This is a genomic window from Oenococcus kitaharae (assembly GCF_025758695.1).
Lineage (GTDB): Bacteria > Bacillota > Bacilli > Lactobacillales > Lactobacillaceae > Oenococcus > Oenococcus kitaharae_A.
In genome coordinates this window covers 573659-631329 of record NZ_JANJQP010000001.1, presented here as the reverse complement: position 1 = coordinate 631329, position 57671 = coordinate 573659, and the positions used below count along the sequence as shown (strand labels likewise).

Below are 57671 nucleotides of genomic sequence, written 5' to 3'. Positions count from 1 at the left end.
ACCTTGCAGCAGTCTTGGCAGGAACTCCCAGGCTTAACTATTCGAGAAAATTTAGTTCCTTTGAAACAGTGGCTGCAGGATCTATCTAATCAAAATTTTCAAGTCAGTTTGTCGGATTGGACAGGAGATTATGATGAGCCATTGACATTTTTAAACATGTTTATGTCAACAAGTCCTAGTAATGACGGCCGGTATGCCAGCAAGGTCTTTAACCGGTTGATCGCTAATGCGAGCGACAAACATGCCTTGGACGATCAAGCGCGTACCAATGACGAAATTGATGCCGAACAGACACTCTATAAAGATGCAGCAATTAATCCGATTGACTGGACGAGTTCTGCTGTTTTGGCCAATCCTAAAATCAAAGGTGTCCAGTATTTCACCTCTGGCGTTGTTTATTATTACGCTAAGGCCTATTTTATAAAATAAGGGATGTGTGCTAGCAAAAAAGACCGTGAGAGGCGGCAAAAAGATTGTTTACAAAGTCAGCATTTTTTGAACAAATTAAGAGTTATGGCCTGAGCCGGCATGAAAAAGAAATGTACTGGCGATTGCTCGATGGGTCCTTTTTGAATTCTTTTAAAGCTGTATCGAGCCTTGACGATCTGCCGCCGATGCCGCCTCAGAAGCGTTATGCAAGAAGCTATGAAGTGCGGCCTTTTGAAAAAAGCGACCCATTTAATGCTTGGACTGTGAAGACTCATATTGATCATGCTGTGTCCGGTAGTTTAGTCAATAAAAAAATTGCCGTCAAAGATAATATTGCGATCGCTAATGTGCCAATGTCGATCGGTACTGATTTAATGGCCAGTTTTAAACCAAAAGAAGATGCCACGGTGATTATGCGGCTTTTGGATCATGGTGCACAGATTATAGGGAAAGCCGTCAGCGAAAGTCTTTTTAGTGCGGGAAACAGCTATACCGCTGATAGTGGGCCAGTACAGAATCCTAAAGCTATTGGTTATTCTGCTGGTGGTTCTTCAAGCGGTTCGGCCGCTTTGGTAGCCAGCCATGAAGTTGATGCAGCCTTAGGCTGTGATCAGACGGGGTCAATTCGGATTCCCAGCGCCCTTTGTGGTATTTACGGTTTCAAGCCTAGCCGTGGGCTTGTTCCTTATACGGGCATTGTTTCTGTTGATCAATTGCTCGATTCAGTCGGTCCAATGGCTAATACAGTCGGCGATCTTGCCTTGGTTCTCGATGCTATTGCCGGACGCGATGGACTGGACGCTACACAGGCTCAGTCCTTGGAAGCTGGCAACTTCCATTTTTTTCAGTCTTTATCGGCTAATATCGCCGGCAAACGGCTTGGACTGCTTCAGCAAGGATTTGCGATTGATCATGTCTCGGACCCTGAAGTGGACAAAACCGTTCGTATAAATATTGATTGTTTTAAAAAAGCTGGCGTATCGATCAGCCAGTCTTCTTTGCCTGAATTTGATTTAGGAAATACGATTGCCGATGTTATAAACACCATTGGGACTTCTCGGCAGCTGATACAGTTTGGCGGAGATAGTACTAGTTCAGCGACTTATTATCCTGCCGATATCAGTGAAGCGATCAAAAATCGAATTAACACGTCAAATTTTCATAAACTTGCGCCAATCGTTCAGGGGATCTTATATAGCGGGCAACTGGCAGATTCTAGCGAGATTAATTATTATGGGCGGGCACGTAATTTGATGCCTGCGGTGACTGCAGCCTTTGAAAAAGCCTTTGAAGCAGTTGACATACTTGCTTTACCGACAGTGCCATTTATGGCGGATAAGCTGCCGGAAAATCCCGCTAGTTTGAATAATTTATTTATGAACAGATCGGGTGTCGGCATTAATTGCGGTGTTTTTAATTTAATTGGTTATCCAGCAATTAACATTCCTTGCCAAGTCACCTCTCTGCCTAGGCCCGTCGGCATGATGCTGGTGGCACCTTTTAGGCAGGACCAGCTGCTTTTGGACTTTGCCAATACCTATGAAAAATTGACAGCATAACGTTTCATGCTTTTTCAGTACCACCTTCGTTATCAGCTTCGCCACTGCCCCAGACTTTAATCGCGTAAACACTGTTAAACAGCAGTGCAGCCTGTAAGGCGACCTGTGAAAGGTTTGCACCGAGATTGCCGATACTGCTGGCGCCTGTGGCAACTTGGATCGAGAGAATTGACCAATAGATAATGTTGGCAAAATTAACGACGATCCAAAGAGACCAGTTTTCTTTGTATTTTAAGATATACAGGGTCTGGGCAATAATGCTGACGACAAAATTAATACTGTCCAGATAGGGGAGTTGGCCGTGTAGCAGTGACAAAATCCACCAGCCGATGGCCCAAGCGACAAAAGCACCAAGGAAAACGCCGTTTCTCACATTCTTGGAAAATGCATGCGTCGCTTCATCGTGGCCCCACATAAACCAGCCGATCGGCTGTGAGACAACGTATACAATATCCATGGCAAATGACCCGTATGCGTGGCTGATCCAAGCCACATAAGTCATCGCCAGACACTGGATCAGACCGAAAATAAAATTGATTTTGCGGCCTTTCATGCCGTAGATCAAGCAGAGTACGCCGGCAACACCTGAAATCATGCCGATGATTGAATCAGGTGCAATGGCGTAGACGACAAATTGCAATAAAATAAGACAGCTGATATAAATAACTTCAAATTTTTTCCAGTTTGCAAAGAGCTGAATGTAGAGCCAATTGAAGATTCCTTTGGATTCTGTGGACATAGTCGCGACCTCTTTTCGCAGTTAAAATAAAGCACTTGCACTTTGGATGAGTATTAAAAATAAAAAATACTTTATTTCAGCAATAGATTATCATGTATCTGCGAGAATAACAACATTTTGTTGCCGAGAGGTAAGGTCTCAAATGAAAACGCTTCCTTTTATCGAGAAAAGGTGTTATGATCTAATCAGGGTACAGCGAGATCATAAAACGGTAATTAGATTTACCAGCAAGTTTGATGCACGTGCGAATTGGATCTCCAGTGACCCGATCAGCGATATTATCAGCTTACCAACAGTATGAGCCGCCAGGTTTGATTCCTGGGACCAACAGCTATTGGCAGGTATACAGCGAGAAGCGTTCGGGTGATGCTGAATTAATCACGTCTGTTGATAATATCGTTTTTTGTTGTCCAGAAGTTTAACAAACCGTTTTTCTATTTTAGAGAAACGGTTTTAATATTTGCTTTTTTATTGATAATCCGTCCCGGATTGCCGACAACTGTCGCACCATCCGGCACATCATTTAAGACAACTGTGCCAGCGCCTACTTTAGCTCTTTGGCCAATTACGACTGGACCGAGAATTTGTGCACCGGCACCGATGAAAACGCCGTCCTCGATTTTTGGATGGCGTCGTCCGTCTGTGGCCTTGCGTGATCCTAGTGTGACGTTATGCAAAATGGTTACTTGGTTGCCGATGATCGTCGTTTCACCTATCACGACCCCATTTCCATGATCGATAAACAAAAATTTGCCAATCGAGGCGCCTGGATGAATGTCCACGCCTGTGGCACGTTTGCCCCAATGCGCGATGATCACTGCCAGCAAATAATGCCGGCGGCGATAGAGGAAATTGGCCAGCTGGTGATAGGCCAGCGCATGAAAACCAGGATAAGTTAAAAGTACTTCCCAGATACTGTGTGCGGCCGGATCACGCTTTTGGATCATGCCAGCCGCTTCAATTATATTTTTCAGGTGGCTCAAATTTGGTCAAAAGCTCCTTTTAAATCATTCAGCAGATCATCAATATCTTCTAAGCCGACTGATAAACGAACCAGTTCGTCTTGAATGCCATTTTGAATGCGGATTTCACGGGGGATGGCCGCGTGAGTCATGACAGCTGGTACCTCGATCAGGCTTTCGATACCACCAAGGCTTTCAGCCAGATCGATAATTTTTAAGCTCTCGACAAATTTTTGAGTGTCGAGGCTTTTGTTAAGTTCAAAAGAAATCATGGCGCCAAAACCAGTCATTTGTTTTTTAGCAATGTCATAGCCGGCTGAATCTGGATCGCCGGGATAATAGACTTTAGCTACTTTTGCATTGCTTTTTAGGTAAGTGAATATCGTCCGAGCATTTTCTTCATGTGCCCGCATGCGGACGCCTAAAGTCTTGATACCGCGCTGCAATAGCCAGCTATCGTCCGGGCTCAGCACAGCACCGATTGAGTTCTGCAAAAAGGCCAGCTGCTTGGCAATTTGTTCGTCATTTGTAATTGCTAATCCAGCAATCAAATCGCTGTGGCCGCCCAGATATTTCGTGGCACTATGGACGACAATATCTGCACCTAATGCCAAAGGCTGTTGATTATAAGGCGTGGCAAAGGTGTTGTCGACAATCGTTTTCAGGCCATGAGCTTTGGCGATTTGGGCAAGAGCCTTGATATCACTGATATTTAACAGGGGATTAGTCGGTGTTTCTAAATAAATCGCTTTGGTATTGGGCTGGATTGCATCAGTAACAGCAGTCAAGTCACGCGTGTCAACAACTGTGAAAAGCAGTCCGAAGCGTTTTAAAACCTGATTAATCAAGCGAAAAGTGCCGCCATAAACATCATTTCCGACAATGATATGGTCACCGGACGAAAAGAGCGAGAAAACCGTATGGATAGCGACTGACCCGGAGGCAAAGGCAAAAGCAGCTGTGCCGCCTTCGATTTGTGCGGCCAATGATTCAAGTGCAGCGCGTGTTGGATTGCCGCTGCGGCCGTATTCCCATTTAGGGCCAGCACTTAGCGCGTGTTGGTGAAAAGTCGAAGCACGATAGATTGGGATTGAAACGGCACCCGTCTGGGGATCTTCGCTGCTGCCGCCATGGATAAGTTTTGTATTAAAGTTCATAAGTCATTCTCCTAAAAATAAGCATTTAATCGTAAATGTGTTTGCTGAGGTAACGCTCGCTTGAATCCGGAAAAACAGTCACGATCGTTGATTTTTCCGGTAAGTCCTCGGCTAACTGCAGACTGGCTGCCAAGGCTGCTCCGCTAGAACTGCCGGCAAACAGGCCCATGTTTTTTGCCAGCCAATCGACATATTGAAAGGCTGTATCGTCAGAAATTGTCTTGACTTGGTCAACATGGATCTGTTTGAAAAAAGGCGGAACAAATTCAACGCCAATGCCTTCGATCCGGTGGGGATGCTCGGGTCCGCCGTTTAAAATCGAGCCTTCGGGTTCGACTGTGACAGCTTTCATGGCCGGATATTTTTCGTGCAGTGCCCGTGTTGTACCGACAAAAGTGCCGCCACTGCCAGATCCGGCGACAAAGGCATCAATTTGCTGATTACCCAGGTCTTGAATAATTTCCGGCCCCAAAGTCCGGTAATAAACGTCTGGATTGGCTGGATTTTGAAATTGCAGCGGCACATAAGAATTCGCAATTTGCTCATGCAAAGCCTGAGCTTTTTTTATGGCGCCCGTAATCCCTTGTTCTGCGGGTGTATTAATGACTTGGGCGCCTAAGGCCCGCATCAGTACCTGTTTTTCAAAACTGAATTTTTCCGGCACGACTAATTTAACCGGCAGCCGGTACTGCTGAGCGGCTAAAGCGATGCCGATGCCTGTATTTCCGGCCGTGGGTTCAATAATCATTGTGTTTTCTTTGATAGCACCAATTGCTCTGCCGTGCTGGATGAGGGCCATGCCTAAACGGTCTTTGACGCTGCCGCCGGGATTGAACATTTCTAATTTGGCGTAAATTCGGCTGTGTTTCGGCACCTGGATATTGATCTTTAAAAGTGGTGTCCGGCCGATTAATTGGTACACATTATCTACTAGCATTTTTAGCTCCTACTAAATTTCTTCAAAATAAAAGGCGCAGATTCTTTTTCGGAATTTGCGTCTTGATAACTGATTCTTTGATTATTTTATTGGCTAAAAGTTATAAACAACAATTTTCAGGACAACAAGAAACAACGAATCGCTCAAGACGCGATCCGCAGCAGCAGCTGACCATGGATAAAGTTGTTTTGTTAGATAATAACATGCTGGTTAATTTCACTTGACATCTTATCGGAATGATGAGGGCTTGTCAATAGGGTTCACTGCCGTCAAAAAGTTTTGTTAAGATACTCAATGTGTTTGTTAATCCGAAAACAACTAGGTCTCAGCGTTCAATGATGCATGTTTCCTTATCTGAATTAACGTCTGTATTTTTTAGCCTGCTGCTTTCTTTTGCATCTTGCTATGTCATGACCGGAAAGGCTGCCAGAACCGTTTTTGCCAGCCAGCCGCGAAATTCGTTTAGCCAAACGACCGTCAAGGGGAGCAGCGGGCTTTACGAAGAACAGCTGGCTGCGATTCAACAATTGGTTCAATCACAGCATATGCAAGGAGAATTATTGGTGAGCAATCATGGGCGGTCCGGCCTGCAGTCAATGGCTTTTGGCCAGGCTGATAATCTTGCTAAGACACCGAATAGTTTAGACGGCCTGTTCCCAATTGCTTCTTTGCAAAAAGCTGTAACAGCTTTGATTGTTGGCCGTCTAATAGACCAAGGCAGGCTCAATCTCAAAGACAGGCTAAGCGATTTTTATCCCTCGATTCCTTTTTCTAGTCAGATCACGATTGAGATGCTTTTGGAACACAAATCTGGTATTTGGATGGGGGAAACGCGTCCAAACGCCCTTTTGACTGACGAAAGCCAGCAGATTGCGTTTTGCCTGAGCCGCCTTGTCTCGACAGGACGATTCTACTGGCATTATACGGATGCCAATTATATTCTGCTGGCTGGCATTATTGCACAGCGGACACAGCAAACATATTCTCAGAATGTGATTGAAGATTTGATTCGTCCTTTGCATCTGCAACATACTTTTTTCTGGAATCGGTTGCCTGCCAATACAGCTTTGGTAAAACCGGCCGGTATCAGCAGTCAAGGACAGGCCGGCTGGCAGCGGTCGCGCGACTTGTTGTTGTCCAGTGATCTTGGGGCGGGCGATATGTATGCCAATGTTTTTGATTACTACAAAATATTGGACGCGATTCTGCAATCCAAACTGTTATCGCCTGAAACAACAGCCTTGCTGCTGCCGAATCGTTTTGTGAAGTATCGTGCCGGACTGTATTATGGTGCTTCTGGCCATTTTTATGCGCATGGTGCTGACAATGGCTTTTATTTGCTGGTTGATATTTCGCCAGACGCACAAAAACTCGCTATTTTCTTTATTAATCAAGGCAATTGGCAGCGCGCAAAGGTAATTAACCAACAAGTTTTCAACAACTTATCGACTGAATCTATTTATCGTTTGAAACGCTGAATTTTAGCCTTTTCAAAAATTTTTCTGTTACAAAGTGCACATTATTGACAGCGCTTACATATGAGCTATACTTTTCCATGTCATTGGAGATGTGTTTGAAAATAGCACAAGCTGTTTTCCTAGTTACCAATTTTTAAATACCTCGCATTGACCGCTTTGCCGTTCTAACTGACGGCTATCTGCTTTGAAATTGGCAGAATATGATAATTTTTTTTAATAAGGAGATAAGTATGACAAAAATGATTGCTGGCCAAGCACTGATCAAGACTTTGGAAGATTGGGGCGTAGACCACGTTTACGGTATTCCGGGCGGTTCGATTAACCATACGGTCGAGGGGCTCTTTCTCGAAAAAGCCAGTGTCAAGTATATTCAGGTACGCCATGAAGAAGTAGGTGCCATCGCGGCTTCGGCTGATGCTAAATATACAGGTAAAATTGGTGTTACGTTTGGTTCTGCCGGCCCTGGTGCAACGCATCTATTCAACGGCCTTTACGATGCCAAAATGGATCACGTGCCTTTGTTGGCTTTGGTTGGCCAAGTACCCCAAGCAACAATGAATACGAACTATTTCCAAGAATTCGATGAAGTACCCATGTTTAGCGATGTGGCCGTTTACAATCGGACAATCACGACCGCCGAACAGATTCCCTATGTGATTAATCAGGCGATTCGCGAGGCTTATCGGCAAAAGGGTGTTGCAGTCGTTGTGATTCCTGAAAATCTAGCTGAAGCCGAGATTGATTACGAGCCGGCCAAGACGCCGAAAGTGGTTGCCAATAATTTTTCTCAGACAGTCGATCCTAAAGCGATCACGGATACGCTTGCCATGATTAAAGCAGCCAAACACCCTCTGATTTATGCTGGCCGTGGTTTGCTGGGCGCACGAGATGTTTTGGAAAAGTTTTCTGAGCAATTCTCGATCCCGGTTATCAACACAGTTCCGGCTACAGGCGTCATTAGCACAGATCACCCTAATTCCATCGGTACTTTTGGCCGCTTGGGAAGCAAGTCTGGGTTTGAAGCCTTGCAGCACGCGGATTTAATCCTCTTTTTGGCATCCGAATTTCCATTCGCGCGTTTCTGGCCGAAAAATATTAAGATTATTCAAGTTAACAACAATCCCTTTGATATTGGTAAAACGGTTGATGTCGATTATGCCGTTATTTCCGATGCCAAAAGCTATCTGCAGGATTTGATTGCGACAGGTGAGACACTGCCTGAAGGCGTTTGGCTGAAAGTTAATCGCGAAAACCGGAAAAATTGGTTGACTTGGCTTGATGATCTCGCTGAAGATGACAGTCATGGCTTAAACCCGGAGACGGTAATGAAAAAAGTTGCTGAAATTTCCGGGCCGAAAGACACATTTGGCGTTGATACAGGAAATGTGTCTGAATGGGGTGTTCGCGGCGTTCCGATGAACCACGAGCAGCGTTTTGCCATTTCCGGCTTGTTTGCCACAATGGGATTTGGCCTGCCTGCTGGTCTTGCAGGGGCTTTGAGTGTGCCGGACAGCCAGGCCTGGTCATTTTCAGGGGATGGCGGTTTTGCAATGGTTGCCCCTGACTTGATCACAGAGGTTCGTTATCAGCTGCCTGTCATCAATGTGGTCTTTTCAAATCAGCGTTTTGGTTTTATTTACCATGAGCAGGTCCAGACCAAGCAGCATTTTTATGGTGTTGATTTGACTGATGCCGACTGGGCCAAGGTTGCTGAAGGTTTTGGCGCGATCGGTTTCACTGTTAAAACAATTGCTGATGTTGCAAAAACATTTGCTGAGATTCAAAAACTGCAGGCTTCCGGCAATGAAAAGCCGATCGTTGTTAACGCGGTCATTCAATCAGATGATCCAATTCCGACCGACTTTATGCCTCTAGATCCTGAACTTTATGATCAAAAAACGATTGATCAATATGCAACCGCCTTCCATATTGATCCGAAAAAGCAGCCTTCACTGGGCGCACTTCTTCGTGCACAAGGTGATACTTTATAAAATAGCGGCATCTTCATTGGGCCAAACAAAAACTGGTTAACGTTCTCACGAATCAAACGCTGACCGGTTTTTACTTGCTTATTTTGTGTTCATTGTTTCGTTATACTTCGACTTGATAAAGTTAGCAGAAACTTGCAGCTTGTCCAGCTCGTCTTGAGTCAGATCCAATTGAAGTTGAGCCACGATGCCATCGCGTCCAACGATTGCCGGGTAGGACAAATAAGATCCGTATTCAGCACGGTAGTTAGTGACCGGCAATTCTGTCAAAGCGTTACTCATGATGACAGAATAAAGCCTTGTGGCTGCACTGGCAATGCCATAATTCGTGTATTTCTTTCCACGAAAAACTGTAAAACCGCCATGTTTGGCTTCATCGTTAATAGCATCCAAATCCAAATGGCTTTTTTCAGCGATACCGAGGATCGGCTTGCCCAATACGCGGACAGTTGACCAAGCTGTGAATTGCGAGTTACCGTGTTCGCCTAAGTTATAGCCAACAACGGAACGTGGATCGATTTTCAGGCTTTTAGCAACAGACCGTTTCATGCGAGATGAATCCAACAGGGTACCAGTGCCGAGAACATGATTTTTCGGCAGTCCAGTGACTTGCTGATAAATAGACGTAATTACGTCAACAGGGTTGGTAATTGTGATAATTAAGCCCTTGAAACCGGAATTTTTGATTTCGTTAGCAACACCGATCACTTCTTGGCTGGTGAAAGGCAGCTCTGCAAAACGGTCGTCATTTTTGTTGTCTTGCAAACTGATTTTGCCCAATGACGAAATAATAATATCTGTATCCTCTAACTGGCTGTAATCGTTCACAAAAATATTTGTATGATATGGCAGATTTGCCATAGCATCTTCAAAATCCAGTGCATCTGCTTGGACTTTGGCTTCATTCGTATCAATCAAGACCAAATCATCAGCCAATCCGCCGGCAACGATCTGATGAGCGACCGTTGAACCGACATGACCAACGCCGATGATTGCAAGTTTACGTGACATATGACCTCCTAGTTAATTTTTTCACTTATTTTTATGTAAGTAGTATTAAACTAACACTTTTAATCGCTTGGTTAAAGGCTTTTTGGGAGTTTTTTCAAACTTGTGCTTTTAGCAGGCCGGAGTTAGAATGTTTGCGATTTCATTATGACTATGAGAAAATTGACCTGTGTTGGGAAAACGCACACAAACGAAGATATAACAAATCGTTAAGCGATTTTGTTGAGGAGCATCGCTATGAAAGTAATCGTAATTGGCAGTACGCATGCCGGAACGACAGTTGTTGAACAGATACTTGCAGATCACCCCGAAACAAAAGTAACTGTTTATGAGCGCCATGATAATGTGTCGTTTTTGTCTTGCGGCATTGCCTTATATTTGGGCGGTGAGATTAAAGATCCGCAAGGACTTTTTTATTCAAGCCCGGAAGCTTTGACTGAACTTGGTGCAGATATGAAACTGCGGCACGATGTCTTGGCTGTTGATAACAGTCAGCATACCGTCACAGTTAAAAACCTGCAGACCGGTGAAGTCTTTGAGGACCATTATGATAAATTGGTCGTTGCTACAGGCTCTTGGCCAATTGTGCCGCCAATTGACGGTATTGATCATCCAGATATTTATTTGTGCAAAAACTGGGAACATGCCCAAGTGCTCTGGGAAAAAGCTAAGGACGCTAAGAGAATCGTCGTGATCGGCGGCGGCTATATTGGGACTGAATTGGTCGAAGCCTTCAATAAGACCGGCCATGAAGTCACACTGATTGATGGCCTGCCAAGGATTTTAAATAAATATTTTGATTCCGAAATCACGGATCGTGTTGAAGAAGATTTCAAAGCACATGGCATTCGACTAGCGCTTGGCCAAATGGTGAAATCTTTTTCTGACAATGGCGAAGAAGTTGTTGTCGAAACAAATCAAGGTCGTTATGCAGCCGACATGGTGATTCTGTGTGTTGGCTTTCGACCAAATACCGCTTTGGTCAAAGGGCTGGTCGACATGAATCAAGACGGCTCGATTGTCACAAATGCCTACATGCAGACATCGGATCCCGACATTTATGCAGCCGGGGATGCTGCGGCTGTCCGCTATAATCCAAGCGGCCGCCAAGCCTATATTCCACTAGCAACTAATGCTGTTCGCCAAGGCATTCTGGCAGGCATTAATTTATTTGGCAACAGTAAAAAAGACATGGGTACTCAATCTACGTCGGGCCTGATGCTGTTTGATAAAACAATCGTATCTTCCGGCATGACTTGGGAATTGGCGTCAGCGCTGAACATTCCGGCCGCCTTTGTTGTCTTAGAGGATAATTATCGGCCAGAATTTATGCCGTCAACGACACCTGTCTTGATGGAATTAGTCTACAATCCGGAGAACCGGCGCATCCTAGGCGCACAGCTGATGAGTGATTATGACGTCTCACAGTCGGCTAACACGATCTCTGCGATGATTCAAAATCAGAATACGATCGATGATCTGGCTTTCCTCGATATGCTGTTCCAGCCACAATTCGACCGTCCTTTCCATTATTTGAATCTTTTAGGACAGGCAGCTGTTGCTGACGCCGACAAAAAGACACCTGTTGACATGACTTAATTTAAGATAAATCTTCCGAAACTGGGAGATTTTTTTGTCTACGGCGTTTTTTTGCGTACTAAAGATTGTGACAGATATTTCAGATTATTATGGCCGTTTATGTTTGAAATCGCGTTTTGATTCAGCAGAGGACGCTAAAATCCAAGTTCTACCGCCTTTTGATAAACAGGGACATTGTTATCGCTGCGGCCAAAAAAATCATGCTGATTTACCCAATGGCGAATTTTTCTGTACAGTTTGTCTGCAGATGGGTCGCAATAGCAGTTTGGCCTGTTTTCACTGGGCCCAAGAACCTGCAGCTGATGCCCGAAATGGTCAAAGCTGGCTGACTTGGCAGGGAACTTTAACGAATAAGCAGCAGCAGGTCGCTTCTGAAATTATTGAGTCAATTGATTCAGGGCAGGACAGGCTGGTCTGGGCGGTGACAGGCGCAGGCAAGACGGAAATGATCTTTCCGGCTATTAACCACGCTTTAAAACAAGGCAAACGAGTTGCCATGGTTTCCCCACGGATTGACGTGATTTTAGAACTGGCTCCGCGCCTGCGGTCTGCCTTTTCGGATTTGGATCTCCTGCTTTTATATGGTGATACACCCGAAAAATATCATTATACAAAGCTTGTTCTGGCGACAACTCATCAACTGCTAAAGTTCAAAGAAGCCTTTGATCTGCTGATTATAGACGAGGTTGATTCTTTTCCTTTTCGCGGCGACCCGATGCTGGCTTTTGCCGCTGAAAAAGCTAAAAAACATCAGTCCTCGACGGTTTATCTAACAGCGACACCGACTGCACAACTGATCAAAGATTATCGTCAACAGCGGCTGCCCGCTTCTTTTCTGCCTCTGCGTTTTCATGGCCACTTATTGCCAGTTTTAACTTTTACTCGGATCGGAGATTGGCACAAACAATTAACCAAGGGCCGGCTTCCCAAGAAATTAGTTGATCAAATTCTGCTTTACGCAGGCAGCGGCCAGCGTTTTCTATTGTTTTTGCCGCGGGTGAAAGATTTAGCACCGGTTTTAAAAGCGATTAGCAAGATTACTGATATTAAAGGCTTGGCCGTACATGCAGCCGACCCGCAACGCAAGGAAAAAGTGCAGCAGATGCGGGATAAAAGCGTGCAGTTTCTTGTCACAACGACGATTTTAGAACGCGGTGTGACTTTTCCTGGTATTGATGTGTTAATTCTTGGTGCTGATGATGAGATTTTTTCGACCAATGCAATTGTACAGATTGCCGGCCGTGTTGGGCGCAACAATGATCGCCCAACAGGCCTCGTGCTAGCTTTTATAGAAGAACAGACGCGTGCTTTGAAGGCAGCGGCTGCTCAGATTGTTTTCATGAATCGAAAAGGCCAGGCACAGCGCGATGGCCAGTAATCGTTGCCTGCTTTGCGGCGACACGTATCAGGCCAATAGCAGTTTTTCAGACTGGCTATTTGGAAACAGCGTGATTGACCCGCTATGTTCGCCATGTAAAAACCGCTGCCAATATGTTAAGGGATCAATTTGTCAAGACTGCGGCCGTCCCAATCAGGCTGAATTGTGCACTGATTGCCGGATTTGGCGGACAAAATACAATTTTGTTTTAACCAATCGCGCGCTTTTAAGTTACGACAGTTTTCTCAAAGATTTTATGCATCAATATAAGTTTGTTGGCGATTATCGCCTTCGAAGCGCGTTCTCTTCAGAACTCAAAGAGAAATTCGGCAAACAAATCTCACAATCAGAATTAGTCATACCGGTCCCGGTCAGCCGTCAAACGATGCGCGATCGCGGCTTCAATCAGGTGACGGGGCTGTTTTCATTTGCGGAAAAAAAGATGCGAAGCGATATCTTGTGCGTGGCCGATAAAGCACAGACTTCAAAACTAGGCCGTCGTGATCGTTTGAACAAAGACAATCTATTTTTCTTGAAAAGCAAAGACTGTGTTGGCCGTGAGATTGCCCTACTGGATGACGTTTACACAACAGGGACGACGCTGCATCAGGCTGCAGCTTGTTTATATGAAGCTGGCGCTAAGAAAATATCAACGATCAGCCTAGCGCGTTAGGATAATCAGCCAAGTCTTGTTATAATATTTATCAGTGAAATTGTGCCAATTTTTGGCAGGGGGGCAAGTTTGGTAAATCCAGTTAGAAAAATAATTGAAAATCCAAAACGCCAGTTACGCAAATACGAGCATTTGGCTGATTTGACAGAGGCCTATGCTGATCAGATGGCAGCTTTGTCCGATCAGCAGCTGCAGGCTAAGACAACGGAATTCAAGCAGCGGCTGGCTTCCGGGGAGACGTTGGATCAGCTCTTGCCAGAGGCTTTTGCAGTTGTGCGCGAAGCTGACAAACGTGTTTTGGGTCTTTATCCCTTTAGAGTTCAGATCATCGGCGGTGCCGTCCTTCACGGCGGCAACATTGCTGAAATGAAGACTGGTGAAGGAAAGACGCTGACAGCCACGATGCCGGTTTATTTGAATGCTTTGCCGGCTCAAGGCGTGCACGTTGTCACGGTCAATGAATACTTAACACAGTATCAAGCTGAAGAAATGGGGCAAGTCTATAAGTGGCTTGGTTTGACGATCGGTGTCAATTTAAACGATATGTCGCCAGAAGAAAAACGTGCCGCTTTTGCCTGCGACATCACTTATACGACCAATTCTGCGATTGGTTTTGATTATCTGCGTGATAATATGGCACAGTCTTTGGACGAGCGTGTCATTCGTTCTTTGAATTATGTTCTGATCGATGAGGCTGATTCGATTTTGATTGATTCGGCTAGAACACCTCTGATTATCGGTGGCTCATCTGATAATGTAAATCTGCTTTACCAGCGTGCCGATCGTTTTGTCAAGACTCTGGATGAAGGTGAAAATCAGGATTACACAGTCGACGAAGAACAAAAGACTGCCATGCTGACGAATCAAGGTATTCACAAGGCCGAAGTATTTTTCAACACGGACAATCTGTATGGGGACGATAACGTTGCCTTAGCTCACTTTATTGAGACGGCCTTGCGGGCCAACTATTCCTTCTTCCGTGATAAGGATTATGTTGTTCGTGATGGCGAAGTTAAGTTAATTGATCAGTTTACTGGCCGTATCTCTGAAGGGACACGTATGTCAGACGGCCTGCACCAAGCTTTTGAAGCTAAAGAAGGCGTTCAGATTCAAGGCGAAGGTACGACGCTGGCTTCAATCACACTGCAGAATTTCTTTAGAATGTATAAGAAAATTTCCGGCATGACCGGTACAGCTAAGACTGAAGAAGAAGAGCTGAAAGAGATCTATAACATGGATGTCGTTCAGATTCCGACCAACGAACCAGTCCGTCGTGTTGATGAACCAGATGTTCTGTATTTTAGTTTGAAAGGCAAGTTTAAGGCTGTTGTTGATGAGATTGAGCGTTTGCATGCTAAAGGACAGCCTGTTCTTGTTGGGACTGTGTCAGTCGATACTTCAGAGCTGCTTTCTCAGATGCTTGTTAAAAAAGGTATTCAGCATAATGTGCTGAATGCGAAAAATAACGCTCGGGAAGCCGAAATTGTTGCTCAAGCCGGCCAGCGCGGTGCTGTGACGATTGCGACCAACATGGCCGGTCGTGGTACTGATATCAAATTAGGTCCCGGCATTGCGCAATTAGGTGGTTTGGCTGTCATCGGTACTGAACGTCACGAATCCCGTCGAATTGATAATCAGCTACGTGGCCGTTCCGGCCGTCAGGGGGATCCAGGATTTTCCCGTTTCTATTTGAGTTTGGAAGATGATTTGATGGTTCGTTTCGGTGCCGACCGTATCAAGAAATTGATGCAGCGCATGAACATGGATGATGATGACTCAGTTGTTAAAAATCCGATGATTTCACGTTCTGTCGAATCCGCCCAGCGGCGTGTTGAAGGCAATAACTACGATACACGTAAACAAGTGCTCCAATATGATGATGTCATGCGCCAGCAGCGTGAAATCATCTATGATGAAAGAACTCAGATTATGAAGTCCACTGAATCTTTGAAGGGGATTTTCCTGCCAATGGTCTATCGGACGATTGACCGCGTGGTGAATGCTCATACGACTGGTGCCGAAAAAGATTGGGATTTGTTGGCGATTGTTGATTTTGTTGATAATGCTTTGGATAACGAAGGCCAAGTTACGGTACCTGATTTGAATGGTAAAACAGCTGACCAGATTAAGCATTTGCTATATGAACTGGCTAATCGTGAATTCTTTGCTAAGCAAGATACACTGACCGATAAGACGCAGATGGTCAATTTTGAAAAGACGATCATGCTGCGTGCCATTGATCAGCATTGGATGCAGCATATTGATGATATGGATCGTCTGCGCCAATCTGTCATGGTGCGTTCTTATGGCCAGTACAACCCATTAATCGAGTATCAGACAGCTGCTTTCAGTACTTATAACAAGATGATCGATGATATCGAATATGATGCCACCCGTCTCTTCATGAAAGCCCAGATTCGCCAGAATTTGCGGTCATAAAAAAAGAAGCCTTAGGGCTTCTTTTTATTTTGGCGTATTGATTAATTTATTTAGTTGATAGAGAAAAACCCAGGCAAATATCATACTGGCAATTGCCGTCAATAGCAGCAGGATACGATTGTTAGTTAAAACGCCAACGATAGCCACGAGTGCTAAGAGAAGCAAAGGGATACCATTATGCAAGGTGATTCTTTTAATTTGCGGAAACTGTTCAACATCCCAAATGAATAATTTTTTCTGCTGGCTAACCAGATAACCGCCCAAAGCCAAATCGATGCATACGAGAATAATACCGACAATAATCATAACTCTGATTCTACATTTTCAGATAAAAAAAAGCACCCGTCCATAGACGAATGCCGCACCGATGCTGCCGTTAGCCGGCTTGCAGATTTTGACCCCTAATTGAAAAGTGGGAACTAAGTTCATGCTGCAGGTTTCCAAGTGAAAAGGCCTGCCTTGGACAATCACCGCTGTTCCCGGGTCAGTAGTTGTAAGGCAAAAACTGATAGTTAAGCCAGACGCGTACAGCCAAGCACGTGTTCTATTATATCAGCTTGTTTGGACAAATGTTTTCTCAGAACTAGTGCTTGATCAGCGTGGGGGACAAAATTTCAGCTATTTTTTTAATACCTATTCTAGCCGAAAACAAATTGGTCAGTTCCTCTTGAAAACGACTGCTGTCTGCCGTCGGGATCAATAAAGTGACGTTAACCTGTTGACCATAATCGCTTTTAGTTATTTCAGCGTGATGCTGCTGGATAAAATATTGCAAACGATCCAAAGATGCATAATCAGCTGTAACAGCTAGCTTGTCTTGCAGCACTAACTGAAAAATCTTTGTCTGTTCAACGACCTTGGCAGCAGCTCCTGAATAAGCGCGAATTAATCCGCCGGCGCCTAATTTAATCCCGCCAAAATAACGCGTCACGGTTATTAACACATTCACTAAATTATTTTTCGCAATAACATCCAAAACGGGTTTGCCGGCTGTGCCGCTGGGTTCACCGTTGTCGCTTTCCCTTTGGGTTTCTGATTTTAAGCCTAATGTATAGGCGAAGACGACATGGTTGGCTTCGCGATTGTTCTGCTGTACATTTGTAATTGCATTTTTAGCTGTTTCTTCACTTTCAATCGGAAAGATTTCGGCTATAAAACGTGATTTCTTTTCGATGAGTTCAAAACTATTGTGGCTTGTGACCGTCAGCAGTTCCGTCACTGTTTCAGACCCTTGCTTTGGCTTTCCTTTAAGCGCTTATAGGTATCAAACAGTCCTTGTTCGAATTTGGAATTGCCTTTAGCTTGGAAAAACTGCTGGTTTTTGATCTTATCAGGCAGGTATTGTTGGGCCACCCAGTCATTGGGAAAATCATGCGGATAGAGGTAATCGATTTGTTCGTCTTTGGATTTGCCCCAATTACGTGTGTTTTTCAGATGAATCGGCACATCGCCAGTGCTGCTGCTTTCAATTTTTTCCATCGCCTGGTTAATCGCCATGTAAGCGGAATTTGATTTAGGCGACAAGGCCAGCTCGATGACCGCGTTTGCCAAAGGGATGCGCGCTTCGGGAAGACCCAATTGCAAAGCAGCGGTAACGGCCTGAACGGCGTGGGCAGCTGCATTGGGGTTAGCCAAGCCGATATCTTCATAGGCGATAACTAGTAGGCGTCTGGCTGCGATGGCCAAGTCGCCGGCTTCTAAAATTCGACCTAAATAATAAATGCCGGCATCCACGTCCGAACCTCGTATTGATTTTTGAAAGGCCGAAATAACATCGTAATGGGCATCACCGTTTTTATCACCTGACATTGATTTGCGTTGGATCGTTTCTTCGATGATTGGCAGAGTGATGTGAATTTCTTTCTTATCGCCAACGGGCTTAGTTGAAAGCACAGCTAGTTCCAAACCATTGAGCGAGCTTCGCAGATCGCCGTCTGTGGCGGTAGCCAATTGGTTTTCAGCGTCAGAATCCAATTTAACATTATAATTGCCCAGGCCTCTTTGTTTATCGGTCAAAGCACGATCGACGGCCTTTTTAATGTCGTCTTCAGACAAAGGCTGGACTTGGAAAATCTGACAGCGGGAGCGGATGGCCGGCGTGACAGATAAATAAGGATTTTCTGTAGTCGCACCGATTAAGATAATTCGTCCGGATTCCAGATGGGGCAGCAGAAAATCTTGTTTCGTCTTGTCCAAACGATGAATTTCGTCCAATAAAAGCACGACCGATCCAGACATTTTGCCTTCTTCGGCCACTTCCTGCAATTCTTTTTTGCCATCTGTGGCAGCATTTAAAATTCGAAAGGAGAGATCTGTAGAACCGGCAATCGCCGAAGCGATAGAAGTCTTTCCAGTCCCAGGAGCGCCATATAGTATCATAGAAGATAGACGATGTGCCTGTACCATGCGCCAGATAATTTTACCTGGCCCGATCAAATGCTGCTGGCCGACAACTTCTTCGATTTTTTCCGGCCGCATGCGATAGGCCAATGGTTGTGTATTCATAGCTCTATTTTAGTGGAAATGGGTCATTATGAAAAATTTGCGGTCTGCTAATGTTTAATGGAAACAAACGGTTGACGGCTGAAGGCCGGGTGTTATATACTAATTCCGTGCTTTCTTGCGCTTTTGTGCGGTTTAAAGCATTTTTTAAAGTCCAAGTTAGGACACGCCTGGTACTGTGGACAGGCACTTAAAAAAGCAAGAAATACCCAGTATTATTCAATTATTTTAGGAGAAATATATGCCAACTATTAACCAATTAGTTCGCAAGCCTCGTAAGCCCAAGACATTCAAGTCTAAGGTCCCAGCTTTGAACTTTGGATATAACTCAATGTCCAAAAAGCAAACTAGAAATACTGCGCCGCAAAAGCGCGGTGTTGCGACACGTGTCGGAACCATGTCGCCAAAAAAGCCGAACTCTGCTTTGCGTAAGTACGCTCGTGTTCGTCTTTCCAACCAGTATGAAGTGACAGCTTACATTCCAGGAATCGGCCACAACCTTCAGGAACACTCTGTTGTTCTGATCCGTGGCGGACGTGTTAAGGATCTTCCTGGTGTCCGTTATCATATTATTCGTGGTGCCCTTGATACTGCCGGCGTTGACGGCCGTATGAATGGACGCTCTAAATACGGCGCAAAGCGTCCAAAGAAGTAAAGGAGTAGACCAATGCCTAGAAAAGCTTATACAAAGCAACAAGAAGTGTTGCCAGATCCAATTTATAATTCAAAACTTGTTAGTCGTTTGATCAACAAGTTAATGCTTGATGGAAAGCGCGGTACGGCCTCATCGATTCTTTACAAATCTTTTGAGCGTATCCAAGCTGAGACTGGTAACGACCCAGTCGAAGTTTTCCAGCAAGCCATGGAAAATGTGATGCCTGTCTTGGAAGTTAAAGCACGCCGTGTCGGCGGTTCTAACTATCAAGTACCTATCGAAGTTCGTCCAGAAAGGCGTACGACCTTAGGACTCCGCTGGATTGTGCAGTATGCGCGTTTGCGTTCTGAGCGGACAATGGAAGAGCGTTTATCCAAAGAAATTCTAGATGCCGCCAACGGCACCGGTGCTTCAGTCAAGAAGCGCGATGACACGCATAAAATGGCCGAGGCGAACCGTGCCTTTGCCCATTATCGTTGGTAATTAAAAGGAGATAATATGGCTGCTACTCGCGAATTCCCTCTAGAGAGGACCCGCAATATTGGGATCATGGCTCATATCGATGCCGGTAAGACGACAACGACCGAGCGTATCCTTTATTACACGGGTAAAATTCATAAAATTGGTGAAACCCATGATGGTGCTTCACAGATGGACTTCATGGATCAGGAAAAGGAACGTGGTATCACGATTCAATCCGCTGCCACGACTGCCATTTGGCATGGTTTCCACGAACAATGGAAGGATACGCCTTACCGTGTCAACATTATCGATACACCAGGACACGTTGATTTCACGATTGAAGTTGAACGTTCTCTGCGTGTTTTGGATGGTGCGATCGCTGTTTTGGATGGTGCGGCCGGTGTTGAACCACAGACTGAAACAGTTTGGCGGCAGGCAACGACTTATTCGGTACCGCGTCTTGTGTTTGTTAACAAAATGGACAAATTGGGTGCCGACTTTCAGATGTCTGTCGATTCCTTAAAGGAACGCCTGGATGTTAATGCCAAAGCTATTCAGTGGCCAATCGGTGCCGAAGATGATTTTGCTGGTGTGATTGATCTAATCGAGCGTCAAGCCTGGTATCCGGATGATAAATTGGGAACGGAGTGGGAGACCCGCCCAATTCCTGATGATTTGAAGGATCTAGTTGAAGAAAAGCGTGAAGAGTTAATTGAAGCGGTTGCTGATGTTGATGATGAATTGATGGAGAAGTACCTTGGCGAGGAAACAATTTCTGTTGCCGATCTGAAAGCTGCTATCCGTCGCGCCACTTTGGCTTTGAAGTTCTATCCAGTACTTGCTGGTTCTGCTTATAAAGATAAGGGTGTTCAGCTGATGCTGGATGCGGTGGTTGACTATTTGCCATCACCGTTGGAAGTCCGTCCTTATACGGCGACTGATCCTGAAACGGGCAAAGAAGTCGACTTAATCGCCGATGATAAGAAGCCTTTCGCTGCTTTAGCCTTTAAGATTATGACTGACCCTTATGTCGGCCGTTTGACTTTCTTGCGTGTCTACACGGGAACTTTGAAGTCTGGTTCTTATGTGCAAAATACGACCAAAGATACACGTGAACGTGTCGGCCGTCTGTTGCAGATGCATGCCATTACCCGTACTGAGATTGATGAGGTTTTTTCCGGTGATATTGCTGCTGCAATTGGCTTGAAGTCAACATCTACCGGAGATTCACTTACGGCTGTTGACCATCCGCTGGTTCTTGAATCAATGGACTTCCCTGACCCCGTTATCCAAATGGCTGTTGAGCCAAAGACAAAGGCTGATCAGGAAAAGATGGCTGAGGCCCTGCAGAAGCTTTCTGAAGAAGATCCTTCCTTCCATGCCGAGACTAATCCAGAGACTGGTCAAACATTGATTTCTGGTATGGGTGAACTGCACTTGGACATTATGGTTGACCGTATGCGTCGTGAGTTCAATGTTGATGTCAATGTTGGTACGCCGCAGGTTGCTTACCGTGAGGCCTTTACAAAGACTGTTCAGGCGCAAGGCAAGTACATCCGCCAGTCTGGTGGTAAAGGTCAGTATGGTGATGTTTGGATCGAATTTGGTCCTAATGACGAAGGCAAGGGCTTTGAATTTGATAATGCCATTGTCGGTGGTGTTGTGCCGCGTGAATACATTCCAGCTGTCGAACAAGGTTTGAAAGAAGCCATGCAGTCTGGTCCTTTGGCCGGTTATCCATTGGTTGATTTGAAAGCCAAGCTCTATGACGGAAGTTACCATGAAGTCGATTCTTCTGAAGCTGCCTTTAAGATTGCTGCCTCCATGTCTTTGCGTGAAGCAGCCAAGACTGCCGGTGCTGTAATTCTTGAACCGATTATGAAGGTTTCGATTGTGACACCAACTGACAATCTGGGTGATGTGATGGGCCATGTTTCAGCTCGTCGCGGCATGATTGAAGACCAGGAAACACACGGTAATTCAGTGACTGTGACTGCTAAAGTGCCTTTGGCCGAAATGTTCGGTTATACAACGACTTTGCGTTCAGCAACTCAAGGACGTGGTGTTTTCCAGATGTTCTTCGACCATTACGAAGCCGTACCTCGTAATGTGCAAGAAGATATCATTAAGAATGCTGGAAAAGAATAACTTTTTCCAAATTAAAAGCGGGATTGATTCCCGCTTTTTTCTTTGGCTGAATTCGCTTTTGAAGTAATATTGTATCGTAGATCATTTTTAGATCATCAAGGAGAAAGACCGCGTGTACAACGGAATTGTTTTAATCGATAAACCTGCCGGCATGACGAGCTTTGATGTCGTTTCAAAAATGCGGCAGGTTTTTCATCAGAAACAAGTTGGGCATACTGGGACTTTAGATCCCTCGGTCACTGGGCTGTTAGTCATTGTTTTGGGAAAAGGGACTAAATTGATCGATTTTCTTCAGCAATCCGAAAAAAAATATTGTGCTGATATGATTTTGGGTATCAAAACCGATACGCAGGATCTTGATGGTCAAATTATTGAAACGCTGCCGTTAAAAGAGCCGATCAGCGAGCTGAAGCTCCAGCAGACTCTGACTACTTTTCTTGGGCAAAGTCTCCAGGTACCGCCCATGTATTCAGCGATTAAAGTCAATGGCAAAAGACTTTACGATCTTGCTAGAAAAGGGCAGACTGTTGAACGGAAGGCTCGAAGTATTACGATCAGCCAGCTCGACCAGATTGGCGCGTCGCATTTTGATCAAGGCGCTGGCCGGCAGTACCTGAGCTTTACGGCAACTGTTTCAAAGGGGACTTACATTCGTACACTGGTCGAAGATATTGGTGCCAGCATGGCTGTACCGGCCGTGATGAAAAAATTGCGTCGGCTAGCTGCTGATGGTTATCGTGTTGACCATGCTGTGCCGCTAGAAGAATTATTGAAAAATCCGTCTCCGGATCAATTCGTTATCCCCCTGGAAAAGTTGTTAAAACAGCTGCCAATGGTGGCAATTAAGCAGGCTGATTGGCAATTAGTCCAGCATGGTGCTTGGCTAAGGGACTTGGAAACGGATGCACCGCTTGTGAGAATTTTTTATAATCAATCTCTGCAGGCAATTTATAAAAAGGATCAAGGCCTGTACCGGCCTGAAAAAATGCTGCTTCATGAAAGTCATTAATTTACAATTTCCCAATATTTATCAATCGGACCAAGATCATCAATTTGTTTTAGCGGTGGGTTATTTTGATGGGCTTCATTTGGGCCACCAGGCCGTTATTCGGCGTGCTCAGCAAATTGCCGAGCAGAGATCTTTGAAACTGGCTGTGCTGACCTATCGACAATCGCCTGCTAGTTTTTATCAGGACGATGCTAGTTTAAAAGCACCAATTCTGCCATTACCGGAAAAATTGAAAAAGTTTGCCGAGATGAAAGTTGATACAGTTTTTCTGATTGATTATAGTTTGGCTTTCGGTCAACAACCCGCGCAGACTTATGTCGATCATTACCTTGCAAAAATGGGCCTGGCGGTGCTTGTTGCCGGTTTTGACCATACATACGGGTCAGCCAAAGAAAAGGCTGATATGGCTCATTTACCCATTTATGCGAAGAAGCGCTTTGAGATAGTCTCGGTCTCCGAACAAGATGACGCTGATGGTAAGATTTCATCCACGCGTATTCGCCATTTGATCCAATCCGGTAAAGTCAGTGATGCAAACCGGCTCTTGGGATATGATTATCGGACGATCGGGCGAGTTGTTTTAGGCAATCAAATCGGCCGGACCTTGGGTTTTCCGACCGCGAACCAGCAGTTAATTGAGCCGCAGCTGCTTCCAAAAGCCGCTGTTTATGCCGTCAGAGTGAAGATTTTGACTGGGCAGTTTGCAGGGAAAATGCTGAACGGCATGGCTTCGATCGGGCACAACGTCACTTTCGGAGACAATAATCCGATGACAGTCGAAATCAATTTATTTGATTTTTATGGCAATATCTACGATGAAACGATTGCAGTTGATTGGATTGATTATGTCCGCGACCAGCAAAAGTTCGATTCGGTCAGAGGGCTAGTCGACAAACTGCACGAGGATCAATCTGTGATCAAAAAAATTCTGGCCGCTAATTCGCCAGTCTGATCAGGGGCGCAAGATCAGCTGATAGGCAAAACGCGCGTTATCCTGATAATCTTGAACGCGAATAATGCCGCGTTTTTCAAAGGCAAATTTGGCAGCTAAATGCTGCATGGCATAATTCAAACGATGAGTATCGAAACGGACCTGATCAAATCCAAGCCGTTCAGACTCTTTAATTAATAAGTCAAAAAAGGAATTTGCCAGATGCTGGCCGGAGAATTGATCGGAAATGGCAATCCGATGTATTGTTGTATAATGCAAATTGTTTGCCTTCCGCCAACTGCCATCTTCGATTTCGGCATAACTGGGTTCAGCTTCCTGCATCAGGGCAGCGATGCCAGCTATCTGGCTATCGACAAGCAGGACATAGGACCAATTTTTGGCAATATCATGTTTGAAAGAATCTTCATTGGGGTATCCGCCTTGCCATTGGGGAGATCCAGCAGCTTTCAAACGTGCTTTGGCTTGATTAATAATTTGCATAACTTCTGGCAGATCGGCCAGTTTTGTTAATCTGATAGATAACTTAGGCATGATTCTCGATTATAGCAAAAAAAATGTTTGACCAATCTTGACTATTTGACCAATATTGTTTATTATTTTCAGGTACGAATTGAGGTGAACTTTTGGTAGAAAAGAAGAAATCACAAGCTAAGAATCAAGAGAAATCCGCGAGCGAAGAAGAAATCGAGCGGGCCGTCAAAGGGTCTAAGGAAGAGCCTAAGACAGAGGCAGCCGCTAAAGAGGCAGGTCAGCCGGCTAAAAAAGAGGCACCAGCTGTTGACTATGAGGACAAATTTTATCGTGCAGAAGCAGAGCTGCAGAATGTTCAGCAGCGATTTAGCAAGGAACGTGCGACGATGCTGAAGTATGAGGGCCAGGATCTGGCAAAAAGTATTTTGCCAGCGCTGGATAATTTGGAGCGGGCTTTAAGCAATGACGATGATGACGAGGGATCTAAAAAGATCCGCCGCGGCGTTGAGCTTACCTATAAATCTTTGAGCAATGCACTGCGCGATAACGGCATCACAGAGATTGGCAAGAGTGGTGACCAGTTCGATCCAAAACTTCACAACGCGATTCAAAAGACACCGATTGATGATCCGGAAAAACAGAAAGCCGATACGATTGCAGTTGTTTTGCAAAGGGGATATCAATTGCATGACCGGGTTTTGCGTCCGGCAATGGTTAGTGTTTATACAAAATAAGGAGGACTTAAAATGTCAAAAATTATTGGTATCGATTTAGGAACAACAAACTCAGCTGTTGCCGTCATGGAAGGCAATGAGCCAAAAATTATTACAAATCCAGATGGCGGGCGGACGACACCATCAGTTGTCGCATTTAAAAACGGTGAAATTCAGGTCGGCGATGTTGCAAAACGTCAAGCAATCGTCAATCCTGATACGATTTCATCAATCAAGCGTCACATGGGCGAAAGCAACTATCGTGTGAAGGCCAATGGCAAAGAATACCGCCCTGAAGAAATTTCAGCCATGATTCTGCAATACATTAAAAAATATGCGGAAGATTATTTAGGAACACCCGTTAGCGATGCTGTTATCACGGTGCCTGCCTACTTTAACGATGCTCAGCGTCAGGCAACAAAAGATGCTGGAAAAATTGCTGGTTTGAATGTTCAGCGTATCATTAACGAACCAACGGCGGCCGCTTTAGCCTTCGGCCTGGATAAGCTTGATAAGGATCAAAAGATTCTTGTTTATGATTTGGGTGGTGGTACTTTTGATGTTTCCATCCTTGAATTAGGTGATGGTGTCTTTGAAGTTTTGTCAACTAATGGCGATACACACCTTGGTGGTGATGATTTCGATCAGAAAGTGATTGACTGGCTAGTTAGTGACTTCAAAAAAGAAAATGGCGTTGACCTATCAACTGATTCGTTAGCTTTGCAGCGTTTGAAAGATGAAGCTGAAAAAGCTAAGAAGACCTTGTCTTCAGCCAATGAAGCTCAGATTCTGTTGCCATTTATTCACCAAAACCTGAACATTGATAAGACCTTGACGCGCGCACAATTCAACCAGCTGACTGCTGACTTGGTGGACCGTGCTAAGGCACCAGTCCAAAATGCCATGAAGGATGCCGGATTGAGCTTCTCTGATATTGATGAAGTGATCTTAAATGGTGGTTCGACACGTATTCCAGCTGTTCAAGAATCAGTCAAGGAATTAACTGGTAAAGAACCTAACCACTCAATCAACCCTGATGAGGCCGTTGCTTTAGGCGCTGCTGTTCAAGGTGCTGTGATTACTGGTGATGTGAAAGATGTTGTTCTGCTTGATGTGACGCCTCTGTCATTAGGTATTGAAACAATGGGCGGCGTCATGACCAAGCTGATTGACCGCAACACAACGATTCCGACTTCTAAGTCGCAAGTCTTCTCAACGGCTGCTGATAATCAGCCGGCAGTTGATATTCACGTTCTGCAAGGCGAACGTCCTATGGCTGCCGATAACAAGACTTTGGGCAATTTCCAATTGTCTGATATTCCTGCCGCACCGCGTGGCATTCCACAGATTGAAGTGACATTTGATATTGACCGAAATGGTATTGTATCTGTTTCCGCTAAGGATAAAGGTACTGGCAAGAGCCAAAAGATCACGATCCAAAATCCAGGAAGCATTTCTAAAGAAGAGATCGACAAGATGGTGAAGGACGCTCAGTCCAACGAAGAAGCCGATAAGAAAAAGAAAGAAGAAGTTGATTTGCATAACGAAGTTGATCAGTTGATCTTCTCTAGTGAAAAAACTTTGACTGATGTTGGCGACAAGCTGGGCGATGCTGATAAAAAGCCGGTTCAAGACGCTTTGGACGAATTGAAGAAGGCCAAGGATTCTAACAATCTTGAGACCTTGAAAGAAAAGAAGGATGCTTTGGAAAAGGCAGCACAGGCTTTGGCAATTAAGCTCTATCAGCAGTCTGCACCACAGTCTGGTGCAGCTGGCCAAGCTGGTCAGGCCGGACCTGATAATGGCGGCAAGTCAGGCGACGATGGTAAGACTGTCGATGGTGACTTTAAAGAAGTTAATCCTGACGACAAAAAGTAATCAAACTGCCGGGGGAATCCCGGCCTACATATTATGGATAATGAAGAATATTACAACACACTAGGAATTGATAAAAACGCGAGCCAAGATGAGATCAAGCATGCCTATCGGAAGCTTTCAAAGAAATATCATCCTGATTTAAATCACGAGCCCGGTGCCGAAGATAAATATAAGCAAGTACAAGAAGCTTATGAAACCTTAGGCAATCCGCAAAAGAAGGCTGCTTATGATCAGTACGGCAAGGCTGGCGCAAACGCTGGTGCCGGACAGAATGGTTTTGGCGGCGGCTTTCAGCAGGGTGGATTCAGCTTTAATGGCCAGGATTTTGGTGATTTTGGTGATATCTTTAGTCAAATGTTTGGCGGCGGCTTCAACCCTAACGGACCGCGCAAGGGACGTGATTTACAATATCGTGTTAATTTAACATTTGAAGAAGCTGTTTTCGGTAAAGAAACAGAAATCAAATATGTCCGTCAAGAAAAAGGCGGTAGTTCTAAAGAACATGCCGTCAAAGTCACGATTCCGGCGGGTGTTGAGACTGGCCAGCAGATGCGTTTGTCTGGTCAAGGGGAGGCTGGTGTTAACGGCGGCCCCTATGGTGATTTGTATGTGTCTTTTGTTGTTGGCAAATCAGCAGACGGCTTTCAAAGAGAAGGTGCGGATATTTATTCTGAAAAAGGCATCAGCTTTGTGCAAGCGGCTTTGGGCGATAAGATTACAGTCAAGACAGTCCGCGGTGAAGTTGAGCTGACCGTGCCGGCTGGTACGCAGACGGGAACCGAGTTCCGTTTGCGTGGTAAAGGGTCAGCTTATGTTAATAATCCCAACCGAATCGGTGACCATTATGTCAAAGTTGTTGTGCAGGTACCGAAGAGATTGAGTGAAAAGGAAAGAAAGGCCTTGCAGAACTACGCGGAAACACGTGGGGAATCTGTGACGCCGCAAAAGAAAAGAGGGCTGTTCGGCTAATCGTTAGCCTTTTTTTATGAAAAAAAATCAGTACAAAGTGCAGCTTTTTTATGGGTTGCCAGTCAGCCAAAATGATCAGGGACAATTTGTCTTTGCTGCAAATCGCAAAGAGATGAGTGTCTGGCGCACTGGGAAACATACTTCTGGCCGCTTTACGGAAATCGGTCAGTTTTTTTTGACTGAAAATAAATTGACGGTAGTGATTTTAAAGGCGGTTGATCTGCCTTTTAAAGATCGTCATCAATTTACACCGCTGGCACGTTTTTTGGATAAAAAAATAGACGATTCTGAATTGAATCGTCTAAAAAAATTATTTGTGTGAATCCAGCCAGCTTTCAATGTCTGACAATCTCTGCATCCGAAGACTCGGCAGCCCGTCGCGGGAAAAACCATGAAAACTTTGCGGGTAGCGAATAAACTTGGTTTCGCCGCCATGCTGTTTGACAGCTGTGTAGAATTGCTCAGATTGTTCGATTGGGCAGCGCATATCCCATTCGCCAGCCTGAATCAAGAGCGGTGTCGTGACATTTTGTGCATAGGCAAGTGGAGACCGTTTCCAATATTCAGCTAAGCCGCCTTCATCATATAGTCCTAGGCCAAGTTCGGACTCATTAAAGAACCAGCCGATATCTGAAGTACCCCACATAGAAATCCAGTTAATCACGGACCGCTGTGTCACAGCTGCTTTGAAACGCTGAGTGTGCCCGACGGCCCAGCTGGTCATAAAGCCGCCATAAGACCCGCCGGCGATGTATTGGTGATCGCGGTCTAATTCGGGGAAATGATCTAAAGCATAGTCCAGGCCAGCCAAAACATCGGTATAATCGCCTTCGCCATAGTGGCCGATCACAGCAGACTCGAATTTTTGGCCATAAGTTGTTGAACCACGCGGATTAACGAAAACAATTGCATATCCGTGGCTAGCGTGCACCTGAAATTCATGGAAGAAAGTCTCGCCATAAGCACCGTGCGGGCCGCCATGAACATAAAGCAGAACAGGGACGTTTTCTTTATCTTTTGGATCAAGTGCATGCATATACCAGCCATCATGATCCCAACCGTCTGCAGTTTGAAAAGTGAAACGGTCTACTTTGGCATAATCGTGCTCGCTTTCAAACTTCAGATTGGGGTTGTAGAGCTGAAATTGGGCATTTGCTTTTAAGTCCAATTTGACGATTTCGTTGGCTTTGCTTTGTGCCGAAACTGAAAAAGCCACTTGTGCATTCGGCAAAAGGGTGAAATCGTAAATCTGGTTTAATTCATTGTAGACAATGCGAAACTGACTGCCTGACCCTGTAAATGCCTGAGAATGGCCATGATAGGCGGCTGTGAAAAAGTAATTGGCATTATCAATCCAAGCTAGTACCCGGCCTGAGGATTGCTGCTCAAAATCAGCTGCTAAATGGCTGCTCAAATCAAAATCAGCTTCACGCGTCAAATTTGTGAGTTTTTGTTCGCTCACATCGTAGAGATAAAGTTCCTGTTTCGTATTATTTCTAAGATGTTCGTCATCGCCAGCCAAAAGAATTTTGTTGGCATCCGGTGAGAAACGTGCGTCAAAAAACTGGCCTTTAGCTTCATCCTTTGTAATAAAACTGCTTTTTTTACTAGCAAAGTCATAGGCATAAATACCTTCGCCGAAATCCTGTTCATCGTCCGGCAGATTTTTGGCACTGTACAAGAATTGCCGGTCATCTGATGAAATATCCAATAAACTGATCGGATACTTCCCTTGAAATAGCTCAACACTGCTTTTAGTGCTGGGATCGAAACTAAAGGTTGCATAAACGGCTTGGTCATCAATCCATCCCAAACCGTCAAAACGGCTGATTAATCGCTTCACTTGACGTGTTTTTGGAAAATCTTCTGTCTTAAATTTACTGGGGATATCGGATTTCTTAGTCTGAAAAAGCAGACGGTGTCCATCAGATAAGGCTAAAACATCGATGACATCCCTTTTTTCAAAAGTCACTTGTGTTGCAACACCGCCTTTTAAGTTAATTGTAAACAACTGATTTTTCTTGCTGCGATCATCCTTGGCGGTAAAATACAATGATTCCCCCAAAATAACCGGATTGCTATTGATTCCCTTGCCGTTTGCCCAGGTCTGTACCAAGCCTGATTCATCGACCGACTTGATTGTGCTGTTATAACTGTTCGACTTGGCATCAAGGAAATTCTCGACAAAGAAAATTTTGCCATCGCCATAAGTGAGCTGAGACGCTGATTTTAATTTAAATAAATCTTGTGATGTGATTCCTGACATACTTACTCCTCTATATTTCTTTTAATTTTAGCGGTTTATCCATGCAATCACACGAGTCATTCATTAAAATGAAGCGTAAGGAGTTGTCAACTTAAGATCGTTGCAAGAAGCCTGTTTTTAACTAACTTGTTTGCAATGTCGCTGATCCAATTAGGCTATCACCTTGATAGCCATCGAAACCGGCAACTCATGATTCAATGATTGGAGCTGGATTAAATATGGACGAGGATAATATCATAAAAAAAGAAAAAAATCTTGGTATGCCTGTTACTGGGATTTTGAAGCGCAAAAGCCGGAAAGCCGCGATGGCGGCAAATAAAGCTGCCCGAGAAGCCAAGGCTAAAGCCGCTTTAAAGCTGGTCGATGAAACACCCGAAACATCTGAAACAGTGGACCAGCCGGCTCCTTCTGTTTCAAAAAGCGTTAAACCAGCCGAAAACGATGATTTTTATCGAAACGGCCAAGCCAAATTCCAAGATGCTGATGGCCAGCGGACGTATTATTTTTCGGATGGCACAGTCAAAGCTCGCGGATCTTTTGATGGCAAAATGCAGGGTGAGTGGCAGTTTTTTAAAAATACAGGCCGTCTTTGGCAAATCGGTCATTTAAAAGATGACCTCAAAGATGGGAAATGGCTGCGCTTCTCTGATGCTGGCATTATTGAAAAGTCTCAAAATTTTAAAAACGGCGAATTACTGAAAAATTAACGGCATCATCACTCTTAACGATCGCGTGAATGATTGTTAAACTTAACATATGACTGAAATCGAGTATATGAAACTTGCCGTTGAGCAGGCCAACGAAAACATTGTTTTAAAAGAAGGTGGTCCCTTTGGTGCTGTGATTGTCCGTAATCAGGAAGTCGTTGCTGCCGCGCATAATCGCGTTCTCGTCGAAAACGATCCGACAGCGCATGCTGAGATTACAGCGATCCGCAAGGCTTGCCAATATCTGAACAGCTACGATTTATCGGAATGTGTGTTATATACCAGCTGTTATCCCTGTCCAATGTGTTTATCAGCTGCTATTTGGGCTAATATCAAGACGATTTATTATGCCAATACAGCTGAAGATGCTGGCCAGATCGGTTTTCGCGATGATTTTATTTACCATTTTATTGAGAATGGCGCTCACGATGATCAGATTGTGAAGATGAGTCAAATTGGGCGTGAACACGCGATTGAGACTTTTAATGATTATGTCAAAGACCCCAGTCGCGAAAGTTATTGATTATCGTTGTTTTTAAAGGAATCGCAAATACATCATCATCTGCAATTCATAGGCACACCCGGAGTTGACCGATAAGGCCACGATAAGGAGCGGCAATGATTTTTTTTATTAATGCAAATATGCAAAAAAACAAATCTGGCATCGAACACGCCGAGCTGAAACGTGCTGATTTGTTTCGACATCATCAGACTGCTTTTAAAGTTCTGCTGCGTGATTGGTCGCCAACGCTCCACCAAGATCTTGCTGATAGTTCTCTAAGTGATGATGAAGTAATCAACTTATTCGATTATTTTCAAGGTACGGAGAAAGTGAACGGCCAGGTCGTTTCGCCGAGATCAGTCGACTTGGGTTGTTCTGTCGATTTTTATGAAGATGATCCGGCGAATAATCGGCTGTTGGCCTTTCAAAGGGTGCCTGACATACAAGGCGGCGCTGCCAAACAGAAATTGTTGGCGCGCATCAACTATTTTGCTGATAGCAAGCCTCGGCGTGTTCGCAGTACGGAGTTATTTGATGCCTTTGGCAACTTGTATGCGGTAGATTTTTATGATACTCGTGGCTTCGTTTCCATGACGCAATGGTATTCGCCGGACAACAAGATTGCCAACGAGACTTGGCAGACACTGGACGGGCGGCCTGTAATCGAAGCTTTTCATAAATTTAATGCCATTGGCGAACAGTCGCTGTCATCATGGCGCCTTTGCGATCCTGACGGCAGCATTCGTATCTTTGATAATCTTGATCAGCTGTACAAACATTTTTTGGATTTGATTAATGCGGCTTATTTCAGCCCAAAAGAAGCGAATATTTTTATCTTAGACCGCAGCGATTTAGGAGACTGGGCTTTAACGGAATTAAAACAGCCGGCTTATACGGCTCTGCATCTGCATAATTTGCAGACTGTCAATCCTAATGACGAGCAGCATGCATTATTGAATAACCATTATGAATATTCGCTTTGGCAGGCTAACAGCTATGATGCCATTATTAGTGCGACTGCCAAACAAAGCCATGATATTCAAGCACGTTTTAAGCCGCAAGTTCCGTGTTTCACTATTCCGGTCGGCGTGATTCCAGACGCTCATTTTCAATCTCAGACAATCAAGATGGCTCAAAGGCAGCCGCATTCCGTCATTGCTTTGGCACGTATTGCGCCTGAAAAGCAGCTTGATCAGCTGGTAAAGGCCATTGCCATTGCTCAAAAACAAGTCCCTGATATCACGCTGGATCTGTACGGCTATCGTGATGCCAGCAATAATTACGAAGCTTACCGTGAAATTGTGGCTGTCATTAAAGAGAACCAGCTTGAAAAACAGGTGCATGTACATGAATATACGACTCGAGGTAATCAAATTGAGCAGCAAGCGCAGGTGTTTGCCGTTACTTCGGCGATGGAGGGCTTTAATCTGTCGCTCATGGAAGGCTTGGCTCAAGGTGATGTTGGCCTGACTTATGATGTGAATTACGGCCCTAATGAGCTGGTTGTTGATGGCAAAAACGGCTGTATTCTGCCTTATGGCGATTACCAGGCTCTAGCAGAGAAATTAGTCTGGCTGTTTCAGAATCCCGATCAGCTGCAGCAGATGTCTGATCAGGCTTATGATTTGTCCCAGCGATATTCAGAAAAACAGGTCTGGCAAGCTTGGTCGGCATTATTTGACGATGCCAAACGCAGCTGGCCGGCAAAACTCGCTGTCTATCGGCCAGCGGTCACGGACGGACTAGGTGAACAAGGAGAGAAAATCTAATGTTTTACTTTGTTTCTGAAAATATTTTTTCTTTCAATTCGGGTACTGAATTTTCTCAGGCCAAGCGCGTGCAGTTATTCAATGCAAAGGGCCAACAAGCTTTTTATGTTGCTCGTGATTACAATCCTTCTTTTCATCAGTCGGCCAAACAACTTGATTTGCCTGACGATCAGCTGCTGAATATGTATGATTATTTTCAAAACGCCTTGTCAGTCACACGCCGACAGATACCTGTCCGTTTTGCTAGAACAATTCCCAAACGGGATTATCATATTGACGGCATTGATGCGAATTATTCATTGATTAAATCTCATGGCAGGATCATCGCGCGTGCAACAATCGCGCCGCTGACAGTGGGATTGATGGGAAATATGATTTATTATGATCGTTTTGGCAACACGGTCGCGACTGATTATTGGGACTGGCGCGGCTTCAAGTCTTCGACACAATATTTCCATCCTGACGGCCAGCCTGGTCCGCAGATTTTCTTTGATCCGGCGGGCCGCAAAGTCATGGAAGTTATTCGGATGAACATCAGCGGCCAATTGTTTCCCACGATGTATCGACTTTTTAATTACCATGGTCGCGATTGGCGTTTTGATTCGGAAAACGATTTATTTATCTTTTTCATGAATGAAATTTTGTCGCAGCAGTCAGAATCGTCTGTTATTATCAATGACCGGCCCAGCATGATTGGTGCGGTAGCACATATCCATGGTGCGATGGCCAAATTTCAGTATTTGCATGATGGCCATACTGTGGATTCCGATAATCCGCTGCGAGGTCGTTTAAGCGATGTCTTAACGCCACTGTTTACGGCTGATGCCCCGGCTTTTACGGGTGTGATTACAGCCACTGAGGCGCAAAGAAAGATTTTAGCGCGCCGTTTTCCCAAGATGGCTTTTTATTGTGCGCCGGATACTTTTGTCCCACAGCAGCTTTTGCAGACACGACCACGGTCTCTAACAGGACGCCGATTGCATCATCTGATTTATTTTGGCCGATTATCCGAAGAAAAACATCCGGAGCAGGCCATCTATGCCTTATCAGCTATTAGAAAAAAAATTCCTGATGCGAGCCTAGAATTTCGCGGTTATGCCAGTTCGGCTGATTTTTTGGCCAGCCTGAAGAAAATTGTGGCTGACAAGGACCTATCAGATGCGGTTGTCTTTGCTGATTATGCCCTTGGGCCGGTGCTCTGGCAATCCTTGGACCAAGCGCAAATGGTCATTCAAACTTCGACTGGCGAGGGCTTTAGCATGTCTTTAATCGAAGCAATGGCACATGGCCTGCCAGCAGCTGCTTATCATGCGAATTTTGGACCGGATGTGATTATTCAAAACGGCGAAAATGGTTTTTTGGTCAAAAACGGCAGTTACGCTGACTTGGCTGCGGCTGTTGTTAAAGTGTTTCAGGATCATGCTTTATGGCAGCATTTGTCTGCTGGCGCCTATCAAACAGCTCATCGCTATGATGCTGATTCTGTTTGGCGAGCTTGGCAGCAAAGTGGTGTTTTGTCAGATGAACGTTAATATTAAAGTTTAATTATTCACAATCATTGCCCTTTCTAAGATTGAATCGCTTAAATGATTGCACTAACATAGAAGGCGACCACAGCAGTTGCGATCAAAAATCAAGAGTGATACGAGGAGAAATTAAATGGCATACCAAACGATTAATCCCTACACGAACGAAACGATCAAAACATACGACTTTTCAACGCCAGCCGACATTGAAAAAGCCTTAACGTTAGGGTACGGATTGTATAAAAAATGGCGTGATGGACCAGTTGATGAACGGGCTAAGATCTTACATAAAATCGCTGATTTATTCCGTCAGCATGAAGATGAGCTTGCCAAGACGGCTGTTAACGACATGGGCAAATTAATCGGTGAAGCCAAAGGGGAAGTTGAACTTTGTGCGATGATTGCTGATTATTATGCTGATCACGGTGCTGATTTGTTAAAACCGACGCCCATCACGACCCGGGCGACCGGTGAAGCACAAATAGAAAAACATTCAACCGGCGTGATTCTGGCCGTTGAACCTTGGAATTTTCCATATTATCAAGTGATGCGTGTCTTTGCGCCAAACTTTATCGTCGGGAATCCAATGGTATTAAAGGGCCCGTCAAATACACCGGGATCCTCAGATGCTTTTGGCAAAATTGTGACTGAAGCCGGTGCACCAGAAGGCAGTTTCACGAATCTCTTTGTTAACTATGATCAGGTCGGCACCATTATTGCAGATCCGCGTGTGCAAGGCGTGGCTTTGACTGGTTCTGAGCGTGGCGGCCGGGCAGTTGCTAAAGCTGCTGGCGAGAATTTGAAGAAAAACACGATGGAACTTGGCGGCATGGATGCCTTTATTGTTTTGGATGATGCTGATATTGATCAAGTTGCTGATATTGCATGGCGGGCTCGCCTTTATAATGCTGGCCAGGTCTGCACATCGTCAAAACGCTTTATCGTGGCTGATAATTTGTACGATCAGTTCCTGACAACGCTCAAGGCACATTTTGCTGCTGTTACGCCTGGTGATCCAATGGATCCTAAGACAACTTTTGCCCCCATGAATTCTAAGCGGGCCAAAGACAAGCTCCAAGATCAGATTGACCGTGCTGTCAAGGCTGGTGCCAAGGTTTATTACGGTAATGAAAAAGTTGATCTTCCCGGTCAATTTATCCAGCCGACTATCTTGACTGATATCAGTAAAGACAACCCGGCTTATTCTGAAGAAATGTTTGGCCCTGTCGCACAGGTTTACAAAGTTTCCAGCGAACAAGAGGCTGTTGATTTGGCCAATGACTCAGACTTTGGTCTTGGTGGGATTATCTTCTCTGGCGATCCTGACCATGGTGCACGAGTCGCTTCAAAAGTGGAAACGGGCATGATGTTTGTGAACAACTTTATGACTTCGTTGCCTGAGCAGCCGTTTGGCGGCGTGAAAAAGTCTGGATACGGCCGCGAGTTAAGCCAGCTAGGTATGATGGCCTTCGTTAATGAAGAGCTGATTGTTAAGGCACAAAAACCAGATTTGAGTAATCCTGCTGGCGGTCTAGCGGTCGTTTGAGTATAAAAAAACGGGTGTGACTACAACTTTCTCAAAATGATTTTGAGAAACGGATTAGTCATCCGTTTTTTTGTTTGCCTTAATGCAGAGTCTGTGCAAGCCAATAGCCGAAATACAGCCAAGACAATAAACCATGCCAGATTGTTGTCCAGACATCATGGTGGCTGACAAACCAGGTGATGCCGGCAGAGAGCATTAGCCCCAAACTATAAAAATCAGCACCGTTATTAATCACATAGCCATGATGGCCGTGACGGTGATGGCCGTTTTCCACAACAATCTGCTGGGGATGGTCTTTAGCCCAATTTTTGAATTTACGATCAATTTTTTCACTGATACGATCGCCTAAATCATCAGCCTCGTTTCCGAAATCATCAAAATCGTCGTCTAAATCTTTGAAATCGCCATCTGTTACTTTTGCCATAATCTTTCTCCATTTATCCTTGTTTTATAGGTTGATATGAATATCGCCATCATCGAATCTAAAGTGGCGGCCAATCGAATCATTAACCATTTGGCTGATGTAGTCTCCAAAATCCATATCACTTAAGTTTTTGGAAACACGTTTTAATAAGTGCAGCAGTGTTGCTTGTTCTTCGTCGGTCAAACCAGCAAAAACTTCTTCACTCAGATCATCGGCCTCGTCTTTTTTGCTTTGTAAAAAGTCGTGGCCCTTTTTAGTTAACTTAATCAGTGTGATGCGTTTGTCGCGCTCGTCGGGGATCCGATCAACTAAGCCATTATCTGCCAGCTTATCAACCAGTCCTGTCACGGAACTGGGACGCACATCTAATATCTCGGCGATTTCGCCGACCGAGAGGCCGTCATATTTGTCCAATAAACGCATTAACCGAGCTTGGCCGCGGTGGTGGCTGCGCCGGCTGTCATGACGCGACCCGACCATGAGATAAAAATTTGGGTTCTTAGCTAAACCACCAATTGTTCGCATGAGTTCATTTGTTACTTCTGACATATCATTTTCCTTTCTTATGTTTTCATTAATGATATTATTTTGTTTAGTTTTTGTCAATAAAAACTAAACAAAATATAAAATAAAATCGTTTCAATTTAGAAACGATTTAATCATCTATTATCTTAGAAATCTAGAAAGGCTGATTAATCCAAAGGCACATCAACTTGCCAGCCGTCAGGGCCCTTGATGTCGCCATCTTGGATACCACTAAGGCGATCATAAAGTTTTTGTGTGTATGGACCAACTTTGGTCTCGCTGTAAAAGACATGTTTGTTGCCGTTATGCGTAATTGAACCAACAGGCGAGATAACCGCAGCTGTACCCATGGCGCCGGCCTCTGAGAACTGATCCAAATCATAAATGCTGATTGTGGTTTCTTCGGGTTCCATTCCGAAATCACTAGCCAATTTCAGCAAAGATTTCTTCGTGATTGAAGGCAGAATAGAAGGCGACTTCGGTGTTTTGAACTTGCCATCTTTCGTGATACCAAAGAAGTTGGCGCCACCTAATTCTTCGATGTTTTCATGCAAGCGAGGATCCAGGTAAACAACATCAGAAAATCCTTCGTTATGAGCGATGGAGCCAGGGAGCAGACTAGAAGCATAGTTTCCTGAAACTTTTGACTGGCCAGTTCCACCATGAGCGGCACGGTCATAAGGGCTAGTGACGTAAGCAGTTGGCTGCATGCCGCCTTTATAGTAAGGGCCGACTGGCGTTACGAGAATATGGAATTGGAACTGATTTGCCGGATGGACACCGATAACTTCACCGGTACCAATCAAAAACGGACGGACATACAATGTTGCGCCAGAACCGTATGGCGGAACAAAGTCTTGATTGGCTTTGACAACTTCTTTAACGGCTTGAACAAATCGATCCTCTGGGAACGGTTCCATCAGAAGGCGCTCAGCTGATTTATGCATCCGTTTGGCATTCATATCCGGCCTGAACAAGTTAACACCGCCATCTTTGCGACGATAGGCCTTCAAACCTTCAAAAGCTTCCTGTCCATAATGGAGGACATTGGCAGCTTCAGACATTGTGATTGTCGAATCTTCAGTCAAATGGCCTTCATCCCAATGGCCATCCTTAAATTCTGCATGAAAACTATATGGCAAATCATGATAATTAAAACCAATATTCGGCCAATCAAAATCTGTCGCTTTTGCTTTTGTCATTTTTGTAAATCTCTCCTTTTCTAACATGAATCATTGATATGTGAAACAAATTATTAATCAAACAACATCAAGGTGTAAATCATTTTCGCGTGTCTTGCCAACGCGCTTTAAGAACTGATACCAAACCCAAGAAATTACTGCCGGGCCAACTAAACCGAAGAAAAGCATGACTGCTAAACCGCCCCAGCCATTTGAGAAGCCGGATGTTTTAGGCATTGACAGAATATTTAACGGTGCAGTAAATGATGAGAAACCAAGTCCGCCAAGGGCAGCTGGTACTCTAAAACCGCCAACTGTTACTGCAAATATAGCCATCACAACAGCTGAGATCATTGGTCCAACCGCTGTTAACGGTGATTTGATGATGTTTGGAAACTGGACTTTCGGTGTTACGAGCCCTTGGGCAATATTAGCACCGGAATTATTTTGTGTAAAACTCATTGCTGTATAGCCGGAAAATGCGGCACAGCAACCGATTAAGGCCGCACCGGCAGACATTGGATCAAGCCCGACTGCTACGGCTAATGCAGCCGAAGAAGCGGGTGTCATTAAGAACCAGAACCAAGCAAATGAGACGACGGCCGCGCCAAGAATCGGGTTGACTGACATTGTGTCTGCCAGTCCTTTTGATACCCAATTTAAGAATGGCGTCGTTACAGTTGCGGCACCAAGGCCAACGACCGAACCAACAAAAGTGGCACAGAAAGGTACGATAAACATATCAAGCGGTGTCTTACCGGTCATCCACTTGCCTAATAGGGCAGCTGCAAGACCGGCAATCACGGCGGAAATCGGTTGGCCGACAGTCATGATCGTGGCGCCAGCTAATTGAGGTGCAACCCAGCCAGTAGCTGTTGTAGCAGCTTTGATTGCGCCGCTTGTAAAGTACATAGAGTTGGCGCCAACTGTGGCTGCGATCATAGCTGAAAAAGTTGTTAAGGTCGTTGATCGAAGCTGAATGGCGATACCGGCACCAATAGCAGGTGCTAGCAGATGCTGGCCTAAGACGCCAACCATCTGCATAGGCGCCCAGTGAAGCAAATTGCCAGCTGTATTCAAAAGAATGGAAATACCAAGAATAACCAAAACCGCATTGGAGATTCCTTGACTGACTGTATAGACCCAGTCAGACATTTTCATTTTTTTCTCTGGGCGGGTCAAAGGACCTGAACCTGGCCGCAGCTCTTCAGTCTGAGCTCGGTCGTTTTTGAATTTAGCTGCCGCCGACATCGCTTGCGAATAAGCCTCGCTGCGTTGTTCAGGCGTCATGGAACCGGGGTCTTGATCAAAAAAATCAGCCTGGCTTTTTGGAACGTTGTTTGCTGTCATATTTCCTCCTTAAGTAATAAAAAAACCGCTCTAGTAAGCAACTAACTAGAACGGTTTTGAAATCTTCAACCATGCCAGCCAGCCATCTTTTGACGGCTGACAAAATGATCAGTCGTCACTGTGTAATCAACAACACGACGCTGACCAAAATAATGGATGCACTCATCTTCATTTGTGAACTATTATCTCGCATGTACTCTCTTTGAGTTGTTACTTAGGTTACTAGGAGCTGAATTAAAAGTCAAGGTATTTGATTTTTGTCATCAAAATGTAATATTACAAAAATTTTCCAAACTCGTCTTCTGAACGGTTAAAATGAGATTAACTGTTAAAAAAAATAACTATGCTTTGCGGAGGAGCTGTACTGATGCTCGTATTTTTTATTCTTTTACTCATCTTGGCCGCCGTTTTCGGTGTCATTTCTGTGGGCGTGACAGCAGTGCTGCTGCCAATTCTGCTTCTGATCCTGGCGATTGGCCTGATCTTTTCACTAATTAATCTGCTTTGGCACGGCATTGTCATCATTTTAATTGTTGTAGCCGCACTCGCTATTTATGATTGGCTTAAAAAGCGCTGATTAATCGACCGCTTGGTCATTAAAAGTAAGGAAACGGTAATGGCCGTTTTCATATTGTAATTTGGACACAGAGCCATTGCTTGGCCGCGTATGCAGACCAATTTTATCTTGTCCGTAACGATCTGCTAAAGAAAGCAGCGTATTGCCATGCGAAATCAAAAGGACTTGGGATTGATCACCAATCTTTGGATTTGCCAGAATTTTTTCAAAGCCTTCATCCAGACGTGCCCAATATTCATCATTATTTTCAGCATCGTGCCAGGGATCAGCTGCTTTTAAAAAATCCTTGGTTGAAGGCAGGCCAAAATCATCAACGATCTCAGCATAGGTTTTTAACCCATAAGGTGCACCAGCTGCCAGCCAAGCAGCATCCATATTTGTGCCTTCATATGATCCATAAAATTCTTCTCGGAAATTTGGAAGGCTAAGCAATTCTGGCTGCTTATCAGAACTATTTTCGGCCAAAATCAAATCGGCCGTCTGAATAGCACGTGTTGTATCTGACGAATAAGCTGCGTCAAAAGAGATTTCTCTAAGTTTGCGCCCGGCTTTTTTTGCATCGCTAATACCGTTTTCAGTCAGGGGAGAATTGCTCCAGCCTTGTAATTTGTTGTATCGATTAAAGTAGGTCTGGCCATGACGGATCAGATAGAATGTAATTTTCATAAGTACCTCAAGCTCTATTTTAGTCTGCTAGAATGTCCGTATGGCAAAGTTTTTTGATATTAGTTACGGAAATAATGAAAAACAAAAAATGGACTTATACCTGCAAAAGGATGCAGCGCCATTAATTTTCTATATTCATGGCGGCGGCTGGTGGCAAGGTGACAAAAACAAAGATACACAAGTTTATGAGGCACTATTTGCAGCTGGTTTTTCAATCGCTTCGATTAACTATCGCTTAGCTGACGCTCAACATGTTTATCCAGCTCAATTAGATGATGCACGTCTGGCTTTAAAATGGCTGAAACAGAGCAATTATGTATTTAACCACAAGCGAATTGCCTTATTCGGCTCATCCTCGGGCGCATATATCGCACTTTCTCTATCAATTGAAAACGGGTACCCGATCGTTTCTTGGTCGGGGCAATTTGATTTTCAAGGTTTTTTGAGCACACACACTGCAATCAAAGGGCGCAAAGCAGCGGATAATCCTGACCCGGATAAGGGCAGCAAGATGGCTTCTTACTATAAATGGATCTTGGAACGTCTATTTGACGGTGACTTATCACGTGCTAAAAGTGCCAGTCTCCAGCATTTGGTCAGCCCAACGACAGGCCCAATGCTGATGCTTAATTCCGCGGCTGAACTGGCACCGGTCAGTGAGGTTTACACGATGCAGCAGGCCTTTGTTGAAAATGGTTTACCAATTACAAGCATTATTCTCCCTGGAGACCGGCATGCACAAGCCTATGCTAAAGATGCCCTGCCAGCGACAATCAGTTTCTTAAAGAACAGCTTGAAAATCGCAAAAAGATAGAAGGAGCCAGATAAATTCATGGATGAAAATAAAGTACCGGCAACTATAGAAGCTGTCAGAGACCGCGTGACTTTGATGAATGCGCGCGGATTTAAAATTACCGAAGATGAGGTCATCGATCAGTCTATCAAGGAAGGTCTGCAAGCGATTGTTGATGAATTGTTAGACGGGGATTATTTCACGATACAACTAATTAATCCAAAGACTTTCGACATCCTTGGTTTGAAAGGCAACTTGGAAGGGCAGATTTTTGCCAAAGGCAGCAGTTTCACGCAGGACTTTAAAAATAATGCGGACCAGGTCTGGGATTCTTTATGGGATCAGGCTGACAAAATTGTCGGCAGATAATTTAAAATTCTAAGACCAATTTGCCAAGAGGATGTCCTTCTTGAAAAATTGTGTGAAACTTTTTTAGGTTTTCCAGATTAAATTTGTCGCTTTGATTAATCTTGACAACGATACTGCCGGCACTAATATCGGTCAGCAGATCTGCTAAGGTTTGACCTGAATTCAAGTAGAAGGCTCGGCTATCAAACGGCGCTGATTCAGCTTTTGCTGTTAAATCCTTTGTTGTGACTAATTTTCCCTGCGCTTTCAATAGCTGCAGGGATTTTTCTTGTGTTTGACCGCCGATCGGATCCACAATGGCATCAACTTTGTCAGTCATTTGCGTGAAGTCTTCACTATGATAGTCAAAAACATGAATGGCCGGGTCATATTGCTGCAAAAATGTCTTGCCCTTGCTGCTGGCTGTGGCGTAAATTTGGCTGGCACCGATCTCCTTGGCCTTTTGAATGGCGGCAAAGCCAACCGAACCGCTCCCGCCGTGGACAAGGATGCTTTGGCCCTTTTGGAAATCCAGTTCCTCTGTAACTGCTTGATACCCCGTCTGATAGCCTAATGCGACGGCTGCTGCTTGGACAAAAGTCACATTGTCTGGGATTATAGCTGCTTGTTTTTCTAAAACGGTCAACCGCTCTGCATAACTACGCAGATGGGGGCTGGCAGCGATACGGTCACCAACGGCAAAATTTGTGACTTCAGACCCGATTGCCAACACTATACCGGCCGTACTAGAACCAAGAACCGTTGGCAGTTTGTCTTCACCACCATATAAACCCTGCCGGTAGGCAACATCATATGGATCAATAGCCGTGGCGTAATTTTTGATTAATAATTGATGCGCTTTGAGCGGCGGCAGTTCCTTACTGCCTTCATAAAAAACATCCACATTGCCAAATTGATTAATTTCGATTACTTTCATGCCAAAACCTCCTGATATGATCATTCTGTTTCCAACAATAATTATAGTTGGATCATTTTTAAGTAAGCGGTAACATTAATCACCATTTTCACTATAATTGAAAAAGGGGTTAAACTCATGCGCAAAATTGGAATCATTGGAATGGGGCACGTTGGATCGACGCTGGCTCACATTATCACTGACCGAGGACTTGTCGACGAGCTTGTCTTGTTGGACATTAATAAGCTGCATTTGCAGGCAGAGCTGCTGGATTTTTTGGACGCGCAATCCTTTCTTCCGTCGCATACAAAGATTATCGCTGGCGATTATGCAGATCTTGGCGACGCCGATATCGTTGTCAGCACTTTTGGAAATGTTCATCTGACTGCCCAAAGCAGCGATCGTTTCGCCGAGCTGGCTTTTAATCTGAAACAAATCAAGTCCATGGCTGCCCAACTTCGTGCAGCCCATTTTCACGGTGTTTTCTTAACTATTACAAATCCCGTCGATGTGATTACAGGCGTCTATCAAAGAGAACTTGGCCTGCCCAAAGAACAGGTATTTGGCAGCGGGACTTATTTGGATACATCGCGATTAAAGCGAGAAATCGGCCAGCGCTTTGATCTGGACCCGCGTTCAGTCACGGGCTTTGTCGTTGGCGAACATGGCGACTCTCAGTTTCCGGCCTGGTCATCAATTCGGATCTTGGATAGGCCTATTCTAGAAATTGCCCAAGAACGCGGTATCGAAGTTAAGGATTTAGCGCTGGCAACAAAAAAAGATGCTTTTCAAGTTGTCCAAGGCAAGGGCTATACAAATATTGCTGTTGCAAGCGCTGCTGCCAGTTTGATTGAGTCGGTGCTGACTGATAGCCATTATGAAGTGGTAGTGTCGCGTTACAATCAAAAATTCGGTATTTACATCTCTTTGCCGGCGATTATTGGCCGAAAAGGGATCGTCAGTGAGGTTTATCTGCCTTTAAATCCTGAAGAGACGGCCAAATTAAAGCAGAGTGCCCAGTCGATTATTGAAGAGACAAAACTGTTTCAATGAATTTTCTAACGAATTCTGCGGCTTTGTCATACAATAAAAGCTATGACTAAATCTCCCGTAAGCTATGAATTATTGCATGTCGACAAACATAGTGGTGCCCGTCGAGGCATTATCCATACGCCTCATGGTGATTGGCAGACGCCGATGTTTATGCCGGTGGGCACCCAGGCAACAGTTAAATCAATGCAGCCGCGTGAATTAAAGGAAATCGGGTCGCAGATTATTTTGGCAAACACTTATCATCTTTGGATCCGGCCTGGGGATGAACTGATTAAAAAGGCTGGCGGCCTGCACAAATTCATGGATTGGGATCAGGCTATTTTGACCGATTCCGGTGGTTTTCAAGTATTCAGTTTGGCAGACACACGATCGATTACAGAAAAAGGCGTCACTTTTAAAAACAATATCGATGGTTCGACAATGTTTCTTTCACCGGAAGTTGCCATGAAGATTCAAAACAATCTGGGCCCGGATATCATGATGCAGTTGGACGAAGCGGTTCCATATTTTGAAACCTATGATTACATCAAGGAATCGACCGAGCGGTCTGCACGTTGGGCATTAAGGGCTTTAAAAGCACATAAGCGCCCTGATGAACAGGCCTTGTTCGGGATTGTTCAAGGCGCTGGTTTTAAAGAACTGAGGCAAAATTCCGCCAAGGATCTCGCATCTTTGGATCTGCCCGGTTATGCGATTGGCGGTCTTTCGGTTGGTGAATCAAAAAAAGAAATGAACCGTGTTTTAGATTTTACAACGCCTTGGCTGCCAGAAGATAAGCCGCGATATCTGATGGGTGTGGCCGCACCGGATTCGTTATTTGACTCGGTAGCACGCGGTATTGATATGTTTGATTGTGTGCTGCCAACGCGAATTGCTCGTAAGGGCAGCCTCATGACACGCTTTGGCCGGATTGTGATCACAAATCATAAATATAAAGACGATTTTAGTCAATTGGATCCGGATTTAGATGATTATGCTTCCACACATTTCACAAAAGCCTATCTGCACCATCTCTTTAATACCAATGAATTACTGGGTTATAATTTGGCTTCAATGCACAATCTGCGTTATCTGTTAAAATTAATGGCAGATATGCGGACCGCAATCGAAAATGACCAATTTTTGGATTTTCGGGCTCAAGTGTTAGAAGAATACGGTTATAACAAACCTAATGCACGCCTTTTCTAAGGCAATTTTGCTAAAATTGTTATCTGGAGGAAATTTATGTTCGAAAATTTGATCGTCTTGGCGGCAAGGTCAGGATTCTCATCTTGGCTGCCAATGATTCTTATCTATGCCGTCTTGATAGGTGGCATGTTCTGGTGGACTTCTCGTCGCCGCAAGCAGATGGCTCAGCGCCAAGAAGAGATGCACAATGGTCTCGTTAAGGGCGCGTCAGTTGTCACGATCGGTGGTCTTCACGGTATTGTGGATTCGGTTGATAATGATAAAAAAATTGTCACACTGGATGTTGAAGGCGTTTTCCTACCCTTTGATCTCCGTGCGATTGCTAAAATTGGGCCTGCCGCATCATCGGTCGATACCAAAATCACGGCTGATGTTAAAAAGCCTGATGAAGCAGGCAAAAAAGATACAGATAAAGAGAAGTAACTAGCTGGCGTTTAGTCAGCTTTTTTTGAGGAGACAATCATGAAAATTACTTATTTTGGACAGAATGCTTTTCAAATCAAAAGCGGGCAGACGACGATTCTGATTGATCCTTTTCTGACTGGCAATAAACACACACATGTGGATCCAAATAGTCTTAATCCAGATTATATTTTGTTGACTCACACGCATGGCGACCATGTTGGTGATGCTTTTGATATTGCACGTCGGACTGGCGCTTTGATCATCACTCAGACTGATTTCGCTGATTATATTAATAACACTCTACCTGAAGCCAAGGGCTGCCATGCCGAGAGCGTTAATTTTGGCGGCACGTATACCGGCCGGGATTTTACAATGAAAATGTATCCGGCTTGGCATACCGATGCGCGCTTGGTCAAAGGCTTGCTAGTTCCTTTAGGGACGGCCTGCGGCATGGCACTGACGATTGAAGATAAATTGGTTTATAACACAGGCGACACGGCCTTGTTTTCCGATTTGAAATTAGTCGCTAGAAAACGGCCTGTTGATCTGGCTATGATCTGCATTGGTGGTCATTTTACAATGGACGCTGATGATGCCGTCGTGGCAGCTGAATTTTTGCAGGCCAAACACGTCATTCCGACACATTACAATACTTTTCCGGCTATCCAGGCCGATCCGCAGAAGTTTATCGACAATTTGCCAGCAGGAAGCGGTCTATTGCCTGCATTTGATGAGGAATTTGTCTTCTAATTCAGATAGACTAGAGACATGGACTTTCAAGAGCAAGTATTAAAACAAGTAGAAAAATATCAAACCATTATTATTCACCGCCATCAGCGACCCGATCCTGATGCTGTTGGTTCTCAATTAGGTTTAAAAGCCGGACTCCAAGCGGCTTTTCCTGAAAAAAATATTTATGCTGTCGGTAAAGAGATCACAGGTCTGAGTTGGGTCGGACAAATGGACAAAATTGCCGATTCAGTTTACGAAAACGCCCTCGTGATTGTAATTGACACGGCTAATCGCGATCGCATTGATGATGATCGTTACAAAAAAGCTGATTACCTGATCAAGATTGATCATCATCCTAATGATGAGCCTTTTGGCGATTTAATGTGGGTCGAGCCGGAACGTTCTTCAAGTTCAGAAATGGTGGTTTATTTGCTGGATGGCAATGCACCACTCTCACTGACAGAAGAGGCGGCACGTTTTCTCTACATTGGCATTACGGGTGATACTGGGCGCTTTATGTATGCTTCGACACCAGAGACTTTTATTGCCGTCAGCAAGTTATATCACTTTCATAATGATTATTCAGCGATTAATCGGCAGATGTCTTCAATCAGTTTGGTACAGGCACGCTTCTCCGGTAAAGTCTACAACGATATGAAGGTTGAAGACCAAGTCGGCTGGATCACTTTGTCGCGAGCCGAGATCGAAGCCGGGCATTTAGGCAGCGAAGGCAGTAATTTTATTGTTGGCATGTTTGGCTCGATTAAAGAGGTGCTTGTTTGGGCCAATTTTATCGAAAACGATGATGGCACTTACCGTGTTCGTCTACGCTCAAAAGGGCCGAATGTCAATGAGATTGCTAAATTGCATAATGGCGGCGGTCACGACATGGCAAGTGGCGCAAAAGCGAAAGATTTAAAAGAAATTGATCAGATTGTTTCCGAGCTTAAAAAGGCTGCCGCTGATTTCAAAATTTTGGCTTGATTTTTTTATGATCACTGATAATTTATTCTGAAACTGTTAGACTTATGAGTGCTGGTCTGAAAAGACTAAACGCTTTTACATCATTTAGTAATTTTAAATAGCGATCAGAAATGCGGATTTTTTCGCAGTAAATAAAGTTAATGACAAATCAATTTGGACAATTCAATTTAAAAAAAGAAATCGTCGCGGCAATTGACGGTATTTCTTTTATAAAACCAACTAAGGTACAGCAGCGTTTAATTCCTTCTATTTTAGGTGGCCGTGATGTCGTTGGACAATCGCAGACAGGGTCGGGTAAGACACATGCTTTTTTGCTACCGATTTTTAATGATTTGGATCCAGCGCTGGATGAAGTACAAGCTGTGATTACATCGCCTTCGCGTGAACTGGCTGAACAATTATATGAAGCATTTCGTGCTTTTCAAAAAGCTTTGGTAAAACTTGATCCGCGGTTCGATGCTTTACGAATTGTAGACTACGTTGGTGGGACCGACCGTGTCAAACAGACGAATCAATTGGAAAAAAAGCAGCCGCAGGTTGTCATTGGCACACCGGGCCGTTTAAAAGATTTTTTGAGCCAGAATTTGCTTTTAGTGAATCATAATCGTTTTTTCGTTGTTGATGAAGCTGATATGGCTTTGGATATGGGCTTTTTGGGGGACGTTAATACAATCGCCAGTGCGATGCCAGCGGATTTGCAAATGCTGGTCTTCTCAGCGACAATCCCTGACAAGCTTACACTGTTCTTAAGAAAGTACATGAAAGAGCCGATAATCGAGGAGATTCCGGTTTCAACGGTTGTTAGCGATACAGTCGAGAACTTACTGCTGGCTACTAAATCAAAGGACAAAAATGAGGTTATTTATGACTTGCTGACACGCGGCGAGACATATCTGACAATTGTGTTTGCTAATACCAAGGAGCGTGTTCGCGAATTGGCCAAGTTTTTAGAAGCACAAGGATTAAAAGTAGCTGAAATCCGTGGCAATATTGAACCACGTGAGCGTCGTCGCGTGATGCGGCGGGTCAAAAATCAGGAATTTCAATATGTTGTTGCGACTGATTTAGCAGCTCGCGGCTTAGATATTCAAGGCGTCTCAGAAGTTATTAATGATGATATTCCAACCGATTTGGAATTTTTCATTCATCGTGTTGGGCGTACCGGTCGTAATGGTATGTCTGGAACTGCAATTACCTTGTATGGGCCAGACGAAGAGAGCAAAGTGGTTGAACTTGAAAAATTGGGAATTCATTTTCAAGCCAAGCAGCTGAAAAATCACGAACTCGTCGATGCCAAAGATCGTAATCGTCGTCACGTACGTCGTCTAACCCCCGAAAAGTTGGATCCTGAGATGATTGGCTTGGTTAAGAAGAAAAAGGCGCACATTAAGCCTGGTTATCGTCACCAAATTAAAGGCGCAATTAAATTTAAACAATTAAAAGATAAAAAAGTCAGTCAGCGCACAGCAGCACGTATTTCACGCAAAGAGCGCCGTTCTGAATCAAGATAAAATAAAAACCCGATCTGTACGAGATCGGGTTTTTATTTATGCTTAACAGCTTTACTTGCTGCTAGCAGACTTGAGCAATTTGTACAAGCGAGCCTTATCACGAGCTGCTTTGTTCTTTTTGATCAAGCTTTTGCTTTCAGCTTTGTCGATTGCTGCGCTGGTCTTGCTGTACAAACTTTCCAGATTGTCGGCACCAGCAGCCACGGCTTTTTCAAAATTTTTGACGGCAGTCCGGTAAGCACTGATTTGTGGGATACGGACGGCACGTTCTACTTTGGTCAAGCGTTCGCGCTGAATTGAAGATTCAATAATTGGCATTTTTTCCTCCTAAAAATATTAACGACGAAGTCCGAGCTTCGAAATAAGTTCACGATAACGAGCGACATCATTTGTACGCAAGTAACGCAGCAAATTACGACGATGTCCGATTTTCTTCATGAGACCACGCTGTGAAGAAAAATCGTGCTTGTTAGCGCTCATGTGGTTATTCAGTTCGTTAATGTCAGCAGTCAAAACAGCCACTTGAACTTCTATAGAACCGGTATCACCCTCGCTGCGGGCATATTCTTTAATGATCTGGTTCTTTGCTTCTTGAGTTAAAGCCATGTCTACCTCCTCAATATTTCCGATTACCGGGTTGTTCGTAAGGGTAAGTCCGCGAACAACTAAGCAAAGGGATCGCTGTCCTGTATAAGACAGCTCCTACATTGTATCAAAAGATGAAAGATTTTACATCCTTGGTCAAGTCCTGTAAAATGAATTTAACGAAACTCTCTTGGACTAACGGCTAACGCGTCCGGAAAACAGATTCGCAATTAAATATTGAGGTTATTAATGGTAAATACTAGTTTAAGTATCATTCCCTTCGGCGGTGTCCGTGAAAACGGAAAGAATATGTATGCCGTGACCGTGAATGACGAAATTTATATTTTGGATGCTGGATTAAAGTATCCTGAAACAGATCTTTTAGGGGTTGATGTTGTCGTCCCTGATTTTAATTATCTGATTGATCATGCTGATCAAGTTGTTGGTGTCTTTTTGACACATGGCCATGCTGATTCGATTGGTGCGCTGCCATATCTATTGGAAGCATTGCGTGTACCGGTCTTTGGTACGGAATTTACTTTAGCTTTGGCCAAAGAGCAGGTAGCAAAACGGCCTTCTTTGTCCGATTTTAATGATTATAATGTCATCACGCCAGATTCAGTTGTTGAATTTGGTAAGACAAAAGTGTCCTTTTTCAGCACGACACATTCAATTCCGGAGTCTGTCGGGATTGTCTTGGAGACTGAGTACGGCCAGGTTGTCTACACTGGCGACTTTAAGTTTGATAATACGGCACAAGTTCCTTATAAAACCGATTATGCCCGTTTGACACAAATCGGCCAGCGTGGCGTGCTGGCACTCTTAGCTGATAGCAATGGTGTTGAATTACCAGGCGAGTCTGCAAATGAGTCTGCCATCGACGAATTTGTTTTCCAGACATTTCGTGAAAATGCCGATCGCCGGATTATTGTTGCAACAGTTGCTTCTAATGTTCAGCGGATTCAAGAAGTGATCAATGCTTCTTTTCAGACAGGCCGCAAAATCGCTATTTCTGGCAATGACTTAGAACAAGTTGTCAAGACAGCTTTGGATTCCAAGCGTCTTCAGCTGCCAACCAGCTACAATAAATTGTTTACAAACATCAAGAATTTGAAGTCGGTTGAGCCGAACAAATTAGTTATCTTGGAGACGGGCAAGATGGGCGAGCCTATTCGTGATCTGTGGCGGATGGCTAATGGCGATGACCGCTATGTTTCCTTTAATGATAAGGATTTGATTTTTATTGCGACGACACCGTCTGTTGCCAGCGAATCAATTATGGCCAAGACGCGCGATATGATTTTCCGTCGTGGTGCCAACGTGATTTCAATTAAGGATCATGTTCATTCGTCTGGGCATGCTAGTCAAAACGATCTTCAGTTTATGCTGAACTTTATGAAGCCAACTTACTTCTTCCCGGTTTCCGGTGAATATCGTGTCTTCTCAGTTGCTGATTTTCTCGCCCAGGAAGTCGGTATCAAAAAAGAAAATATCTTCCTTTCAATGAAGGGGGATCAGTATAAACTAAATCCAGAGACCAAGCAGTTCAAGCTTGAGGATTCCTTTGAAGTCGACGACACGATGATTGATGGCTCTGGCAACACTGATGTCGGAAATATTGTCCTTCGTGATCGCAAGATGTTGTCTGAAGACGGTGTAGTCATTGCAGCCGCAACAATTGACCGTAAGAAGAAAAAGGTGGTTGCAGCGCCAAGAATTACGACTCGCGGCTTTATCTTTGTTAAGACTAATCGTGATTTGATTCATGATTCCGCTAAAGCAATGGTGGACCAGATCGAGTTGTATCTGGCCAATAGTGAAGACTTTGACTGGAACGATCTAAAATCAGGCGTTAAAGAAGCCCTATCTAAGTTCTTCTATGAGAAGACCAAGCGCCGTCCAGTTGTGATGCCTGTTGTGATGGAAGTTAATCAGAACCGTCGTCCTAACAATAAAAAGAAGGGCGATAGCGCTAGTGCCAAAAAAGAAGCAGCCGAAGATACCAAGAAACCTGCTGGCAGCAAGAACCGCAAGCCGCGTCAACGTGTCAAGTCGACACCACGTTCCATTCGTCCTAAGAAGGAGACGATGGAGAAAATTAACGCACAATTAGCTGAAAGGAAACAATTAGAAGAAAATAATGTCTGAAAACCCTCAAAAACTGAGTTTTGATCAATTGGTTCAGCAGGGGCAGCTAGAATTTGACCACCAAAATTTCCATCAAGCTGCCTCTTTTTTTGAGATGGCCTACAACCAAAAGCAGGAAATCGACTTGAACCGTATTTTGGTTGGTACTTTATATGAAGACCAGCAGTTTAGCTTGGCTAATGTTTATCTGCAGGATTTTTTGGATGATTATTTGAACACAGAGCGTTTATTCAAGCTGGCTATTAACGTTCTTTTAAAGAATCAAAACTTTATTTATGCTCGGGAAATGGCCGGTTTTGCTGACCCAATTTGGGCTGCGACAGCCATAGAGCAGATCGAAAACAAAGAAAGAATTATTCGTACTCAAATGGCGGTGACTCAAAAAGAACTGGCACAGTCTTTTTACCACTTGTCGGATGGCGATTTTGCCAAACAGCGTCAACGTTTTGAAAGTTCGTTCAAATTACCTTTGCATGAGTGGTGGAGCGGCAGCAAGTTTTTGTTGTTGGATCCTTACATCAATCCTTTAATCCGATCTAGTCTGATAGAGACAGCACAAAAGCTGCAGATTGACGAAAAGGTGGACTTTTATTGGATTGATCATAAAATTTATCAGGTAAATCCCAGCAAAATCAAGCCGCTATTGGCATTGCCCGAATACACGAAACTCAAGAAACGTTTGGATGAGGAACTAGGTGCGGATGATCCAATTGCTAACGACATGCTGACTTCCAATCTTAGAATGCAGACGAGTTTGTTGTATCCCAAAATTTCCGCGGGTATTTTTGAAGGAGATTATTGGATTGATGAAATGATCAATCAATATCAGGGTGCCGATCGTCTATCCCGCATGTCGGATAGTCAGCACAAAATTTTTGATCAAGTTGAAAAAACCATTGATGAAATTGTCCGCAGTGAACATGCAGCGGATGATCATGCACCAAAAAGGTAAATGTGGTATTATGGTAGGGTTGAATTAAGTAGAGGTACCCGCCTCTCGCCTCATGTGGAACACCATGTTGGCAAATCATTCTTTTGAGGCGGGTTCTGCATGTTTGCATGACTCGCTTTTTCTAACTAAAAATGGAGGATTTTTCTTATAGCACGACCACAGCAACGGCCTAAGCGCCAAATAGATCTTGTCAATGAAAACATTCACTTCCATGAAGTGATGTTGATTGATGGCGGATCAAAAAAGGTTATGAGTACTCGCGATGCTCAAAAAATCGCTAGTCAAAGGAGTCTTGATCTGGTTATTGTTCAAGCTAAGGCACAGCCGCCTGTAGCTAGAATTATGGACTGGGGCAAGGTGAAGTTTGAACAGCAGAAGAAGCTTCGTGAGAACAAAAAGAAGCAAGTTATTGTTCAAACCAAAGAAGTTCGTCTCAGCCCGGTTATCGGGGAAGGCGATTTCGAGACTCGGCAGAAGGCAGCAACGAAGTTTTTGAGTGCTGGTAATAAAGTCAAATTGAATTTACGTTTTCGTGGACGAATGATGACACACCAAGATGTTGGCCGCAAGGTACTGCTTAAGATGGCGGACCAGCTCAAAGACTTGGCTAATATTGACCAGATGCCCCAGCTATTAGGCAGACAGATGTCGCTTCTGCTTTCACCGAAGCCCGAGGTTATTAAGAAAGTACAATCCGAAAAGAAAAGCAAGATAAAGGAGAATCAAGATGCCAAAGATGAAGACTAGTCGCGCTTCAGCAAAGCGTTTTAAGAAAACTGCGTCAGGTGGTTTTAAAAGTGGACAAGCTTTTACTTCTCACCGTTTTCACGGTAAGACTAAGAAACAGCGTCGCCAGTTGCGCGGCACTGCTATGATGAACAGAATTAACGTTAAGCGTTATGCAAAAGTTTTAAGTACCCTATAATTTTTGGTCAAGGAGAGAAACTATGCGAGTTAAAGGAACAAATGTTACGCGTATTCGTCGTAAAAAAATGATCAAGTTGGCCAAAGGCTATCGTGGTCAGCGTCATATTAATTTTAAAGTTGCCAAACAACAGGTTTGGAAGTCTTATTTGTATTCTTATCGTGATCGCAAGAACGTTAAACGTGATTATCGTAAGATCTGGATTGCGCGTATTAATGCAGCCAGCCGGATGAACGGTATCTCATATTCTCAGTTAATGCATGGCTTGAAGCTGGCTGGTATTGATTTGAACCGTAAGATGCTTGCTGAATTAGCTGTTACTGATTTTGCTACTTTCTCGAAACTAGCTGACGCAGCTAAAAAGCAGGTAACAGCACCAGTACGTAAAGCTGCTACTTTAGCTGTCGATATCAAAGTTGAAAGAATTGAAAACCGTGGCGCAAAACCTGTCGTTCTTGAGCCTGGCAAAAAAGTTGAAGAAGCAGAAGTAGCCACACTTGTTAAGCCTACGGCAAAGTCAACAGTAGCTGACATTAAAGCTTTTCTCGATGCAAGTAATATTAAATACCCAGCATCAGCAAAGAAAGCCGACTTATTAGCTTTAGTTAAGTAAGCCAAGCTTACATATACTAAAAGCCCGATCTCATAATGAGATCGGGCTTTTAGTATGAATCGATAAATTATGAAATTTATTTGCTACTGGACGATGAACTAGAACTGATAGAGCTACTCTTAGCAGATGAACTGCTCGTTGAGGATGAACTGCTAGTGGAAGATGAGCTGCTAACGAGATATTGTTCGATCGCACTTTTTAAAGCAGGGTATTGGCTGCCTTTAAACTGAACATTATTTTTATTCATCACCTTACTGATAATCTTTTGAATTTGAGTGGTGTTGCTTGAATTATTTACCCAACTATTAATCAGAGAGTTAGTCAGGATAATTCGATAATTGCTTAAAGGCTGTTTTTTAGCTCTAGCATTCAATTTGATGATCGCATAGTCAGAATCTGTCTTAACAGCCTTTGTCGTGTAAGCACCAACTTTGAGACTTTTGGCAGCTTTGAGAATGGGTGATGCTACGGCAGTTGAGGTAGAATCGAAACTTGGCATCTTGCCGCCCTTCGACGCTGTGGCTGAATTAGTCGAATGGCTCTTAGCCTGTGAAGCGAAACTCTTGCCAGCCTTAAGATTCTTTAAAACTGCATCCGCATCTTTGCTGCTGGCCAGCGTGATAACTGAAACACTCATTTTTGGTGTGTATGTCTTATAAGCTTTGCGAAGCTGAGAAGTACTGATTTTGTGATAATTCTTAGCAGCCTCAACCAAAAGCAGCTGTGTACGAACCTGACTTTTGAACTGACTGGCCGTTGTGCCTTGCTGGGATAGAAAAGCGGACCAAGCGCTGCCATATTGCGCTTTCTGCTCCTGATAGGCCCGGTTGACTTCCGTGCTGGAGACGGAGTTTCCGTAGAGATGCTCCAGCGAATTATTGATGACCATGCCAACGAATGTCTGCTGGCCAGTCGACGTCGCGGTCACAGATGACATATATTGAGCTTCTGTCACTGCACCGCCTCGAGAGGTGACCAGGACTTTTGAAGTATTTAAAGTAAGATAGGTAACGCCGGCCAAAAATAAAAGCACGACCGCTGTCCAAACAAATTTACGCATAATTCCCCCGTTAATTTATAACCCTTTAATTCTAACGGAACTTAGCATGTAACTCAAATCATTTTTTGTGAAAAGGATATTTGACAGTTGATAGTTCTTCCTGCAGGCTTTGCTGGTCTTTAGCCAACTGAGACTGGAACTGCGCCATCTTATCTTGTGCCTTCTCTAGTTCGTTGGACATATCCTGAATATTCTGTTTCTGTTCGGGCATGATCCTGATCAGTGTTTTGATGGCAGAAACAGCTTTTTTTATGACATCGAGTTCTGTTTTTAAATGAACCGAAAAGTCGTCCAGCAAGTCATTTAAGAAATGATTGTTTTTCTTATGTTCGGTCATTTGAATTGGGCGCGGATTGCATCTGCAATTTCCTGATATTTTTTGTCGTTGTAATCACTGGAATGATCAACCTCTTTTGGCCGGTTCAGACCATCCCCTTCAAAACGCGGAATTAAGTGCCAATGGGAATGAGGTACCGATTGACCAGCGATGGCACCGTTATTAGAGAGAATATTCATACCGATAATTTTTGGATTGGCGGCTTTGATGGCACGGGCAATCTTCGGCAGCTTGCTGAGAACTTTTGCTGCCAATTCGTCATCGTAATCAAAAATGTTATCAACATGCTTCTTAGGCACGACTAAAGTATGTCCCGGTGTGGATTGCGCTAGATCCAAAAAAGCTAAAACATCCTCATCTTCATATACTTTATAGCTGGGAATTTCGCCAGCAATGATTTTATCAAATACATCTGTCATGCCTATATTATATCGGTCTGTTAGAATTTAATCGAATAACTATGACATTAGAAGTTTCCCATTTGACCGGTGGTTATGGTCAAGCAAATACAATTGAAGATATTTCTTTTACCGTGGCATCCGGCACTCTGACAGCCTTGATTGGTTTGAATGGGTCTGGCAAAACGACGACGATTAATCATCTGATCGGTATTATGAAGCCAAAGACCGGTCAAATTATTTTTGATAATATTGATAGTCAAAAAGAACCTGTTCGTTATCAATCTGCTTTGTCCTACATTCCGGAATTACCGGTGGTCTATGAAGACCTGACACTCAACGAACACGTCCAGACAACAATTTCAGCCTATCATCTCGATGAGAAAAAAGCCGAAAGCGACGCCCAGCGTCTATTCAAGATTTTTCGCCTGGAGGATAAAGGGAACTGGTTTCCGATTGATTTTTCAAAGGGAATGCGTCAAAAAGTTATGATCGTGATGGCATTATTGGCTGATACGCCGCTTCTGATCATTGACGAACCTTTCATTGGATTGGATCCACTGGCTGTTGCTGACCTGATTGATTTATTGAAAGAAAAAAAAGCTGCCGGTAGCACAATTCTCATGAGTACACACGTTATTGCTGGCGCTGAAGAATTTGTGGACCAATTCTTGTTATTGGATCAAGGCAAAATTCGTGTACGCGGTCATTTGAAGGATATTTTTCAGGCCTTTCCCAAACAGCAGACAATTGATGGCGTTTACTATCAGTTGGCTAAAGAGGCTGAAAAATGACTCGGGTGTTCGCATCCCGCCGGCAAAGGTCTTTTCAGCGAAACATGCGTTATTTAAGCCGGGCTTTTAACGATCAGTTTGTTGCGTTTTTATTTATTGCCTTGGTTTTTGGCGGTTACGAGTACCTGCATCATCTTTCGGCCATCGGCCATAGTTTTTTTACAATGCCGGTGTTGCTAACAATCAGTCTGGTTAGTTTATTTCTGGGACGATTGGCTACTTTTTTTCAGGAGGCAGATCGGATTTTTCTCATTTCTGACCTTCGTGAGATCAAGCAATTTCTTAAAGCAGCTCTGATTCGGTCGATTTGTGTTTCAGTTGTGATTCAGCTGATGATTAATTTAGCAATGCTGCCAGCACTTTTAGCCATTTTAAATGTTTGGATAACCTGTTTATATGTTGCATTTTGGCTAGTTATCAAAATTTTTCTACTGCTTCTTAGTTATCGAAAAATTTGCTCTGACAGTAGAATTGCCTGGATTTACGCCATTGATTTAGAAAAACGACGTGTTAATCAGCTGAACCTTTTCTTGAACTTTTTCACCGATGTCAAAGAAATTAAACACGATAACCGGCCCAGCCGCCTGTGGGATTGGCTGATTAAACGTTTGCAGAAATTTAATCGGAGTTTTTACTGGATTTTATTTACCAGGTATTTTTTCCGCAGCCGCCAATTAATTGGGCCTGTGTTTTTTGTCAGCCTTTTGGGAATTATGCTGACGCTTTTTCTGCCTTCACTTTTCTCAGCTGCCTGTGCCGGCCTGTTTATCTTATTTGCGCTAGCT

At 44.1% G+C, this 57671-nt stretch carries 60 protein-coding genes and 1 pseudogene (2 of these 61 running past the window's edge); 40 read left to right on the top strand and 21 right to left on the bottom strand.

The genetic code is table 11. The features are described from left to right. Both NRF22_RS03310 and NRF22_RS03305 read left to right on the top strand, forming a co-directional pair. On the top strand, positions 1-429 hold the 3' end of the coding sequence (locus NRF22_RS03310; protein WP_263779243.1) for a peptide ABC transporter substrate-binding protein. It extends 1236 nt beyond the left edge of the window; the window shows 429 of its 1665 coding nt (coding positions 1237-1665); its start codon lies beyond the left edge, outside the window; the stop codon is at positions 427-429. A gap of 44 nt (positions 430-473) precedes the next feature. Then, on the top strand, positions 474-1988 hold the full coding sequence (locus tag NRF22_RS03305) for an amidase family protein (RefSeq protein ID WP_263779242.1): 1515 nt from the start codon (positions 474-476) through the stop codon (positions 1986-1988). 4 nt (positions 1989-1992) lie between these two features. On the opposite strand, the gene pnuC is transcribed toward NRF22_RS03305, so the two are convergent. The 4 genes from pnuC to NRF22_RS03285 all read right to left on the bottom strand — a co-directional run bounded on the left by pnuC (position 1993) and on the right by NRF22_RS03285 (position 5783). Then, positions 1993-2727: a nicotinamide riboside transporter PnuC gene (gene pnuC, locus NRF22_RS03300; protein ID WP_263779241.1), complete on the bottom strand. Its 735-nt coding sequence runs from the start codon at positions 2725-2727 to the stop codon at positions 1993-1995. A 434-nt stretch (positions 2728-3161) separates the two neighbouring features. Further along, the gene (cysE, locus tag NRF22_RS03295; protein WP_412178711.1) at positions 3162-3674 is read right to left on the bottom strand and encodes a serine O-acetyltransferase; all 513 of its coding nucleotides are present in this window, start codon (positions 3672-3674) and stop codon (positions 3162-3164) included. A gap of 32 nt (positions 3675-3706) precedes the next feature. Beyond that, a complete protein-coding gene (locus tag NRF22_RS03290) occupies positions 3707-4846 on the bottom strand; it encodes a trans-sulfuration enzyme family protein (RefSeq protein WP_263779240.1) in 1140 nt (379 codons plus the stop codon). A 25-nt stretch (positions 4847-4871) separates the two neighbouring features. Further along, positions 4872-5783: a PLP-dependent cysteine synthase family protein gene (locus NRF22_RS03285; RefSeq protein WP_263779239.1), complete on the bottom strand. Its 912-nt coding sequence runs from the start codon at positions 5781-5783 to the stop codon at positions 4872-4874. Positions 5784-5845: 62 nt separating this feature from the next. On the opposite strand from NRF22_RS03285, the gene NRF22_RS03280 reads away from it, so the two are divergent. The 3 genes from NRF22_RS03280 (at position 5846) to NRF22_RS03270 (ending at position 9252) form a co-directional block, all read left to right on the top strand. Then, entirely contained in the window at positions 5846-6007 is a 162-nt protein-coding gene (locus NRF22_RS03280) for a hypothetical protein (protein ID WP_007745992.1), read from the top strand. Between the two features lie 72 nt (positions 6008-6079). Beyond that, on the top strand, positions 6080-7261 hold the full coding sequence (locus NRF22_RS03275) for a serine hydrolase domain-containing protein (RefSeq protein WP_263779238.1): 1182 nt from the start codon (positions 6080-6082) through the stop codon (positions 7259-7261). Between the two features lie 230 nt (positions 7262-7491). After that, the gene (locus tag NRF22_RS03270; protein ID WP_263779237.1) at positions 7492-9252 is read left to right on the top strand and encodes a thiamine pyrophosphate-binding protein; all 1761 of its coding nucleotides are present in this window, start codon (positions 7492-7494) and stop codon (positions 9250-9252) included. Between the two features lie 78 nt (positions 9253-9330). Here the strand turns inward: NRF22_RS03270 and NRF22_RS03265 are convergent, their stop codons facing one another. After that, positions 9331-10260, bottom strand: coding sequence for an L-lactate dehydrogenase (locus tag NRF22_RS03265; protein ID WP_263779236.1), 930 nt, complete (start codon positions 10258-10260; stop codon positions 9331-9333). Between the two features lie 234 nt (positions 10261-10494). On the opposite strand from NRF22_RS03265, the gene NRF22_RS03260 reads away from it, so the two are divergent. From NRF22_RS03260 to secA, 4 genes are all read left to right on the top strand, one after another. Next, positions 10495-11856: an FAD-dependent oxidoreductase gene (locus NRF22_RS03260; protein ID WP_263779234.1), complete on the top strand. Its 1362-nt coding sequence runs from the start codon at positions 10495-10497 to the stop codon at positions 11854-11856. Between the two features lie 76 nt (positions 11857-11932). Then, complete coding sequence (locus NRF22_RS03255) at positions 11933-13234, top strand: DEAD/DEAH box helicase (RefSeq protein ID WP_412178715.1); 1302 nt, start codon at positions 11933-11935, stop codon at positions 13232-13234. Beyond that, the gene (locus tag NRF22_RS03250; RefSeq protein WP_263779232.1) at positions 13224-13907 is read left to right on the top strand and encodes a ComF family protein; all 684 of its coding nucleotides are present in this window, start codon (positions 13224-13226) and stop codon (positions 13905-13907) included. The genes NRF22_RS03255 and NRF22_RS03250 overlap by 11 nt, the downstream gene beginning before the upstream one ends. 69 nt (positions 13908-13976) lie before the next feature. Continuing rightward, a complete protein-coding gene (secA, locus tag NRF22_RS03245; protein ID WP_263779231.1) occupies positions 13977-16346 on the top strand; it encodes a preprotein translocase subunit SecA in 2370 nt (789 codons plus the stop codon). A gap of 24 nt (positions 16347-16370) precedes the next feature. Here the strand turns inward: secA and NRF22_RS03240 are convergent, their stop codons facing one another. From NRF22_RS03240 to NRF22_RS03230, 3 genes are all read right to left on the bottom strand, one after another. Further along, on the bottom strand, positions 16371-16652 hold the full coding sequence (locus NRF22_RS03240; RefSeq protein ID WP_263779230.1) for a hypothetical protein: 282 nt from the start codon (positions 16650-16652) through the stop codon (positions 16371-16373). 277 nt (positions 16653-16929) lie between these two features. After that, the gene (locus NRF22_RS03235) at positions 16930-17565 is read right to left on the bottom strand and encodes a YigZ family protein (RefSeq protein ID WP_263779229.1); all 636 of its coding nucleotides are present in this window, start codon (positions 17563-17565) and stop codon (positions 16930-16932) included. Further along, positions 17562-18851 (bottom strand): replication-associated recombination protein A, encoded by a 1290-nt coding sequence (locus NRF22_RS03230; protein ID WP_263779228.1) that lies wholly within the window; start codon positions 18849-18851, stop codon positions 17562-17564. The genes NRF22_RS03235 and NRF22_RS03230 overlap by 4 nt, the downstream gene beginning before the upstream one ends. A gap of 238 nt (positions 18852-19089) precedes the next feature. Between NRF22_RS03230 and rpsL the strand changes: the two genes are divergently transcribed. The 5 genes from rpsL (at position 19090) to ribF (ending at position 24074) form a co-directional block, all read left to right on the top strand. After that, positions 19090-19503, top strand: coding sequence for a 30S ribosomal protein S12 (gene rpsL, locus NRF22_RS03225; RefSeq protein WP_007746010.1), 414 nt, complete (start codon positions 19090-19092; stop codon positions 19501-19503). 12 nt (positions 19504-19515) lie between these two features. Further along, on the top strand, positions 19516-19986 hold the full coding sequence (gene rpsG, locus NRF22_RS03220; protein ID WP_007746011.1) for a 30S ribosomal protein S7: 471 nt from the start codon (positions 19516-19518) through the stop codon (positions 19984-19986). Between the two features lie 15 nt (positions 19987-20001). Then, entirely contained in the window at positions 20002-22113 is a 2112-nt protein-coding gene (gene fusA, locus NRF22_RS03215) for an elongation factor G (RefSeq protein ID WP_263779226.1), read from the top strand. 112 nt (positions 22114-22225) lie between these two features. Then, complete coding sequence (truB, locus tag NRF22_RS03210; RefSeq protein ID WP_263779225.1) at positions 22226-23122, top strand: tRNA pseudouridine(55) synthase TruB; 897 nt, start codon at positions 22226-22228, stop codon at positions 23120-23122. Then, positions 23109-24074: a riboflavin biosynthesis protein RibF gene (gene ribF, locus NRF22_RS03205; protein WP_263779224.1), complete on the top strand. Its 966-nt coding sequence runs from the start codon at positions 23109-23111 to the stop codon at positions 24072-24074. Before truB ends, ribF begins: the two co-directional genes overlap by 14 nt. Here the strand turns inward: ribF and NRF22_RS03200 are convergent, their stop codons facing one another. Continuing rightward, positions 24075-24605 (bottom strand): GNAT family N-acetyltransferase, encoded by a 531-nt coding sequence (locus NRF22_RS03200; protein WP_263779223.1) that lies wholly within the window; start codon positions 24603-24605, stop codon positions 24075-24077. Positions 24606-24697: 92 nt separating this feature from the next. Between NRF22_RS03200 and grpE the strand changes: the two genes are divergently transcribed. Genes grpE through NRF22_RS03180 form a run of 4 tightly spaced genes read left to right on the top strand, consistent with a single transcriptional unit; the run spans position 24698 to position 28427 of the window. Then, a complete protein-coding gene (gene grpE, locus NRF22_RS03195) occupies positions 24698-25279 on the top strand; it encodes a nucleotide exchange factor GrpE (protein ID WP_263779222.1) in 582 nt (193 codons plus the stop codon). A 12-nt stretch (positions 25280-25291) separates the two neighbouring features. After that, positions 25292-27136, top strand: coding sequence for a molecular chaperone DnaK (dnaK, locus tag NRF22_RS03190; RefSeq protein WP_007746026.1), 1845 nt, complete (start codon positions 25292-25294; stop codon positions 27134-27136). A gap of 33 nt (positions 27137-27169) precedes the next feature. Then, positions 27170-28105 (top strand): DnaJ C-terminal domain-containing protein, encoded by a 936-nt coding sequence (locus tag NRF22_RS03185; protein ID WP_263779220.1) that lies wholly within the window; start codon positions 27170-27172, stop codon positions 28103-28105. Positions 28106-28121: 16 nt separating this feature from the next. Next, the gene (locus NRF22_RS03180; RefSeq protein ID WP_263779219.1) at positions 28122-28427 is read left to right on the top strand and encodes a hypothetical protein; all 306 of its coding nucleotides are present in this window, start codon (positions 28122-28124) and stop codon (positions 28425-28427) included. On the opposite strand, the gene NRF22_RS03175 is transcribed toward NRF22_RS03180, so the two are convergent. Continuing rightward, on the bottom strand, positions 28416-30371 hold the full coding sequence (locus NRF22_RS03175; RefSeq protein WP_263779218.1) for an alpha/beta hydrolase family protein: 1956 nt from the start codon (positions 30369-30371) through the stop codon (positions 28416-28418). The genes NRF22_RS03180 and NRF22_RS03175 overlap by 12 nt on opposite strands. A gap of 218 nt (positions 30372-30589) precedes the next feature. Here NRF22_RS03175 and NRF22_RS03170 point away from each other — a divergent pair, with 218 nt between their 5' ends. The 5 genes from NRF22_RS03170 (at position 30590) to NRF22_RS03150 (ending at position 36421) form a co-directional block, all read left to right on the top strand. Beyond that, on the top strand, positions 30590-31078 hold the full coding sequence (locus NRF22_RS03170) for a toxin-antitoxin system YwqK family antitoxin (protein ID WP_263779217.1): 489 nt from the start codon (positions 30590-30592) through the stop codon (positions 31076-31078). A gap of 67 nt (positions 31079-31145) precedes the next feature. Beyond that, the gene (locus NRF22_RS03165) at positions 31146-31601 is read left to right on the top strand and encodes a nucleoside deaminase (RefSeq protein WP_263779278.1); all 456 of its coding nucleotides are present in this window, start codon (positions 31146-31148) and stop codon (positions 31599-31601) included. A 95-nt stretch (positions 31602-31696) separates the two neighbouring features. Next, on the top strand, positions 31697-33349 hold the full coding sequence (locus NRF22_RS03160; protein ID WP_263779216.1) for a glycosyltransferase family 4 protein: 1653 nt from the start codon (positions 31697-31699) through the stop codon (positions 33347-33349). Next, positions 33349-34881, top strand: a complete 1533-nt coding sequence (locus NRF22_RS03155; RefSeq protein WP_263779215.1) for a glycosyltransferase — start codon at positions 33349-33351, stop codon at positions 34879-34881. The genes NRF22_RS03160 and NRF22_RS03155 overlap by 1 nt, the downstream gene beginning before the upstream one ends. A gap of 127 nt (positions 34882-35008) precedes the next feature. After that, positions 35009-36421 carry an NAD-dependent succinate-semialdehyde dehydrogenase gene (locus NRF22_RS03150; protein WP_263779214.1) on the top strand — a complete coding sequence of 471 codons (1413 nt, stop codon included), beginning with the start codon at positions 35009-35011 and terminating at the stop codon, positions 36419-36421. Between the two features lie 79 nt (positions 36422-36500). Here the strand turns inward: NRF22_RS03150 and NRF22_RS03145 are convergent, their stop codons facing one another. The 4 genes from NRF22_RS03145 to NRF22_RS03130 form a co-directional block, all read right to left on the bottom strand. Next, a complete protein-coding gene (locus NRF22_RS03145) occupies positions 36501-36845 on the bottom strand; it encodes a hypothetical protein (protein WP_263779212.1) in 345 nt (114 codons plus the stop codon). 24 nt (positions 36846-36869) lie between these two features. Then, a complete protein-coding gene (locus tag NRF22_RS03140; RefSeq protein WP_263779211.1) occupies positions 36870-37394 on the bottom strand; it encodes a MarR family winged helix-turn-helix transcriptional regulator in 525 nt (174 codons plus the stop codon). 143 nt (positions 37395-37537) lie between these two features. Further along, a complete protein-coding gene (locus NRF22_RS03135; protein WP_263779210.1) occupies positions 37538-38599 on the bottom strand; it encodes a branched-chain amino acid aminotransferase in 1062 nt (353 codons plus the stop codon). 30 nt (positions 38600-38629) lie between these two features. Beyond that, on the bottom strand, positions 38630-39901 hold the full coding sequence (locus NRF22_RS03130) for a PTS transporter subunit IIC (protein ID WP_263779209.1): 1272 nt from the start codon (positions 39899-39901) through the stop codon (positions 38630-38632). 367 nt (positions 39902-40268) lie between these two features. Between NRF22_RS03130 and NRF22_RS03125 the strand changes: the two genes are divergently transcribed. After that, entirely contained in the window at positions 40269-40478 is a 210-nt protein-coding gene (locus NRF22_RS03125; RefSeq protein ID WP_007746044.1) for a hypothetical protein, read from the top strand. On the opposite strand, the gene NRF22_RS03120 is transcribed toward NRF22_RS03125, so the two are convergent. After that, on the bottom strand, positions 40479-41144 hold the full coding sequence (locus NRF22_RS03120) for a histidine phosphatase family protein (RefSeq protein WP_007746045.1): 666 nt from the start codon (positions 41142-41144) through the stop codon (positions 40479-40481). Between the two features lie 40 nt (positions 41145-41184). Here NRF22_RS03120 and NRF22_RS03115 point away from each other — a divergent pair, with 40 nt between their 5' ends. Next, a complete protein-coding gene (locus tag NRF22_RS03115) occupies positions 41185-41958 on the top strand; it encodes an alpha/beta hydrolase (protein ID WP_263779206.1) in 774 nt (257 codons plus the stop codon). A gap of 18 nt (positions 41959-41976) precedes the next feature. Next, positions 41977-42306: a hypothetical protein gene (locus tag NRF22_RS03110; protein ID WP_263779205.1), complete on the top strand. Its 330-nt coding sequence runs from the start codon at positions 41977-41979 to the stop codon at positions 42304-42306. Between the two features lies 1 nt (position 42307). Here NRF22_RS03110 and NRF22_RS03105 read toward each other — a convergent pair whose 3' ends face one another. Continuing rightward, on the bottom strand, positions 42308-43222 hold the full coding sequence (locus NRF22_RS03105; RefSeq protein WP_263779203.1) for an NADP-dependent oxidoreductase: 915 nt from the start codon (positions 43220-43222) through the stop codon (positions 42308-42310). Between the two features lie 117 nt (positions 43223-43339). Here NRF22_RS03105 and NRF22_RS03100 point away from each other — a divergent pair, with 117 nt between their 5' ends. The 6 genes from NRF22_RS03100 (at position 43340) to NRF22_RS03075 (ending at position 49074) form a co-directional block, all read left to right on the top strand. Then, positions 43340-44254, top strand: a complete 915-nt coding sequence (locus NRF22_RS03100) for a lactate/malate family dehydrogenase (RefSeq protein ID WP_263779202.1) — start codon at positions 43340-43342, stop codon at positions 44252-44254. 42 nt (positions 44255-44296) lie between these two features. Then, positions 44297-45442 (top strand): tRNA guanosine(34) transglycosylase Tgt, encoded by a 1146-nt coding sequence (gene tgt, locus NRF22_RS03095; RefSeq protein WP_263779201.1) that lies wholly within the window; start codon positions 44297-44299, stop codon positions 45440-45442. Positions 45443-45478: 36 nt separating this feature from the next. Beyond that, a complete protein-coding gene (gene yajC, locus NRF22_RS03090) occupies positions 45479-45865 on the top strand; it encodes a preprotein translocase subunit YajC (protein ID WP_263779199.1) in 387 nt (128 codons plus the stop codon). Between the two features lie 39 nt (positions 45866-45904). Then, positions 45905-46597 (top strand): metal-dependent hydrolase, encoded by a 693-nt coding sequence (locus NRF22_RS03085; RefSeq protein WP_263779197.1) that lies wholly within the window; start codon positions 45905-45907, stop codon positions 46595-46597. An 18-nt stretch (positions 46598-46615) separates the two neighbouring features. Next, positions 46616-47563: a DHH family phosphoesterase gene (locus tag NRF22_RS03080; protein ID WP_007746061.1), complete on the top strand. Its 948-nt coding sequence runs from the start codon at positions 46616-46618 to the stop codon at positions 47561-47563. A 140-nt stretch (positions 47564-47703) separates the two neighbouring features. Beyond that, positions 47704-49074: a DEAD/DEAH box helicase gene (locus NRF22_RS03075; RefSeq protein ID WP_263779195.1), complete on the top strand. Its 1371-nt coding sequence runs from the start codon at positions 47704-47706 to the stop codon at positions 49072-49074. Positions 49075-49125: 51 nt separating this feature from the next. On the opposite strand, the gene rpsT is transcribed toward NRF22_RS03075, so the two are convergent. Beyond that, entirely contained in the window at positions 49126-49392 is a 267-nt protein-coding gene (gene rpsT / locus NRF22_RS03070) for a 30S ribosomal protein S20 (protein WP_007746065.1), read from the bottom strand. Positions 49393-49410: 18 nt separating this feature from the next. Beyond that, complete coding sequence (gene rpsO, locus NRF22_RS03065; protein WP_007746067.1) at positions 49411-49680, bottom strand: 30S ribosomal protein S15; 270 nt, start codon at positions 49678-49680, stop codon at positions 49411-49413. 228 nt (positions 49681-49908) lie between these two features. On the opposite strand from rpsO, the gene NRF22_RS03060 reads away from it, so the two are divergent. From NRF22_RS03060 to NRF22_RS03035, 6 genes and pseudogenes are all read left to right on the top strand, one after another. Then, positions 49909-51807, top strand: coding sequence for a ribonuclease J (locus tag NRF22_RS03060; RefSeq protein WP_263779193.1), 1899 nt, complete (start codon positions 49909-49911; stop codon positions 51805-51807). Continuing rightward, positions 51800-52759, top strand: a complete 960-nt coding sequence (locus NRF22_RS03055) for a hypothetical protein (RefSeq protein WP_263779192.1) — start codon at positions 51800-51802, stop codon at positions 52757-52759. Before NRF22_RS03060 ends, NRF22_RS03055 begins: the two co-directional genes overlap by 8 nt. 219 nt (positions 52760-52978) lie before the next feature. Next, positions 52979-53506 carry a translation initiation factor IF-3 gene (infC, locus tag NRF22_RS03050; RefSeq protein ID WP_263779191.1) on the top strand — a complete coding sequence of 176 codons (528 nt, stop codon included), beginning with the start codon at positions 52979-52981 and terminating at the stop codon, positions 53504-53506. Beyond that, on the top strand, positions 53487-53684 hold the full coding sequence (rpmI, locus tag NRF22_RS03045) for a 50S ribosomal protein L35 (protein WP_263779190.1): 198 nt from the start codon (positions 53487-53489) through the stop codon (positions 53682-53684). The genes infC and rpmI overlap by 20 nt, the downstream gene beginning before the upstream one ends. Before the next feature lie 22 nt (positions 53685-53706). Next, positions 53707-54108 (top strand): annotated as a pseudogene (gene rplT, locus NRF22_RS03040) (50S ribosomal protein L20); the annotation flags it as partial. Beyond that, positions 54094-54297, top strand: coding sequence for a HeH/LEM domain-containing protein (locus NRF22_RS03035; protein ID WP_263779277.1), 204 nt, complete (start codon positions 54094-54096; stop codon positions 54295-54297). The pseudogene rplT and the gene NRF22_RS03035, both read left to right, overlap by 15 nt. A gap of 76 nt (positions 54298-54373) precedes the next feature. Here NRF22_RS03035 and NRF22_RS03030 read toward each other — a convergent pair whose 3' ends face one another. From NRF22_RS03030 to NRF22_RS03020, 3 genes are read right to left on the bottom strand one after another with little or no spacing between them, the layout of a single operon-like run. Continuing rightward, a complete protein-coding gene (locus NRF22_RS03030) occupies positions 54374-55357 on the bottom strand; it encodes a peptidylprolyl isomerase (protein WP_263779189.1) in 984 nt (327 codons plus the stop codon). 58 nt (positions 55358-55415) lie between these two features. Next, the gene (locus NRF22_RS03025) at positions 55416-55694 is read right to left on the bottom strand and encodes a hypothetical protein (RefSeq protein WP_263779188.1); all 279 of its coding nucleotides are present in this window, start codon (positions 55692-55694) and stop codon (positions 55416-55418) included. After that, a complete protein-coding gene (locus tag NRF22_RS03020; RefSeq protein ID WP_263779187.1) occupies positions 55691-56113 on the bottom strand; it encodes an HIT family protein in 423 nt (140 codons plus the stop codon). Before NRF22_RS03020 ends, NRF22_RS03025 begins: the two co-directional genes overlap by 4 nt. Positions 56114-56154: 41 nt before the next feature. On the opposite strand from NRF22_RS03020, the gene NRF22_RS03015 reads away from it, so the two are divergent. Next, positions 56155-56886 (top strand): ABC transporter ATP-binding protein, encoded by a 732-nt coding sequence (locus tag NRF22_RS03015; RefSeq protein WP_263779186.1) that lies wholly within the window; start codon positions 56155-56157, stop codon positions 56884-56886. Next, positions 56883-57671, top strand: the 5' portion of a protein-coding gene (locus NRF22_RS03010; protein WP_263779185.1) for an ABC transporter permease. The gene runs 270 nt beyond the window's last position; the window shows 789 of its 1059 coding nt (coding positions 1-789); its start codon is at positions 56883-56885; its stop codon lies beyond the right edge, outside the window. Before NRF22_RS03015 ends, NRF22_RS03010 begins: the two co-directional genes overlap by 4 nt.

Excerpts from the sequence above, each read along its gene's own strand:
- NRF22_RS03180 (WP_263779219.1), top strand. The coding sequence starts at position 28,122 with ATGAAAAAAAATCAGTACAAAGTGCAGCTTTTTTATGGGTTGCCAGTC.
- NRF22_RS03015 (WP_263779186.1), top strand. The coding sequence starts at position 56,155 with ATGACATTAGAAGTTTCCCATTTGACCGGTGGTTATGGTCAAGCAAAT.
- NRF22_RS03145 (WP_263779212.1), bottom strand. The coding sequence starts at position 36,845 with ATGGCAAAAGTAACAGATGGCGATTTCAAAGATTTAGACGACGATTTT.
- NRF22_RS03290 (WP_263779240.1), bottom strand. The coding sequence starts at position 4,846 with ATGAACTTTAATACAAAACTTATCCATGGCGGCAGCAGCGAAGATCCC.
- NRF22_RS03060 (WP_263779193.1), top strand. The coding sequence starts at position 49,909 with ATGGTAAATACTAGTTTAAGTATCATTCCCTTCGGCGGTGTCCGTGAA.
- NRF22_RS03175 (WP_263779218.1), bottom strand. The coding sequence starts at position 30,371 with ATGTCAGGAATCACATCACAAGATTTATTTAAATTAAAATCAGCGTCT.
- NRF22_RS03250 (WP_263779232.1), top strand. The coding sequence starts at position 13,224 with ATGGCCAGTAATCGTTGCCTGCTTTGCGGCGACACGTATCAGGCCAAT.
- NRF22_RS03120 (WP_007746045.1), bottom strand. The coding sequence starts at position 41,144 with ATGAAAATTACATTCTATCTGATCCGTCATGGCCAGACCTACTTTAAT.
- NRF22_RS03200 (WP_263779223.1), bottom strand. The coding sequence starts at position 24,605 with ATGCCTAAGTTATCTATCAGATTAACAAAACTGGCCGATCTGCCAGAA.
- NRF22_RS03265 (WP_263779236.1), bottom strand. The coding sequence starts at position 10,260 with ATGTCACGTAAACTTGCAATCATCGGCGTTGGTCATGTCGGTTCAACG.
- rpsL (WP_007746010.1), top strand. The coding sequence starts at position 19,090 with ATGCCAACTATTAACCAATTAGTTCGCAAGCCTCGTAAGCCCAAGACA.
- NRF22_RS03125 (WP_007746044.1), top strand. The coding sequence starts at position 40,269 with ATGCTCGTATTTTTTATTCTTTTACTCATCTTGGCCGCCGTTTTCGGT.
- rpsG (WP_007746011.1), top strand. The coding sequence starts at position 19,516 with ATGCCTAGAAAAGCTTATACAAAGCAACAAGAAGTGTTGCCAGATCCA.
- tgt (WP_263779201.1), top strand. The coding sequence starts at position 44,297 with ATGACTAAATCTCCCGTAAGCTATGAATTATTGCATGTCGACAAACAT.
- NRF22_RS03150 (WP_263779214.1), top strand. The coding sequence starts at position 35,009 with ATGGCATACCAAACGATTAATCCCTACACGAACGAAACGATCAAAACA.
- NRF22_RS03260 (WP_263779234.1), top strand. The coding sequence starts at position 10,495 with ATGAAAGTAATCGTAATTGGCAGTACGCATGCCGGAACGACAGTTGTT.
- cysE (WP_412178711.1), bottom strand. The coding sequence starts at position 3,674 with ATGATCCAAAAGCGTGATCCGGCCGCACACAGTATCTGGGAAGTACTT.
- infC (WP_263779191.1), top strand. The coding sequence starts at position 52,979 with ATGTTGATTGATGGCGGATCAAAAAAGGTTATGAGTACTCGCGATGCT.
- NRF22_RS03165 (WP_263779278.1), top strand. The coding sequence starts at position 31,146 with ATGAAACTTGCCGTTGAGCAGGCCAACGAAAACATTGTTTTAAAAGAA.
- NRF22_RS03270 (WP_263779237.1), top strand. The coding sequence starts at position 7,492 with ATGACAAAAATGATTGCTGGCCAAGCACTGATCAAGACTTTGGAAGAT.
- NRF22_RS03020 (WP_263779187.1), bottom strand. The coding sequence starts at position 56,113 with ATGACAGATGTATTTGATAAAATCATTGCTGGCGAAATTCCCAGCTAT.
- yajC (WP_263779199.1), top strand. The coding sequence starts at position 45,479 with ATGTTCGAAAATTTGATCGTCTTGGCGGCAAGGTCAGGATTCTCATCT.
- NRF22_RS03115 (WP_263779206.1), top strand. The coding sequence starts at position 41,185 with ATGGCAAAGTTTTTTGATATTAGTTACGGAAATAATGAAAAACAAAAA.
- dnaK (WP_007746026.1), top strand. The coding sequence starts at position 25,292 with ATGTCAAAAATTATTGGTATCGATTTAGGAACAACAAACTCAGCTGTT.
- rpsT (WP_007746065.1), bottom strand. The coding sequence starts at position 49,392 with ATGCCAATTATTGAATCTTCAATTCAGCGCGAACGCTTGACCAAAGTA.
- rpsO (WP_007746067.1), bottom strand. The coding sequence starts at position 49,680 with ATGGCTTTAACTCAAGAAGCAAAGAACCAGATCATTAAAGAATATGCC.
- NRF22_RS03105 (WP_263779203.1), bottom strand. The coding sequence starts at position 43,222 with ATGAAAGTAATCGAAATTAATCAATTTGGCAATGTGGATGTTTTTTAT.
- NRF22_RS03185 (WP_263779220.1), top strand. The coding sequence starts at position 27,170 with ATGGATAATGAAGAATATTACAACACACTAGGAATTGATAAAAACGCG.
- NRF22_RS03110 (WP_263779205.1), top strand. The coding sequence starts at position 41,977 with ATGGATGAAAATAAAGTACCGGCAACTATAGAAGCTGTCAGAGACCGC.
- NRF22_RS03025 (WP_263779188.1), bottom strand. The coding sequence starts at position 55,694 with ATGACCGAACATAAGAAAAACAATCATTTCTTAAATGACTTGCTGGAC.
- NRF22_RS03100 (WP_263779202.1), top strand. The coding sequence starts at position 43,340 with ATGCGCAAAATTGGAATCATTGGAATGGGGCACGTTGGATCGACGCTG.
- NRF22_RS03130 (WP_263779209.1), bottom strand. The coding sequence starts at position 39,901 with ATGACAGCAAACAACGTTCCAAAAAGCCAGGCTGATTTTTTTGATCAA.
- ribF (WP_263779224.1), top strand. The coding sequence starts at position 23,109 with ATGAAAGTCATTAATTTACAATTTCCCAATATTTATCAATCGGACCAA.
- NRF22_RS03230 (WP_263779228.1), bottom strand. The coding sequence starts at position 18,851 with ATGAATACACAACCATTGGCCTATCGCATGCGGCCGGAAAAAATCGAA.
- NRF22_RS03140 (WP_263779211.1), bottom strand. The coding sequence starts at position 37,394 with ATGTCAGAAGTAACAAATGAACTCATGCGAACAATTGGTGGTTTAGCT.
- rpmI (WP_263779190.1), top strand. The coding sequence starts at position 53,487 with ATGCCAAAGATGAAGACTAGTCGCGCTTCAGCAAAGCGTTTTAAGAAA.
- NRF22_RS03155 (WP_263779215.1), top strand. The coding sequence starts at position 33,349 with ATGTTTTACTTTGTTTCTGAAAATATTTTTTCTTTCAATTCGGGTACT.
- fusA (WP_263779226.1), top strand. The coding sequence starts at position 20,002 with ATGGCTGCTACTCGCGAATTCCCTCTAGAGAGGACCCGCAATATTGGG.
- NRF22_RS03080 (WP_007746061.1), top strand. The coding sequence starts at position 46,616 with ATGGACTTTCAAGAGCAAGTATTAAAACAAGTAGAAAAATATCAAACC.
- NRF22_RS03030 (WP_263779189.1), bottom strand. The coding sequence starts at position 55,357 with ATGCGTAAATTTGTTTGGACAGCGGTCGTGCTTTTATTTTTGGCCGGC.
- NRF22_RS03055 (WP_263779192.1), top strand. The coding sequence starts at position 51,800 with ATGTCTGAAAACCCTCAAAAACTGAGTTTTGATCAATTGGTTCAGCAG.
- NRF22_RS03075 (WP_263779195.1), top strand. The coding sequence starts at position 47,704 with ATGACAAATCAATTTGGACAATTCAATTTAAAAAAAGAAATCGTCGCG.
- NRF22_RS03240 (WP_263779230.1), bottom strand. The coding sequence starts at position 16,652 with ATGATTATTGTCGGTATTATTCTCGTATGCATCGATTTGGCTTTGGGC.
- NRF22_RS03160 (WP_263779216.1), top strand. The coding sequence starts at position 31,697 with ATGATTTTTTTTATTAATGCAAATATGCAAAAAAACAAATCTGGCATC.
- NRF22_RS03085 (WP_263779197.1), top strand. The coding sequence starts at position 45,905 with ATGAAAATTACTTATTTTGGACAGAATGCTTTTCAAATCAAAAGCGGG.
- pnuC (WP_263779241.1), bottom strand. The coding sequence starts at position 2,727 with ATGTCCACAGAATCCAAAGGAATCTTCAATTGGCTCTACATTCAGCTC.
- NRF22_RS03135 (WP_263779210.1), bottom strand. The coding sequence starts at position 38,599 with ATGTTAGAAAAGGAGAGATTTACAAAAATGACAAAAGCAAAAGCGACA.
- NRF22_RS03285 (WP_263779239.1), bottom strand. The coding sequence starts at position 5,783 with ATGCTAGTAGATAATGTGTACCAATTAATCGGCCGGACACCACTTTTA.
- NRF22_RS03170 (WP_263779217.1), top strand. The coding sequence starts at position 30,590 with ATGGACGAGGATAATATCATAAAAAAAGAAAAAAATCTTGGTATGCCT.